This window comes from Acinetobacter lanii, from assembly GCF_011578285.1.
In the GTDB taxonomy this organism is placed as follows: domain Bacteria; phylum Pseudomonadota; class Gammaproteobacteria; order Pseudomonadales; family Moraxellaceae; genus Acinetobacter; species Acinetobacter lanii.
In genome coordinates, this window is record NZ_CP049916.1 from 1556914 (window position 1) to 1614584 (window position 57671).

The window sequence follows — 57671 nt, forward strand, 5'->3', positions numbered from 1 at the left end:
TTCACGTTGTGCTTCAACTTTGGTTTCCTGCAAATGACGCAATGCTTTGTCTTCTGAGGCAAATTGGAAACCTTCAAGAAGCAAACGTTCCATATCGCTATCTGACAATCCATAAGAAGGTTTAATATCAATTTGCGCAGAGACATTTGAAGTGGTTTCACGCGCAGACACAGAAAGCAAGCCATCCGCATCGACCTGATAAGTCACTTCAATACGTGCTTGACCGGCAGTCATTGGTGGAATACCACGAAGCACAAAACGGCCTAAGCTACGGCAATGCTCAACCAAGTCGCGTTCACCTTGCACGACATGGATCAACATCGCTGTTTGACCATCTTGATAAGTGGTGAATTCTTGACGACGTGCCACTGGAATTGCAGTATTACGTGAAATCAGACGTTCAACCAAGCCGCCCATAGTTTCAATACCCAAAGACAATGGCGTTACGTCTAAGAGCAAAGAGCCATCGGTTGAGTTGCCAATCAATTGATTGGCTGTAATCGAAGCTCCAATCGCAACGACTTCATCTGGGTTGATCGTGCACAGTGGCTCTTGATTAAACACTTCACGCACTGCCTTTTGCACGGCATAAGAACGGGTTGAACCACCGACCAAGACCACATTTTGAATATCATCGAGTTCAAGCTTAGCATCACGCATCACACGTTTACATACGCTAATGGTTTTGTCCAAAGCCACTTGAATAATCGATTCAAAACTAGGACGATCTAGTGTTAATTTTTGATCTAAAAGTTTGAGTTCAACTTGCTCAGCATCACTGAGCGCTTCTTTGGCTTGGCGTGCGGCAACAACAAAATGGGCAAATTCTGCATCATTCAGTGTTTCGATATTGAGCTGTTTCTTTGCCCATTTCACAATCAAACGATCTAAATCATCACCACCGAGTGCAGTATGTCCACCGGTTGCCAATACTTCGAATACACCTTGAGAGAAACGCAGAATTGAAACATCGAAAGTACCACCGCCCAAGTCATAGATCACATAATTGCGATCTGTGCTGAGATTGGTGTCTTGATCTAAACCATAAGCGACAGCAGCAGCAGTGGGTTCATTCAATAAACGTAATACATTTAATCCAGCCAACTGAGCAGCATCACGTGTTGCTTGGCGTTGTGCCTCGTCAAAATAAGCGGGAACAGTAATCACAGCACCATTGATTGGATTTTTTAAGCTGGCTTCAGCTCGGTCTTTTAACTGCTTTAAAATTTCAGCTGAAATTTCAACAGGTGTTTTACGACCTTGAGCGGTTTCAAATGCAGGCATTTGATTATCTTCACCCACAAGGGTGTAGGGGTGTTGGAATTTAATATCTGCTTTTGAACGACCCATAAAGCGCTTCACTGAAACAATGGTATTTTTTGGATCAGTGGTTAAAAATGGGTTAGCATCATAGCCAAAAGCAGTTGAATTATTAGAATAATGCACAACAGAAGGGAGTAACACACGACCTTTGTCATCATTTAAAACTTTCGCTTTCTGACAAAACTGTAGCAACCAGTGAGTGTGTTGTACCCAGGTCAATACCAATGGCAATGCGATGTTCATGTGGCGCACTTGATTGTCCAGGTTCCGCAATTTGCAAGAGTGCCATATGTTAAATCCCTAAAATATCAGTCAAAATTGTAAAATTAAAAATCATCATCTAAATCAAAATCTTCATCATCGAGCATACGATCTTCAGCTTTTAAAATGTCATTCATGACTTTTTGGAAGAAACGTAGTTTACGTACAGTGTCTCGTGACTCGGCCCAATCTTCATCTTGATAGTCAATTTTGAATTCGCGTACCAAGCCATCCATCCATTGTTGAACTTCAACTTTAAGTGAGTTCAAATCTTCAGGAGAAGACGCTTCATCAAGCTGCTCACGAATTTCCATTGCAGATTGTAAAAATTCAAAATCACCAATCGATTGATCGAGATGATAATCCTGTTTTTTGAGTGCCAGTAAATATCCTGCACGACTATCAACATTGGATAAAACTTTATAGGCTTGATTAATCTCACTGGATTTAATCATCGCTTGATTTTTATCTTCGGCTTTGTCTGGGTGATATTGTTGCTGCAATCTTAAAAAATTTGCTTTTAAAGTTGCTAAATCAATATCGAGTGCTACAGGGAGATCGAACAACTCAAAATGATTCATTGGGAAAAAATTCCAAGAAGATGATGTGAAAAAACGTGTAAATCATAAAATTAAAACAGTGTAGAACACTGTTTTAATTTGGAAAGATCGAGAAGGGGTTGATTATACAGTGAAAGATTCACCGCAACCACATTCGCCTTTCTTGTTTGGATTGTTAAATTCAAAGCCTTCATTGAGACCGTTTTTCACGTAGTCCATCTCCATACCTTCAAGATAAACTAAGCTTTTTGGGTCAACAAAAACTTTTACACCAAACTGCTCAAATACTTGGTCATGTACATCGACTTCATCAACGAACTCAAGTACATAAGCCAAGCCTGAACAACCCGAAGTTTTCACACCAATGCGAATACCTTCACCCTTACCGCGATTCGATAAATAATTGCTGATATGGGTTGCAGCATTTTCAGTTAAATTGATCATGAAAACTCCATTCAATCATCAAATAAAGCAAACTAATCTTAAGCTTTAGCTTTTTTGCTACGGTAATCTTCAACCGCTGCTTTGATTGCATCTTCTGCAAGTACAGAGCAGTGAACTTTAACAGGTGGAAGTGCAAGTTCGGTTGCAATATCAATGTTCTTGATCGCTTGTGCTTGATCTAAAGTTTTACCTTTTAACCATTCAGTCACAAGTGAGCTAGATGCAATTGCAGAACCACAACCATAAGTTTTGAAGCGTGCTTCTTCAATCACACCGTTGTCGTCTACTTGGATTTGAAGACGCATAACGTCGCCACATGCCGGAGCACCCACCATACCTGTACCAACATTTTCAGCATTTTTGTCTAAAACGCCTACATTACGAGGGTTTTCGTAATGGTCAATTACTTTTTCACTATAAGCCATGATGCGTCTCCAAAACTCGGGGTCAGCTAGATATCTAGATATATTGTTTAATATTGAGTCATCTCAAAGAATTTCAACGCTTTATTGGCAAAAGACTTTCAGTGAGATGCTCTCGTTCGTACGGTTTTAGTGTTCAGCCCATTCAACTTTAGACAAGTCGATGCCTTCTTTGAACATGTCCCAAAGTGGAGAAAGATCACGTAATTTCTCAACAGCAGCTTTGGTCACTTCAAGAACGTGGTCAATATCTTCTTCAGTGGTGTATTTGCCGAAGCTGAAACGAATTGAGCTATGTGCAAGTTCGTCTGATAAACCCAATGCACGAAGTACATAAGAGGGTTCAAGCGTTGCAGAAGTACATGCAGAACCAGAAGATACAGCCGCATCTTTCAATGCCATCATCAACGATTCACCTTCAACAAAGTTAAAGCTTACGTTTAAATAATTGGCAACGTTTTGTGTTGGGTGACCATTTAAGAATACTTGTTCAAGGCTTTGAACACCATTCCAAAGTTTGTCACGAAGTACACGGATACGCGCTTGTTCAGATGCAAGGTTTTTACCAGCAAGTTCAAACGCTTCACCCATACCAACGATTTGATGCGTAGCCAAAGTACCAGAGCGCATACCACGTTCATGACCGCCACCATGCATTTGCGCTTTAAGGCGAACACGTGGGCTACGGCGTACAAACAAGGCACCAATACCTTTAGGACCATAAATTTTGTGTGCAGAGAAACTCATCAAATCGACTTTCATGGTTGAAAGATCAATTTCAACTTTACCTGCAGCTTGTGCAGCATCGACATGGAAGTAAGTTTTGTTTGCGCGAGTCAATTCACCAATCGCCGCAACATCAGTCACAGTACCAATTTCATTGTTTACCATCATGAGGGAAACAAGAATGGTATCAGGACGAAGTGCAGCAGCCACCATCTCCGGAGTAATTAAACCTGTTTGTGGTTGTGGCTCTAAATAGGTAATTTCAAAGCCTTCTTCTTCTAATTCACGGCAAGTATCTAAAATTGCTTTATGCTCAATTTTACTTGTAATGATGTGTTTGCCTTTAGATGCATAGAACTGAGCAACACCTTTTAGTGCAAGGTTGTCTGATTCAGTCGCACCTGAAGTCCATACGATTTCGCGTGGATCAGCTTTAATTAAGTTCGCCACTTGTTCGCGAGCGTATTCAACTTTTTCTTCCGCTTGCCAGCCATAAGCATGTGAACGTGATGCAGCATTACCGAAGGTGCCATCAAATGTAAGGCACTCCATCATACGCTCAGCAACTTGAGGGTCGACAGGCGTCGTTGCAGCATAATCAAGATAAATTGGACGTTTCATGTCAAATACCTGTAACCGATAAAAGGGCTGAATCTAAAGGAGTTGTGGTTTGGCGAATCGACACAGTTTGTACGTTGTCGCGGGTCACCAAGTCAGCAAGTGAGATTTTAGCTAAATAATCGGCAATGTGAAGGGAGAGTTCTTGCCATAAATCGTGAGTTAGACACATTGCACCATTTTGGCAGTTGCCTTTGTGGTCACAACGTGTTGCATCAACAGTTTCGTTTACAGCTTCAATAATTTCTAACACAGTAATGTCTTCAGCACTACGCGCTAAATGGTAACCACCATTTGCACCACGCACACTTGAAACCAGACCATGGCGTTTCAATTTTGCAAATAATTGCTCAAGATAAGCTACAGATATAGTTTGTCGTGCAGCAATTTCTGCTAACGTAATCGTCTGCTCAGCGGGCTGCAAAGCTAAATCAAGTAATGCAGTCACTGCGTAGCGACCGCGAGTGGTAAGGCGCATGATTCGATACACATGTAAGACTAGATGTACGAATTTTATGAATCCTGACTAAATTAGTCAAGTTTTATTTACAATATCCTACTAAAGTAGTCGGGATTATTTGAATCAATTTTAAATCTTGTTTTTATTGGAATTAATAAAATTTCTGCGCCAAATTATACACCACTAAAGCGACAAATAATACTAAAGTAATAGCAAATGCAATATTAATACGCTTTTGGGTGCTTTGCATGCGACGAATGCGGTTTTTATACTGCTTTACTTCGACTTGCAGGGTATTAATTTTTGAGCGTTGCAAATCAATTTTTTCCAATAATGGAGCAATGCGTTTTTTAGATGCAATGGTTTGCGCATCATCATCTGAGTTGCTGAGCCATTGTTTCCAATCAGACAATAGCTTCGGTGTGCTTAGGTGTAAAGCCAAGTCACGAAACTCATCTTTAAGCGTATGGTCGCCTTCAATGCGCATTTTTTTCAAACTACGGCGATTAGCAAAAACAAAAATCTGAATGAAATCAACGAGTGTACTACTTACAGTCAAATCGACGGCTTTTTCAGGCGCTTTTAAATCAAACAAAATCCCTTTGTCCGTAAACTGAACATAGAAGTCAAAATAAGGGATATAGCTGTTCATTTTTATAGTAATTTGTTGTTCGACGAATTTCTTGGCTTGAAGGCGAACAACACGGTCATGCTTTAAAACAAACGAATAAAAAGTTTCTAATAAAACCATGGCAATGTTAAGCAACAAACGGGTATGACCTTGTTGTTGTTGCGATTCACTCATAAAAAAGTCCTATTAAAAGATATAAAATCGGTATTGCTCTATCGTCGGTGCTGAAATCCTACACCAAATTGAATTTATCTGTGCTTTGTAGAACAGTTTTTCAAAAGGTTCAAGCGCTTAATTTGATAATATTAATGTATTTTATGCATATTTAGGCGTTTGGGCCTTTAAAATATACAGGAGTCGTACGGTGAAGCAAGAGATCGATAACAATAATGAACATGGAAGCACAAAAAAAGAAAATGGATCTACTCAACTGAAATCTAAATCTCAACGTAAATCAACCTTAGATTTTCGAAAATATACTAAGCAAATTTGGTTGGCCGGTTTAGGCGCGTTTTCCCGCGCTGAAGAAGAAGGCAATAAAATGTTTGATTCTTTGGTTAAAGTCGGTGAAGAGCTTGAGTCAAGAACAGTTGAGTTGACCGACCAAACTGTGACCAAGGTCGCTGAGAAGACCAAAGAGTCAGTCACAGACACCAAAGATAAAGTTGAGAAACTACTTGATCATGGGGTCAGTACATCGTTAAATAAGATTGGCTTGGCGACAGCAAAAGATTTGCAACACTTGGAAGGGTTGATTTTAGCTCTAACCAATAAGGTGGATGCCTTGGTGGAAGAAAACAAAAAATTGAATGCACAACTCGAAAAAAAATGATTTAAATCTCTACAAAATGAAGTTTTTATCATTTTTTGCCAGTTATTTTAATCAAATGCACTCGAGTAGTCTTGCGTTTCCCCCCAAAGCATTGCTATAAAGTCGTCATGGCCTTTTTTAACTTAGCCTTGGATTTTAAACAAACGTATAAGAGGACGAAATCTTCATGAATAAATCAGAATTGATCGACGCGATTGCAGAGAAAGGGGGATTGTCTAAGACTGATGCAGGTAAAGCATTGGACGCGACTATTGCTTCAATTGGTGAAGCGTTGAAAAAAGGCGATACAGTAACTTTAGTTGGTTTTGGTACTTTCAGTGTTAAAGATCGCGCGGCACGTACTGGCCGTAATCCTAAAACAGGTGAAGAACTTCAAATTAAAGCAAGCAAAGTGCCGAGCTTCAAAGCAGGTAAAGGCTTGAAAGATTCTGTTGCTTAATAGACTCTTATCCTAAAAGACGCGCCGATCAGGCGCGTTTTTTATGAAATCATAAAATAACCTACAGATATGATTCATTCAGTTTTGAATATCAGTTAGAATCCCTCTGAAATAAAATTTTGGAATACTCATGGAAACGTTTCGTAGACTCATTCGGGGTTGGCTGGGCAAAGTCCTATTAGCATTATTCTTGTTGCCATTGGCTTTTGCAGGTATGGAAAGCTTATTTGGTGGGGGTAAAAAAGAAGGTATTGCCAAATCCGTGAATGACGTAGACATTTCTGATAAAGAATTAGAAGCGCAAACAAAAAATTATAACGATCAATATTTGCAAATGGTTCAGGGCGATGAATCGTTATTAAATCAAGACGTCATCCGTAAAGCGGCTTTAGACAGTTTAGTCGATCGTGCCTTACTGATTCAGCAAGCGCAAAAATTAGGGATTACCTTAAGTGATGCACAAATTGAGCAAATGATTGCACAGCAACCGAGCTTGCAAGTGAATGGTCAATTCGATCAAAAGTCTTATGAAAACTATTTGCGTTCTATTGGCATGACCAGTCAGGGTCTGATTAGCAATATTCGTCAAGACCATGGTTTGAAAATGCTTACCACAGCCATTACTGACAATTCTTTGGTAAGTCCTGTTGATATTCAACAAATTTCAAATTTGCAATCTGAACAACGTGATCTTTATTTATCATCAGTTAAACTAGATGATTATAAAAAATCCGTCAAAGTGAGCAACCAAGAAATTGCTGACTATTACAAAAAGCATTCGAATAAATTCAAGCAATTGGCTTCTGTGGATGTGGATTATTTGGTGGTTACACCAGCAATGGTGTCACAAGCCAACACCGCTGTAACAGATGCTGAATTACAGCAAGCTTATAATGATTTTGTCGCTGCCCAGAAGAAAAATGCGCAAACTGAAGTCAAGCATATTCTGATTACGAAAGAAAATCGTACACCCGCTGAAGCTCAAAAATTGGCAAATGATGTTTATGCCAAAATTCAGGCAGGCATGAGTTTTGCTGCCGCAGCGGCACAGTACTCTGAAGACACGGGTTCGAAAACGACGGGTGGTGTGGTTGATGGTTATCAGCCGGGTGTGTTTGGTAAATCTTTTGATGACACAGTAGCTCAAGCGAAAGGTCAAGTGTCTAAACCAGTAAAAACAGACTTTGGTTATCATATTATTTCTGCCCATGCTCAAGCGGTTAATGTGCCGAGCTTTGAAGCTGAAAAAGCACGTTTAACAGCTGAAGTAACCAAATCTAAAAATGCCAATGTCTATGCGGATGCGATTAACAGCTTAAATGAGTTGGTGGTCGGTGCTGATGCATTGGATGTGGTTTCACAAGAAGTGAAAACAGCCAAAGTATTGACTGCTAAAGCGGTGACTCTAGGCACCAATAATGCTGTTTTGGCTGATCCAGCGGTAAAAGCAAAATTGTTCAGCGAAGATGTCAAAGCAGGTGATCGTAATGCCTCAAGCAACATTCAAATGGCGAATGGTGATACCGTTTGGATTAAAGTGCGCAACTATCATGCTGCTGGTGTTCAACCTTTAAATGTCGCTACGCCTCGTGTAAAGCAAGCATTGATCAATCAAAAAGCTTTCAATGCAGCCAAAGCGCAAATTGCAACGATGTTGGCTGATTTCAAAACCATGCCTGCTCAAGCAGCTTTGGCGAAACATTCAAAATCATTTGAACATGCCGGTGTATTTACACGTTCACAAGGTTTAAAACGTGAAATTGAGCGTGCTGCATTTGCTGCGCCTACACCGAAAGCGGGCATGTGGTCGTTAACGACTGCGGCATTACCAAATGAAATGGTGATTGTAGCTGTGGCATCGGTTAAAAAACCAGATGTGGCATCGTTGTCGGCTGAACAAACGCAACAATTGCAAAACTTGTATCAAGGTTACCGTGGCACTGAGTTGTTAAAAGATTATGCTGAATATTTAAAATCTCAAGCAAAAATCAAGTAACAACAATGCTTAAAGCTGTTCTTAACAGTAAATCTAAAAAAAGCGCTTCGGCGCTTTTTTTTTAATTTCGATTTGATTTAACGTTATTCCGTTAGTTGGGTTTGTGATTGCTGACGATATAAGCTTGGGCTTAGACCGTAGTGTTTTTTAAAGACCTGACTAAAGGCGGTTTCTGAGTTGTAACCGACTTGATGAGCAATGTGTTGAATGGAAAGTTGTCCATTTCTGAGCATTTGACTGGCCAAGCGGAGTCGATGCTGCTGTAAATAAGCCAAAGGTGTTTCTCCGACTATTTCATTAAACAGTTGCGCAAACTTAGAACGCGACATAAAACAGCGTTCTGCCAAACTTTCTACTGTCCAAGCGCGTTCAGGATGACCATGAATCATATTAAATGCAGCACTCAGTTCTGGATGGGTCAGTGCAGTCAGCCAATTGTTTGGATCGTTTAAATTGGCAATATAATCACGAATACACTCAATCAGCATGATGCTGACCAAATGATCCATAATTTTATGTCGCCCGGCTTGTTTACGTTTGGTTTCTTCGGCAACGAAATACAAGCCTATACGTAACCATTCAGGTTCTTGAGCATTTAAAGCATTCTTGAGATGTAAATAAGTCGGTAAAGCATGAATAAGCGGGCTTGCCATGACGCTGTCCATCTTAGAGCGAATGGTAAAAATCAAAGAACGCTGGTGCGACTTAGCTGTTGCGTGGTCTTCTGCGTTATGGGTATTCGATTTAGATGGCGTGGTTTTATTTTGAGCTTGTCTTTGGTGTCCCAAATGAATCGCATCGTCACGTAAGCCGCTAAATAAAGGCTCAATATCCACAGCCTCGAGTAAGGTCTCTTGACTTTGACTTTTACCTACATGCGCCATTCCTGAGGGAATAATCAGCATATCGCCCGTGTTTAAATGCACGTGTTGTCTATTATCAAAGTGAATATGCAGTTCACCAAACATCACAATATGACAGATCAATGCGGATTGAGCAGGAGAACGAAAAGTCCATTCTCCTTGAGTTTGTAAATACAGATATTCTGTGTTTTTTAAATGAATATCTTCAAGAACTTGGCTCAGTGCATCCATTGATTGATTATTTTCCTATTTATAATGAACATCTTAGTGTTTTCAATGTTGATAAAAATGTGTTTTTAGGTCAAAAAACCATCTAAAAGTGACAAGGACTTTTACATTGTTATTTTGGACGCTTGCAACTGTTGTTAGACACAGAATTGCTTAAATATAGTGCTTAGAATCATAAAGTGGAAGATCAGCAAATGAATGCGCCCCTAAAATTACAAGATATGCAACAGTTGAATTCAGCAAATTCTGGATTGGCCTTGGATAAAAAACGTTATTTATGGCTCATCAGTCCATCACTGCCAGTGATTGGTCTCGGTATTTTGGCAGGCTATCATTTTGCACCAAAACCGTTTAAAAAACTTTTTGCCCTAGGTGGTCCGATTGTATTACATGTGGTTATACCTGCCATTGATACTTTAATTGGCACAGACAATAACAATCCTAATGCTGAAGATATCAAACTGCTTGAACAAGATCCTTATTATGCACGTTTGGTGAAGTCTTTTATTCCAATCCAATATGCAGCCAATATTTATGCGTGTTATCTGAGTAGCCGCAAAGACACCTCCTTGGTGGATAAAGTTACTCGGTATGTCGATGGGTGCGATCAATGGCATTGCCATCAACACCGCACATGAATTAAGTCATAAATCTGCGCGTATCGATCATATTTTATCGCATTTGGCGTTGGTGCCTTCAGGTTATAATCATTTTCGAATTGAACATCCATATGGTCATCATAAGCGTGCAGCGACCCCAGAAGATCCTGCATCTTCTAAAATGGGTGAAACCTTTTATGAGTTTTTACCACGTACCGTGATTGGTTCGTTTAAATCAGCCGTTGAAATTGAAACGCGTCGTTTACAACGTAAGGGCTTATCTTTTTGGTCGAAAGACAATGAGTTGTTGCAGGGTTGGAGCATGAGTGGCGTGTTTCATTCATCCATGTTGGCACTGTTTGGAAAAGGCGTAGTCCCTTATTTAGCCACGCAGTCAGCTTATAGCATTACCTTATTTGAAATTATTAACTATATTGAACATTATGGTTTATTGCGTCAGAAGGATGAGAAGGGTAAATACGAGCGAACCATGCCTGAACACAGTTGGAACAACAATAATATTGTAACCAATCTGTTTTTATATCAGTTGCAGCGCCATTCAGATCACCATGCTTATCCGACACGTCCATTTCAAGCGTTACGTCATTTTGATGAAGCGCCTGAATTGCCAAATGGTTATGCGAGTATGCTTTTGCCGGCATTAATTCCTGCATGGTGGTTTAAGATTATGGATCAGCGTGTATTTGATCACTATAAGGGTGATTTAACCAAAGCCAATATTTTTCCGAAACGCCGAGAGAAAATTCTTAAAAAATTTAAGCAGTGGATGGTTTAATCTTGTACCTTAAAGTTTCTTACGCCTAAGAAAGCTGTATTTTAATCTACATAAGACAAGATTCTTCTGTATATGATTAATCTAAAATCTGCGTCTAGGACAAGAGTTGATCTGGTAAATGCACTTTTTAAGTGAATATTTCTTTTCAGCTTGATTCGGCAGATTCAGATCGATTAGCCTTAATACCTTCAAAGCCGATGTGCTGATAATCTAGATTAGAATGATGTTTGATTGGGCTGAATTATTGCAACAATATGGCTATTTCACGGTCATGATAGGCGCCTTTTTTGAAGGTGAGACAGTGGTGGTGTTGGGTGCATACGCAGTCCAACAACATATTTTAAGCTATTGGCTTCTGATTTTTGCAGCAATGTTCGGTGGTTTTGTCGGAGATCAATTTTATTATTATATCGGTTCTAAATTTGGATATGGATTTATCAAGAAGCGTCCTAAGTTGGCTGAAAAATTTGACCGTGCTAGTTCCTTAATAGACCGTTACCCCATATTGATGATTTTAATCATGCGTTTTGCTTGGGGACTTAGAACCTTAATTCCAATGAGTTTTGGTGTTAAAAAATATCCATTGATTCGCTACACGCCAGTCAACCTATTAGCGAGTTTTATTTGGGCATGGCTTGTGGTGACTTTGGGGGTTCAGTTGAGTCATTGGTTTGAAAATATCTGGCAATCATTGTTGCCCCAATACCATGATCTCATCATCAGTGGCGCCGTGATCGTGTGTTTAATCGTGATTGTGGGCTTGCTACATGCCTTTTATCGTAGCAAGAAGCGACATGATCCTAGCGCTAAAAACTGATGATAGACGCTTAATCAGAACCCAAGCTCAAGAAAAATCTTGGCTTGGGTCTCCAAGTTCAAGCCAATCTAGCTTCAAGTGATTTGCTCATCCAGATTTCACAAGCATGACTGTGACCGGTATTGCCTTTTGGTGCATCAAGATGAGTAAAGCCCAACTTTTCGTACAATTTGACCGCTTGCCATAAATCTTGAGTAGTTTCTAGATAAAGGGTGTTAAAACCTTTGGATTGTGCAAATTCAAATGCATGATTTAAAATCTGTTTCGCCAATCCGAAGCCACGGATCTCTTTTAAGAAATACATTTTTTGAATTTCTAAGATACTGTTGTCACCTTGCAGTGGAGAAACACCGCCACCACCAAAGACTTGACCGTGTTGATCTTCAACCACCCAATACGCTGCATTCTCTTGATGATAGACACTATATAAGTCATCTAATATCGGATCGGCAACGGCAAATCCAGACTCAGGAGCAAGTCCAAATTCTTTTGATACTTCACGAATGATCTGAGCCAAAATGGCATTGTCTTGGATTTGTAGCTTGCGGATTGTGTACATGAAGCAGTTTTTTTGACATGAAAAGATGGAATTTTATAGCATCAAACAGCGATAAAATTCCACCTGAACTTGTATTGATTTGAATGCAACGCGTAAATTGTGCATGGCTGAACGAATTATTTCAGTTCACTCGAACTTTTGCCAAGTTCACGGCGTGCAATGATCAATTGTTGAATCTGCTGCGTACCTTCAAAGATATCAAGAATTTTAGAGTCTCTTGCCCATTTTTCTAGGAGTTCATCTTCGTTATAACCTAGGCTTGCTGCCAATTCGACACATTTCAAAGTGATTTCATTACAAATGCGTCCTGCTTTGGCTTTCGCAATAGACGCTTCACGCGAATTCGGTTTTTTATTGTCAGCCATCCAAGCGGCTTTTAAGGTCAATAAGCGCGCCGATTCCCATTCAGCTTCCATGCGATAAATCTGTGCCGCAATATTGGAGGTCTGTAAATAAGGGGTTTCGTAGCTTGGATCTAAAACATCGTTAAAAATCTGTTTAATCCGTTCTAAAGAAGCTTTGGAGCAACCTACGGCCATTGCAGCAACCAAAGGTCGGGTGTTGTCGAATGTTTCCATGACACCTGCAAAACCTTTAGCCACATCAATTTCAGCATTACCCAATAAGTTGGCAGCGGGTACACGACAGTCAATAAAGCGAATGACCGCGGTATCAGAGGCTTTAATACCGAGTTTATGTTCAAGGCGCTCGACATTCATGCCGGGTGTGCCTTTAGGAACCACAAAGGATTTGATCGCAGCACGACCTAATGATTTGTCTAAAGTTGCCCAAACCACCACAGAGTCGGCACGCTCACCTGAAGTCACAAAGATTTTTTCACCATTTAATATGTAGTGATCGCCGTCTTTGGTGGCAGTGGTGCGAATCGCTGCTGAGTCTGAGCCACATCCAGGTTCGGTAATCGCCATAGCCGCCCAAGTGCCTTTAAAGCGCTCAAGTTGTTCATCATTGGCAACTGCAGCAATGGCTGAGTTACCTAAGCCTTGGCGAGGCATAGATAACAACAGTCCGGTATCGCCGTAACACATTTCGATCACACCTAATGCGGTCGACATATTGACGCCATTTTTGTTACCGACTTCGCTATCGCCCCGTTTATTCACTGCAGCGCCCGCATTCATACCATCGCCACCTTCATTCATGCCGTCAAGTAATGAGGCAAGCATGTTCAGTTCTTTGGGGTAGCTATGCTCAGCTTTGTCATATTTTCGAGAGATGCGACGCAGCACATTTAGTGCAGTTTCGTGGGCTTGATCGACCAATAGTTTAAATTTTTTCGGGTTTTCTAAATTCATGAGATGAGATCCTGTATAAACCTAAGCTGTATGATTTGTTGTTATTGTTATGGCCTAAGCATGCAAGGCAGATTGCATAATTGCGGTAGCGCGTAAGTCTCGATACCAACGTTCAACAGGGTGTTCTTTGGTAAAGCCATGGCCACCTAAGAGTTGAACGCCATCTGTACCAATTTTCATTGATTTTTCAGCACATAAAATGCGGGCCAAATAGGCTTCACGATGAAAAGGCTTACCCGATTCAGCCAAACTTGCAGCATTTAAGACCAACATTCGCATCGCATCAATCTCAATGGCCATGTCTGCAATCATAAAAGCAACACTTTGACGATGTGAAATTGGCTCACCAAATGCGGTGCGTTCATTGGCATAGTGGATACAGTAGCTTTTTACTGCTTCAGCAGTACCTACAGCCATGGCACACCACATCAAATTGCCCAAATCTAAAAATGCGGAATAATTGAAGTCATCATCGCCTAAGCGTTCAGCAGGGGTATTGTTAAATTCAAGGCTAACCGTCTGAGTGGCTTTTAAGCCCATTGCTGGGCTATTTTTACAGCGAATACTGGCATCACGCTTCACAATAAACACGTCAGCTTTACCCTGAAACTCAGCATTGACCAAAAGTACATCTGCAGATTCACCAAGAATCACTAATGTTTTCTCACCATGAATGCTGTATTTACCTTGATTCAAACTGGCTTTGGTTTTCAGTTGATAGGGATTAAAGGCAGGTGTGGCTTCTTGAATAGCAAAGCTTGCCTGAATATCCGCATCATTGGCAAAGCCGGCAAGATATTTATTTTGTACTTGTTTAGATCCCCATTGGGTAATGGCATTAATGACGCTAAACGTTGATAACAAACCTGCAGTCAAACTGAAATCACCACGTGCAAGGTTCTCTGCTATCAGAATATTGCTGATGATATTTTTTTCACTAGCAACACCACCAAAAGCTTCAGGTAGAGCATAATAATTTAAGCCTAAATCTGAACTGTGTTTCCAAAGTGCGTCAGGAAATTGTTCATGGTGATCTGCATCGTGTGCCAAAGGATAGAGTACTTCACTTGCAAATTGCTGCATGGCATCCGCAGTCATTTGCTGTTCTTCAGACAGGTTTAAATCAAATAGAGATTTTTGCTGATTGGGGAGGCGTTGTTTTTGATTGCCTTGATTAGACTGAAAGGCCTTTTGTGTCGCACTTAAGGTTCTGAAGCCAGCTTTAGAGCCTTGATAGAGTGATTTCTCGATGATTTTTCTAAGTTTAAATTGATCCAGTAAATCGCTGCCTGCTATTTTTGTAATCAAAGCCAAGCCCAAACCCTGCGCTTTATTTGCCATATTGGTCATTATTCTGTCCTGATTTTTAGCTGTTGTATGGCATTATCCTGACATGAGTAATATTTAAATTAAATGTCGGATCTGACAATTCTATTGACCTAATTGGCGTGAATAGATAAGCGGTATTTTCGGGTTTATATTATTGAATTTAAATCAATATTATTTCTATTTATGAATTAAGAGATAAAAAAAATTGACCCAAATGACAAATTTTTACTTATCGTTTGGATCAATTTTAGAAATGAATGCGCTTGGCTATTAATTAAGCGAAAGGTTGAATCATTTTTCTGACATTGGTCTTCGCTTCAATCACCGTCATAAAGGTATAAGCCCCAATAAATTTGCGACTGATAAACATGAACTCTTTAGGCGGTACAGAGAAGTAACGTGACGCCATAGATTTAGAAGCGCGTTGCATCACACGACTATGTAATTGGCTTTTTTTCCAATCATAGCGTTGCTGTTCATCCATCACGTCATCGGGCAAGTCAGGATTATTTGCTTTGGTGCTAAAGGCTTCGGTTGCCAATAAAAATACTTTCGCCATGTCAGGTTTAATACTTAAAGGCATACCATCAAAAAATTCATAACTAGTCATGGCTTGAACCATCGCTTCGGCATCATGATGGTAACCTGCCTTTAATAGATTGCGCGCCACACTCAATAATTGTTGGTCAAATTGACGAATCGCGCCAAAATCTAACAAAATAATTTTATCAAGAATCTCTTCACCATTGCCTAAGCGAACCAAATAATTGCCAAAATTTGGGTCGGTTTGCATTTCACCCCATTCAAAGATCTCTCGTACCGCAATTTCAAGTGAAGCTTCGCCCAATTTATTACGGCGCTCTTGAGGTAAAGACAACATCACTGGACTGTTGATCGGTACGCCTCGTTCAAAGGTCATACACAACACTTGATCGGTGCAGTATTGATCAATAATTTGCGGAACAACATAACGAGGATCATCTTTGAGTCGTTCTGCAAAACGGCGAGTGGTTGCTGCTTCAATTTTGTAGTCCACTTCACGGTGCATCATCTCACGCACTTCATCAAACCACTGATCGAATTCACGCGTTTGAGGCACCATACGAGTCAATTTCAGCATGTTTTTAAATAAGCTCATGTCTGAATCAATGGCACTCGCTACACCGGGATACTGAATTTTGAGTACCAGTTCAAGACCGTCAGATTTGCGTGTAGCACGATGCACTTGTGCTAAAGACGCTGTACCCAAAGGTTCATGGTCAATAGTCAGGTCGTCTAGTTTTGAACCCAATTGACTCACCAATTGCTCTTTTATGGCAGGCCATGCAAGGGCTACGGTTTGATTGTTCAATGTGTTTAAGGCTTGAGTGATCTCTTCAGGCAAAAAATGCTCGCCGTACAATGCCATCATCTGCCCAATTTTCACAATTGAACCTTTGAGCTTACCAATCTCTGCAACCAAATATTCCGCTTGGTCTTTCATGGCTTGCTTGCGTTTCTTTTCTTTATCTTCTTCACTCGAAAAGATTGAACTCGCGCTTGAGGCTGCCCAACGTGTTCCTGCAAGTAACGAAGCTTTTGCGATAGAAAGGCGTCGATCCATAGAGGAGGTCTTTAACGCTTTAAGCTTTTCATTCTGATCTGACATGAAGATAAAATCCTGTGAGCGAATCGAGCTGATGAACTATTCTAATGAATATTACATCGTATGACCGTATTAAAATAGTTCAACTATTTGAATATCGGATGTAATTAATGTCAATGAATGTAGTTTTTAAATAGCCTAAGCAAATTTTAAATTTGATTTTACATTCGGTACGCTATTTTAAGTTCACTACGTTGCTTTAAAAGCGTTTTGTTTTGCTCGATGAACTGAGTGATCATTTCTTTAACAGAATCATGAGAAAAACCAAGTGCATAGCCTTTTACAATAATAATGCTTGGCAGGGAAAAGAAGAAATATTTGGCGTCTTCTAAGCTGGGTTGTTCAAAAATACCGTATTCAGTCAGCATTTTTGTTAGCTCGGTTTTTTCTACATTGACTTGAGAGGAGTCTGTGTCATTCCAATAGTTTTGGCGCATGGCCATTAAATTATTGTGTTTATAACTCATGACGAGGGGGCTTGATTGTGGGCTTGGGCTATATATTAGGCTTAACAGGGGATAAATCAAGCGACAATTTAAAATACAGAATTGCAAAATGAGCGCAATTCAAATTTAACCTTTATTTTTTTAAGATTTATTTTTAACAGTTAGCTGGCAAGAATTTCTTCAACCTTGAAAAAGCGTGTTCATCTAAAAACAGATACAAAAAAGCGAGGAATAAATCCTCGCTTTCTATCTATTGCTTAAGACTTAAGGTCTTAGATCGCAACGATATCAACAGCGTTAGGACCTTTAGGACCTTGAGTAACGCTGAATTCAACTTGTTGGCCTTCAGCTAAAGTTTTGAAACCTGAGCTTTTGATTTCGCTGAAATGAGCGAAAACGTCTGGACCATTTTCTTGTTGAATAAAACCAAAACCTTTAGTTTCGTTGAACCACTTAACAGTACCTTTAACAGTATTAGACATAATATAAATCCTTTGGAAATCTGGTAATCAAGGTCATAAATGACCCGGTTGTAACTTTGAAAAAATAATGAAACTTAAAATCTGAAACGAAACGTAGGATTATGAATAACACTGCGAAATAAAAGATTTAACGAAACAACACTAATTTTCTAGTTGGGTTCGATTATACATGATAAAAAAATAAAGTAGAAACATATATGACACTTATTCACTAAAAAACTGATGTATTTGTGTTAAAAGTAAGTCATATCAAGCTTTTTCATTAAAAAAATTGCAGAAAAAAATTAAAACAGCCTGTAGAAATTCAAAAAAATGCATAAAACAAGGTATTATAAGGCGCTTAAAGATACTGACCTTGGAGATACCTTAAGTGGATCAACTGACTATTAGCCCTGAACATTTGCAGGAAGCCGCTGACAATTTGAGCACAATACGTGATTTTATCCGTTTTGGTGTGTCAGCTCTACGTCAATATGATGCACACTTAGGTCAAGGTACTGAAGATTTTTTTGCTGAGAGTTCAGCATTGGTACTGCAAACACTAGCATTGGATTGGTCTGCGAACCCTGAAATTCTAGATGCAAAATTATTGCCAAGCGAAAAAGCTGAATTTATCAGTTTGCTTGAACGCCGTATTAATGAAAAAGTGCCAACCTCATATTTGTTAAATCTGGCTTATTTTTGTGAAAAACCTTATTACGTTGATGAGCGTGTACTGATTCCACGTTCTCCAATTGCAGAATTGATCAATAATCGTTTTGCACCGTATTGTTTAGATGAAAATCATCAACCTCGCGAAGCGGATAATAATTTACCGGTAAATCCAAATCCTAAAATGCCACGTCGTATTTTAGATATGTGTACCGGTTCAGGGTGTATTGCAATTGCATTGGCTTATGCATTCCCTGAAGCTGAAGTAGATGCAACCGATATTTCAAAAGAAGCACTCGAAGTTGCATCTATTAATGCTGAACACCACAACAAGCAGTTTGAAGTGGCGTTGCTTGAATCAGATTTGTTCACCAAAATTCCTGCCGAAAATCAATATGACTTGATCGTATCAAATCCTCCGTATGTTGATGCAGAAGACATGGCAGATCTTCCTGACGAATTCCGTCACGAGCCTGAGCTTGCATTGGCAGCGGGTCAAGATGGCTTAGATCTGGTACGTAAAATGTTGGCGCAAGCTGCAGATTATTTAACGGAAGACGGTTTAATTGTCATTGAAGTGGGTAATTCTGAATGGGCAATGAAACAGAACTTTAATACTGTGGATTTCCACTGGTTAACTTTCCAAAAAGGCGGTTCAGGTATTTTTGCGTTAACAGCAGCGCAATGCCGTCAGTATCGTGATTTATTTATTCAATCTGTTCAAGCATAAGGAGTCGTGAACGTGGCAGGTAATAGTATTGGACAACTCTTCCGTGTAACGACTTGTGGTGAATCTCATGGTGTTGGGCTCATGGCGATTGTCGATGGTGTGCCGCCCGGAATCGAGCTTTGTGAAGCAGATTTACAACATGATTTAGATCGTCGCAAACCGGGGACTTCTAAGTTTGCAACGCAGCGTAAAGAACCTGACCAAGTTGAGATTATTTCAGGGGTGTTTGAGGGTAAAACCACAGGCACCTCGATTGGTCTTTTGATCCGCAATACCGACCAGAAATCGAAAGATTACGGCAATATTGCGCAAACTTTCCGTCCAGGACATGCAGATTATACTTATACGCATAAGTATGGTTTCCGTGACTACCGTGGTGGTGGTCGCTCAAGCGCACGTGAAACTGCAATGCGTGTGGCAGCAGGTGCGATTGCAAAAAAATACTTGGCTGAAAAGTTTGGTATCGTGATTCGTGGTCATGTGACTCAGATTGGTATAGAAAAAGCTGAAGTTTTAGATTGGAACGAAGTTCCAAATAATCCATTCTTCTGTGGCGATATCAATGCTGTTCCACGTTTTGAAGCCCTTGTGACGTCATTGCGTGAACAAGGTACAAGTTGTGGCGCTCGACTTGAAATCATCGCTGAAAATGTCCCAGTAGGTTGGGGTGAGCCTGTATTTGATCGTTTAGATGCCGATATCGCGCATGCCATGATGTCAATCAATGCAGTAAAAGGCGTTGAAATTGGCGATGGTTTTGCGGTGGCTGAGCAATTTGGTCATGAATCACGTGATGAATTAACCACTGATGGCTTCTTAGCTAATCATGCAGGCGGTATTTTGGGTGGGATTTCATCTGGTCAAGATATTCGTGTGGCGATTGCATTGAAACCGACAGCGTCGATCACCACGCCAGGTAAAACGATTAATCTAAATCGTGAAGATACCGATGTATTGACCAAAGGTCGTCATGATCCGTGTGTGGGGGTTCGCGCAACGCCAATTGCGGAAGCCATGCTTGCGATTGTGTTGATGGATCATTTCATGCGTCATCGTGCTCAAAATGCTGATGTGGTTACGCCATTTGCACCGATCTAAGTGTTTGTAAAAGACTTTAAAAAACCAGACTTACTGTCTGGTTTTTTTTATCAAAAATATTTTATTTTAAGTTTCAGTGTTTATACTTTGGGTTGAGATGACGTATTGACTTCATAGGAATGTAAAAAGATTAAAAAAATGATGCTCTCAACATGTGTGGGGAATTTGAATGACAATAAAGTACGACCCTAAAAAATTGGGTTTTAGAAGAATAGGTTTAAAAGCATATCGTCTAAAATCACATACTTTAAAAATTTATCGTTCTTGCATGATGGCAATGCTGATCGGATGTAGCGCATTGAGCTTTGCACAAAATTTAACGCAATCTGAATATGATCAACACGTGAAACAAGCCTACCGCCAACTACAAATCTCACAACTGGATTTGAACCGAGTTTTGGATCAAAACAAACATCCTAAGTTAATCATTGAAAAATCTTGCCTTTATGTCAACCAACTAAAGCAATTGGAACAATTATCGCTAAACAATAGTGCACTTCAAAAAGCCAAAGACGAAGCACAGTTTGTTGCTGGATTAATTAAAGACTTTGATAAATCCTTTGCTGATTTGGGAACCACCTATCAAAAAAGTTGTACGTCCTTTTAATATTGAAAATGCGATGATATTCGATGTCTCTGGTCAGAATGTGTAGAAAGTTATTTTAAAAGGCACATAAGTCTCTAGTTGAATCCTAAATAAAAAAACCAGACTTAAAGTCTGGTTTTTTATGCTATTTTTCAACTTGTTATTGAGCATAACCTTTAAGGAAAGTTAAATACGCTGATGATTTTTCACCATTGGCTTTTAAAATTGGGCGTTGAATATCACCTTTGTCTGTTACCAGTTTTAAATCAATCTGCTTACCATCACGGAATGAGTTTAAGAAGCTCACCGGTACACGAATAAAGTTTGATGACGTTTTTAAGTTGGCTTGAGTCGAATATTGGGTGGCTTCAATGGTTGAGTAAGTATAAGGTTGACCATCCACTAAAAATTCGAATTGCTTAATGTCATAGGCTTCTGCATTGGTAATTTCTGCTGAAATTTTAAAACCTTCACGGGTTTCTTCTTTCCATCGCATTGAGAGTTCCGGGCAGACTTCATCTGCTGTACAGATCAATGGACCTTTGGTGACGACACGCTCAGACACTTGACCTGCACACGCTGTAAGAAACAAAACAGAAGAAATCAATACCAAATGCGTTTTCATATTTATACCTAGATGTGGAGTTTTTATTGCTATGTTGAGAATATGTTAAATTTAACGATTTAAGCAAAAAATTGAAATAACTCAAGGCATTTGTCACGTTGCAAAATTGTATCCTAAAAAAATTTAAGGCTATTTAGAACGTAAAAAAGCCCTAATACATGCTTAGAGCTTCATGGGTTTGAATAAAAACCTTATGGATTGTTACGCTGAGTATAACCGCGTTTAAAGGTTTTAAAAGCACGTGATTCTTCGCCGTCTTTTAATGCAGCGTGGCTAATTTCACCTTTATCGGTAAATAAAGTCACATCTATGGCTTTGGCGTTATAAAAAATGTTGATCAAACTTGCGGGTACTTCTATATAATTCGATGAATTAATTAACGACGAATTTAAGACTGATTTTTGACTGGTCTTGATGGTTGGCATATAGGGGTAATTTTGACCATCGACCTTTAAGACCACTTTTTGAATGTCATAGGCTTGAGGGTCGTAGAGGTCTGCACGGACTTTGTATAGATTATTATTTTGCAGTTTCCAGTCGAAAGTCAATTCAGGGCAAGGTTTACCGGCTTCGCAAATCACTTGTCCTGTGGTTTCTACACGTTGAACATTGTTGGACGGTTTAAAGTCGATGGCTGAATCATTATACGGTTTGGTACTATCAGCTTTTTTTACGGGGAATACGATACATCCTGATAGTGAAAGTGCTGTAACGAGTGAAATAAGTTGTAATTTCATTATTATTGACCAAGTTATTCATTTAGTTTTTGTTAAGATTTAATTTATCATAAACTTATAATAAATGTGAACCAGTTATCATAAAAATGTTGTTTGATTGCAATTTTGATCTAAAAGTTTTTGAAAATGAAGCAAACTTAAGTTTAATTTTATGGCTAGACTAAATTAAGATGACGGTTATGAGTTGTTTATCATGATGTATTAGATGCTTAATCATTAGGCTCTAAATGAGTTTTGTGATTTAAACTGTGCTAGATTTTTCCAAAAATGTATTGATAAATGACTTTTAAATTTGACTGCGGAATAACTATACAATTGGTTCAACTTAACGTTTGACCAGCGCTAAAAAGCTGTTATAACTAAAAATAAAGGGTAAGTAAAAAAGAGTGTCAAATGAAAACTACAGTGAAGTATGTTGTCCTAAAGAGTAAAGATTACCAACTCGGCACATCATTATTTGAGGAAGATCTCGATGTAGGAAGTTCGTACTTTGATGAAATTCCAAATGTGATCAGTTTTCAGAACCATGATTTTAAAGTGAAGTCTAAGGAACTCACCAGAAAGCAAATTTTCGATGATTTTGAAGAACATCAAACCATCTTGGTTAAAGTTATTTCGATGACTTAAAAAGCTTAAGCTAAAGTCATGCAAATAAAAGGCAGAATTGATTTCTGCCTTTTTGCAGCTGATTCAATTAAACAGCTGTTTTAACAATCAGCACAGGAATGTGACTTAAGCTCAATACTTCTTGCGCCACACTACCTAAGATAAATTTTCTAAAGCCTTTACGCCCATGCGAACCCATCACAATCAGATCGGCATGGATTTCTTCTGCAATATTTAAAATCCCGGTTGCCGGCGGCACGCTACGAATGATCAGCGTTTTAACTTCTAAACCATGGTTTTGAAAGCTTAGTTGAATATCGTTTAAACGACCTTGTGCATTTTGCTCTGCTTCTAGTACATAGTCTGTAATTGCAGGTGCAACTTTATAAAAATCAATGCTACGCAATGGATCTACTGAAAGTACCGACATGACGGTGATTTTACTGCCAAAAGCTTTTGCAAGCGCCTCTGCATGTTCGATCGCAGCATAAGAAATCGGGGAATCATCGACAGGGACGAGTATATTTTTATAAGACATGTGCTACTCCATTTTTGTTGGATGTTCTGTTTATTGTTAGCATGTGCCTGATGTTTATACAATGAGATTTCCTGCCTTTAAGCAATGGACTTGATATGTTGAGAAATGAATTGAGAAAATATTGAGTTGTGTGATTTGCAGCCATTTCTTTGGGAAGTCATTGTTGTTTTGGTAATCCTCCCATAAATAACCGAATTTAAAAGTAGAGGTTAAGCAGCCATTAGAGGAGGCTTTCCTTTGTTTGCTTGGTGTGGTCTTTCATGATTGTAATGCCATTTTCAAGATAGACATAATCTGACTGTCAGTAAGTTTCGATGTTTTCATGCAGTATCTGCTGCTTGTATCCTAAGAAAAAATTCTACTTTTAGATCCTTTAATTTTTGAGGGGATTACCATACGAGCATCATGATGTGGGCAAGTCTTTTCCCAATGTGGAAGCTGGACTTAGTGTGGATAATGGCGATTTAATTATTCCGACAACTAAAATTTACACATATAGAAAAGAATCCATCACCTTTAATGCCATTACTGAATTTTATTATCTGAGAGATGATTATAGTATTGAGCGTGCTTTAGAGCGTTAGTATTTGAGGAGTTAAATATTTAAACCAATACATTACTAATCGGTGGGTTTTTTTGCTATGAATTATTGGTTGATATTAGAAAAATTAAAGGGGACGCGTTGTTATTCACCATGTATTTCGTTATTCGCTAAGTATTTCCTTTGAAAGCGTCGATAGAGGGTGGATATCAGGCATAATGCCTTTTTTTTAAATCTAGAGCCTTTTTTTATCTTATGGTAGATATTAACCAGTTAAACAATATTTTTAATGCAACAGTCGCGAGTAATAAAAAACCTGAAAGGATTTTGATAGGTTATAAGCTTTACGCAGAGTTAATGAAGGATAGAAGATTTTTTGAAGAGGTTGTTGGATCTGCAATGAACCCTAGCAAACGGACGTACAACAATATCAAGATTAAAGTTACTCAAGATGAAAGTCAGTTAGAAGTTAAATATTCAGGATAGTATTTAAAACATGGGCTCACAGTGATGTGGGCTTTTTCAATGCATAACTAAAAGAATGATGTGAATTAGCTCAACTGACATAGTTTGATAGTAAATAGGTTGTAAGCATACAAGGTGGTACAATAGTTAACCGTCTATGCAGCTTAATCCATGTTAGAAATCTACAAATATCTTTATACAAAAATGAGTACATTCGGGTCATTACCAACATATAAAGTTTTTGCCAATAGCACCGATGCGAAAGTGAAATGGGTCTTTGCTGATAATACGTTTATTTATGGGCGCATATCCGACTGGTCCTTAAATCATTTGGGTCTTGATGCAGGGAAAGCATCGTGGTCGGAAGAGTCTAAATTGATTTTGGAAAATGAAAAAAGAAAATTAAGTTTGTATAAGTCATCGCATTTGGATTTTGAGACGGAAGCTCTTGTTTAGACAGTTTAAGAAGCTAATTAGTTTTAATAACGTTATTTAAATTCCCTTGATTCGATGGTTTTAAGCATGGAATCGACTCAATATTAAACTAAATTTTATTATAAGTTATTGATTATATTAAACTTTAGAAAATAATTCTTACAAGTTTTTCATTCGCTATTGGGCCTATTTATTGTTTACTTGGTTCAAGCAATGATGCTTATCAAGGGTATTTAAAATGAAATATATATTGAGATATTTCGCTGATGGTGATTTTAAAAAAGAGCGTGTGGATATTGAAGTGATTTCTACTGGTGGCAAGGTGGATTTCAACAAAGTTCAGAGATTCTTGCTTGCTAGTAACAAGGTTGGGGTGGCAATCATTTTGTCGCCTGGAAACCTTTAAATTCTGCTTAATTCATCAGTCTTTGGTATAAAGCCCTGCAATCTGCGGGGCTTTTTAATACCCTAAAAATCAACCCTACTTATTGGTGGTCGACATGTAAACACGTAAGCCATTTGGCAATTCCAAGCATTCTGTGTCAGTAAGATAGCGGCTTGAATTATTCGTAGTGGTTTAATGTGATAACCGCCATTTGATTTTAAAAGAAATTGATTATGTGTGATTACTCTCTTTCAAAATTTCTCCAAATAGGCGAACAGATTACGGCGCATGAAACCCCGTTAAATATGCATTATTGGCGGGGTTTTTATTTTCTATTCGAGGTAATCATGACAGATCGTGTACAAGCTAAAAAAGATTTGCAGTTTTGTTGTGATGAGCTGAGTAAATATCAAAACTTGAGTCGAACAGGCGTAAGACATAGTGAATTGGTAGCTATGGATAATGTGATGATTCGATAAGAGCTTGTGAGTCGCTGATATTATTCTTTGTGTGCTGAACTGTATGTATTTGCAGTGTTTCAGCATCTATCCCTATGTGGAGTTTACGCCATTGTCGTCGATATTCAGGCTGATGTTTCTTACGTTTCCATTCACCTAAAAACTTCAAGCTAGTAGAATCAACGATGAGCAATATATTGCGCAAGGTAGTCCATCACAACTTTTTTGATAGCTAATGGTAATATCAATATGCTTTTGTCTTCTGCATATGGTCGAATAATCTGGTGCTGTCTAATCTAATCCACAAAGTTTAATCAGACTCTGAACAAAGCCTGTAACCATACGCAAAGAAAGGCGAAAAAGAGATTTGATCATTAAACAGCATTGAATCGCTGCGTCGGAGTAGGTTTGATTTCGGCCGTGTTTACCGATGTAAAGAACATACTATTGGGTGGCTGAATCAAACCAAATTGATATGTTTCCTCGATTGATCAAGGCTTTATTGTAGGCGGGCCAATTGGTTGTACGGTATATTTTGTGTGTAGGCTTTTTCATTAGGGAATTGTATTGCTTAAAAAGCTTTCAATGGTAGGTTTGTGCAACAAAGCCGTTCATGCATCAACTATTGACCCATTGACCCATTGACCTTGTAAATTGGGTTCGACACACAGTTGATTTCGACCTTTTTCTTTGGCTTGGTAAAGCGCCGTATCCGCACGATTAATCAGTTGCTGAACTTTGGTACAGTAGGGCAAGCTTTGATAGCTTAGACCAATACTGACGCTGATATTCAATGCCGTGCCATCATCAAGTGGAATGGGTGTGGCATGAACCACATTACAAATCCGTTGGGCAATATCAACACTTTGCTTTAAGGTTAAATCTTTTAATAAAATCGCAAATTCTTCACCGCCAATGCGCCCAAACAAATCGCTGGAGCGAATTTGAGTTTGCACCTGCTTGGTAAATTCTTGCAGAACCTTGTCACCCACCGCATGCCCATAGGTGTCATTGATTTTTTTAAAATGGTCTAAATCCATGACCAAGATCGATACTGTTTTGGCTTGTGGTTTAGCATTTTCTGTACTGACCATACGCTCGCTTTCTTGATAGAAATAACGGCGATTCATTGCTGTGGTTAAACCATCATGATTGGCAAGATACAAAATTTGATGATAAAGCTTTTGGCGATTTAAACTAATAATCGATAAAGTGAGCGGGCCCAACGCCAACATAAACAAACCAATCCGAATCGATAATGCGGTAAGAATGAATGCATCAGGGGATTCAGCCAAATAATAGTTGCTAATGGTGTGGTGCATAAACATACAGACCAAGCAATTCACAACCGCAACCAAAAATAAATTGTAGGTTAATGCTGCCCAAATCAACGCCCCAATCGGGAACATGATTGCACCTGGACCGACAAAGAAATAAGTCAGTCCAAGCGATAGAATCACAAAAGCCATCGGTAAACTGTTTTGAATCGCAAAGGGTTGTTTGCGTTTATCTTCAACAAAGCTTTTAGCGGTTTTAAGCGAAGGGATTGCCAAAATAATCGGCAGGAAACACACCACATTTAAGATTTCACCCGTCCACCACATGCCAAAATCAGTCCAAAGGCGATCTAAAGACATAAAGGTATTCGGTAAATGAGGCACTGTTGATACTGCAAATGCTGCACTGGCTAAACAGCCACCCAGAGAGCTGATTACGAATAAATAAACAAAGGTTAAACCTTTATTGAACTGTTTATAATCCAGTTTAAACAGTTTGACTAAGCCTAAGCTAATCAAGGGATTGAGTAAATTGGCACAGGTCAGCGCGAGAGTGACAAAGAAGAATCCACCTGTGCTTAAATCGGCTAGCATGTAACCTAGGAAGGCACCAAGCCAGCCTCCAACATTATTCAGTTGTTTAAAGTGTAAAAATAAACCAAACAATACGGCATTTGCCGGCCAAAAAATAGAAAGGAACGCCATGGGGCGACCCAAAATTCCTGCATAGGCACACAGTGCAATCACGATCCCCACAATAAAAAAAGATTGGAGTGACTGTCGTAAATGTATCCGAGAACTTTGAATCGCTAAAGACACTATAATTTCCTATTATTTTTGATCTCATATTTAATTTTTAAAAAAGATCAATTCTTAGAATTTCTTACCATAAGCTTAGCTGTTTGTTATTTAATTTCAATAGCTTTGCTTTTTATATTTGAATCAAATGTGCTTAAAAATGTGGACTGAATAACGATTCAGCAAAAAACAACAAAATTGTTCGTATCGCGTGAATTTTTCAGGAATTTATCTGGAACTATGCTAAGTTATCTTGATGAAATTTATAAACAGTTGAAGTATGAAAAGAATTGCACTCCTGATGCCTTTTTTAGTAATTGCTCATGCTTTAGTGCATGCAGAACCAGCAGTTGTTGCAACAGCCAAATCAGCAGATTTACAACAAGACCAAAACAGTATTCGTATTTCAACCCGACCTGAAATTTTAGGCTTATGGGGAATGGAAATGCCAAATAATAAAAAATGTGTCGAATATTATAATTTCCGTGGTGGCAACCAAGTCGTTGTAAACAGTGCTAAAGAGTGGTCCACTGGACTTTTTGAATATCAACCCTCACCGGACAATACCTTATCGGTTTTGCCAACCTTGGTCATGCAAGTGAATTATGAAAATAATGAAGTGGATTGCTCGGGTCATAAAGTCGATCAAGCCGGTGAAGTGTCGCAATATTTTGTGCAATGGAAAAGTGCCAACCAAATCAATTTCTGTGCAAATGAATTGGGTAAAGATTGTTTTGCCACTTTACGCCGTGTCTTGCCTTAAATGAGTATTTAAGCTGAATAACTCGTGATTCGATTCAGTACACACTAAAAAACAGCACATAAAAAAGCCACTCGAAAGTGGCTTTTAATTTTCAATCATGGATTGCTTTTAAGCGTCTTTTTCATGACCTTGCACTTGTTTTAATAAGTGTTTCTCAAGGTAATGAATATCCATTGCTTGTTTGCAGAAGTTCTTGTCTTCCAAAATCAAATCTTTATGCAATGGAATATTGGTTTTAATGCCAGTTAAAATGATTTCATCCAAAGCTTGCTTCATACGTGCAATCGCAGTTTCACGATCATGACCAAAGGCAATGAGTTTTGCAATCATCGAATCGTAATACGGCGGAATGCTATAACCTGAATAGATATGTGAATCTAAACGGATCCCTGCACCACCTGGCGCATAGAAGTGCTCAATTTTACCCGGAGAAGGTAGGAATGTAGACGGATCTTCAGCATTGATACGGCATTCAATCGCATGACCTTTCAGCTCAATATCTTCCTGTTGAAGATTTAAACCTAAACCAGCAGCAATACGAAGCTGTTGCTCAATAATGTCCACACCTGTCACTTGTTCCGTCACAGGATGTTCAACTTGAACGCGGGTATTCATCTCAATAAAGAAGAATTCACCGTCTTCAAACAAGAACTCAAATGTACCCGCACCACGGTATTGCATCAATTTACAGGCATTGACACACGCTTCTAAAATATGCGCTCGCGCTTCTTCAGGTAAACCTGGAGCAGGGGCTTCTTCCAAAACTTTTTGATGACGGCGTTGTAGAGAACAGTCACGGTCATATAAATGTACCGCATGACCATTCCCATCTGCCAAAACTTGCACTTCGACATGGCGTGGTTTTTGTAAGAAACGTTCCATATAGACCGTATCATCACCAAACCACATTTCTGCATCACGTTGCGCCGCTTGTACAGATTCAAGCAAGGTGTCAACACGTTCCACAATACGCATACCACGACCACCACCACCTGAAGCAGCTTTTACGATCAATGGGAAACCAATTTCTTTGGCTTCGGCGAGGGCATTGTTTGGGGTGACTGCATGTGCAGAGCCCGGAACCGTTGGAACACCAGCTTTACGCATGGCCATAATCGCAGAGACTTTATTGCCCATCAGGCGAATATGTTCTGGACGTGGACCAATAAAAATAAAACCTGAGCTTTCTACAATTTCTGCAAATTCAGCATTTTCAGACAAGAAGCCATAACCCGGGTGAATCGCATCTGCACCGGTGATTTCTGCAGCGGTGATAATCGCAGGAATATTTAAATAACTTTCGCTACTTGCACCTGGACCAATACATACGGCTTCATCACAAAAGCGTAAATGCATCAGGTCTTTATCGGCGTCAGAATAGATCCCTACAGTTTTAATACCGAGGGTTTTACATGCCCGAGTGATTCGCAATGCGATCTCACCTCGGTTTGCAATCAGAACTTTTTGCAACATATCAAGCCCCAGATATTACGCGCGGTAGCGGAATAATGGTTGACCGAATTGGATGACATCGCCGTTTTTAACTAAAATTTCTTCAACAACACCACTTTGCGTGGCTTCAATCGGGTTCATGATTTTCATCGCTTCAATGATGCCCAATGTTTCACCTGCAGAGACCGTTTGACCCACATTAACAAATGGCGCTTCGCCTGGATTTGGCGCTGAATAGAACACACCGACCATAGGTGAAGTTTCAACAGCACCACGTGCTGCAGCTTTAACTACCGGTGCTTCAGGCGCAGCAGCAGCCATTGGCACACCTGCAGCGATCACAGGATTACGGCGGGCTAAAGCAATCGATTGGTCACCTTCTTTGACTTCGATAGATTGAAGATCAGATTCAATCATCAAATCGATGAGCTTTTTGATTTTGCGAATATCCATGGATGCGTATTCCTAAGATTGAGAATGAGTGGAAGATTGAATTTTCTGTGTCGCATGACTCAGTGCAAAGGAGTAGCCTTGCGCACCCAAGCCACAGATCACACCAACCGCTTTATCGGAGAGATATGAGTGATGTCTAAATGCTTCACGCGCATGGACATTAGACAAATGAACTTCAATAAACGGAATTGCAACGCCCAATAGGGCATCACGGACAGCAACAGAGGTGTGAGTCAATGCTGCTGGATTGATAACAATAAAGTCGACGCCGTCGGTTTGCGCCTGATGAATACGATCTACGATCGCACCTTCCCAATTACTTTGGAAGGTTTGCAATTGAATGGCAGTTTCTTGAGCTTGCTGTACAAGTTGCTGATTGATGTCATCTAAGGTGAGATGCCCATACACTTCAGGTTCTCGCTTTCCTAGCAAATTTAAATTCGGTCCATGTATGACCAAGATGGTCGAACTCATGAAGACTGCTCCAATAGATAAGTTGCACGATCACTTTGCACGTTGTCTGCAAAGTTTGCCTATTATGGCATATTTTTGCACTTTAATTTTGTAAAATGTTTAAATTTGAACTAACTGTTCAGATCTAAATCGTGCTCTATTTTGAGAACTTTGCAAGGAATAGGCAATGTTAAAAGATGACATTTTTTATAATTATTTCATTTTGTGTATTTTAAACTGAATTGACCAAAAGTATTCATTTGATTTGTGTAACCGCCATGTGCGAATCATCAATCAGCAGAATTTCATTCCAACAAGTGGTATAACGGGGCGAACGATGTTGTTGCTTCATTTGCCATTGCTGGTGTAGCGAGTGATACCCGACTTGAATGCAATCTGCGCCGTAGCGATTTTTCATTTTAGACAGGGTGCGCATCAGTTGATTGCGTTGTTCAATCAGCGCTAAAGGTTGCCATAGATCATCGATATGCTGCTGCTTCGGATGTAGAGCAGAGAACATCACGCCAACTTTGACGTATTTAGTATTTTCCTTAAATAAAACATTGATTTGCTCTTGTGCTGCTTGGGTCAATATCAGCAAATCATCGGTGGCATAATCGAGTCCCAGTGCATGAGAAGCTGCCTTTTTATAAGGAGGAAAATGAATTTTTTCATATAAGGAAACGTGTACGCAGGCACAAAGTTGCTGTTGGCTGATTAAACGTCGATGTGCACGATTCAAATGAAACACCAGTGCTTGCTTGATCAGTGATACATCCGTTAGCGGGGATGCAAAACTGCGTGAAGCTAAAATGCGTTTTGCGGGTAAAGCGGGATCATCGAGACCAATACAGGATTGACCTTTTAGTTCACGAATGGTGCGAGCAATGAGGACAGAAAATTGCTTGGCAAGATGATGTTCATTGGCAAAAGTTAAGTCAAAGCAGTTGCGAATTTCATAAGCTTTCAGTTGTTTGCTGATTTGACGTCCAATTCCCCAAACTTCAGCAACATCGGTTTCCAAAAGCAACGCTTCAAAACTACAAGGGTCTAAAGCCAAAATGGAACAGACCCCCTCAAACGCATAACGCTTTTTGGCAAAATGATTGGCAAGCTTGGCTTGGGTTTTACTGTAACCAATACCAATACTACAAGGAAGTCCTAACCATTTTTGAATTTGGTCCAATAATTCTCTGCAATAGGTCTCTAAATCGAGAATAGGTTGATAAGCAGTGAGACGAATAAAGCATTCGTCAATCGAATAAGGTTCTAAATCATTCTCTTGATCAAAATGTTGCGCTAAAATTTCAAAAAAACGCCGAGACATATCGCCATATAAGGCATAGTTACTTGAAAATACTCTAACCCCAGCGGCTAATGCTTGGTGTTGCATTTCATACCACGGCACCGCCATACCAATACCCAATGCTTTGGCTTCATTGCTTCTCGAGACCACGCAACCATCATTGTTACTCAGTACAACCACAGGCTGACCAAGCAAACTCGGGTCAAATATACGTTCACAACTGACATAGCAGTTATTGATATCAATTAAGGCATAAATTTCTTCTTCAAAAACTTGCATGGTGATGACCTATTTTAATTTTTTTAAAATACAGGTCACCACACCCCAAATGATGATTTGTTCTTCACTACGTGGGTAAATATCGGGATAATCTGGGTTTTCTGCTTTGAGCCAAATTCGTTCTTGGTCTACGATTTTTTCTTTCATTAATCGTTTTACGGTAAATTCATTGTTAATCAGTGCTAGAACAATATCGCCGTGATCGGCTTCTAAGCTACGATCAATCAGGATTTGATCACCCACCTCAATTCCCGCATTTTTCATAGAAAGTGAATTGACTCGAAGTACGAAGGTCGCAACAGGGTTTTGTACCAAATATTGGTTTAAATCGATATGCTTTTCCGTGTAATCCTGAGCAGGAGAAGGAAAACCTGCAGCGACTGATTCCAAAGGATAAGGAATGCTGAGCTGAGTTTTAAAATGAATCGGTTGGAGTTCTATATGCGGAAAACGATCATCGGCAGGTTTGGGTTTTAACCATGCTTTAATTTCAATGACTTTGGATTCAGGTACACGCATCACCACAGTTTTTTCTTTAAAGGTTAATTTTCGCCCTGAATTCAAACGAGCACCGCCATGTCCAAAGGTTTTTTCGGGAAAATGATCATCATGCATAAAAGATATTAGCTCCATCTTGAATTTGTAACATTTTCAAGATAGCAAAACAGCACGATTTTAAAAAGATTCTTTCGTCGGATTGATTGTGTCGCAGAGATCAAGCGCATAAAATTAAGACTAAATTTTAAAAATGTTACGGAATCCTCTATGTTGCAAGATTTTATTGAAGAGCAAAAATTGGTATGTGAAGAATTTGATTCTGCATATATCAAAGTTAAAGAGGATGATGTGGTTGCCGTCGCTAAACATACGCTTGATCAAGAGCCGATTGTGGGTTTACGTAAGAAGCCTGATCCAGAAGATCAAATTTGTTGGTTTATTTATGGCGGAGAGTTAGGTGAGGGCGAGGATTTCTTTGAAACCATGACCGTGAAAGAACTTGAGGAAATTTTGCCTGAAGCGATTCCGTACTTATCTTTAGAAACGGGCTTTCGCTTTATGATCGATCGTGATGATTATGAAGATGTATGGAAAGCTGAACCTGAGTTATTTTAATTGAATTGTTCAATTTGAATTCATTAAAGGTGACGAGTAGATCAAGATGTCGAGAAAAATACTGTATATGAGTTTAATCAGCCTCTTGATCTATACGCAGGCTACGGCTGCAACGACCAATACTGTTCCGTATTTATCCGAACATGAATTGCACCAGAAGTTACAAGGCTATATAGACCGTGTAAATCAAACCAAAGCTGTTTTGGATGATGCTGTTATTGAGCCGTCTGTAAAGGAACAGCAACAGGCATTATGTCAGCGGATTGATGCTTATCAAAATATTGTAAAGCTGTCTAATGAGTACCCTGAGTTTGAAAGCGCAAGCGTCATGAAAATTGCGGCACTGCATTATTTAAAGCGACAAAAAGAGAGTTTTGATACTTCAGGTCTCAATCAGAAAGCTTTTTGCTTGGCTGATCATCAGTAATACTTAGCAAGACAATACAAAATGATGAAAATAATAGCTGTTGGTTAACATCTAAAATATAAGTTTTTGTTTACAGATTTTCTACAGCATTCAAATATTAAGCACTACTTCAAAATATTAAGTTTTGATAATCTAGATCACAATTAAAAATAAACAAATCATGCTGAATAAAAATGATGCAATCAAACATATTTTCGGCATTAGAACAACTTGGTTTAACAGCACAAAAACGTGCCATTCATATACAGTTTTCTAATGCTGCTTTAAATTCCCAAATTTTTTTACAACGGATTGATGTCGAACACATTTTAAATCAGGGCTTAAAAGCCGAGCTGATCTGTCTGTCTACCGATGCAACATTATCTTTAAAACAATTTATCGGTGCACAAGCTGCGATTGACCAAGTCACCGATCAAGGGACACTCTTTCGTACCACCGGTATCATCACCCAAGCGGCACAAGGGCAAAGTGATGGTTCACTGACCCTGTATAAACTCACCTTAGAAGATCCCACAGCACTGTGGCATAAGCGCCGTAACAGCCGAGTCTTCATGAATAAATCGGCTGTGGATGTGATTCAAACAATATTTTCAGAATGGCAAAGCAAAAGCCCACTTTTTGCTGCAAGCTTAAGCTTAGACATGGGCGGACTGAGTCAACAATATGATGTTCGACCGTTCATCATGCAAAGCAATGAAACGGATTATGATTTCCTCACTCGACTGATGCGTAGTGAAGGTATTAACTGGCTCATTGACGAAGCACAACTGATCGTCCCAAGTTCCTCGAGCAGTATCGAAGCACAAAAACTCCGCTTAATCGATGACAACAGTCAATACAGTGCACTCGATCGACGCAGCATCAAATACCACCGCAGCAGTGCCACAGAACAACAAGACAGCATCACCAACTTTATCGGACAACGTTCACTACAACCGACTGCAGTCCATGTACAACGTTGGCAAGCTGATAGCTTAGAACAAGATGAAGGTGCAGGCAGTGTACTCAGCAAACACCAACACTCAGACAATGTGGATAATGTCAGCCTAGGGTTAGAACAAGCATGGCACTTTAGCCCGGCTTGGATTCAAGATTTAAAAGGTGAGGATGGCGCTACCAAATCCAGCAACAGCCAACTGGAAAAATTCAATACTCAGCTTAGTCAGTTCTACGAAGGTGAGTCAAAAAAATTTAAAGCCCGATCCACGGTACGGGATACCCAAGTCGGTTACTGGTTTGAGTTTAATGATCATCCTGAGATTGACGGGCACAGCGGAGCCGATAAAGAATTTCTGATCACAGGCAAGCACTTCTATAACCAAAACAACTTACCCAAAGACCTAAATGATCAAATCCAAAAACTGCTACAACAAAGCAATTGGACAGTTAATACAACTCAAAACAATAGCGAAGAACGACAAGCCAATCATCTGATTTTGCAACGTCGAAATATTGCAACTGTGCCTGAATATAATCCACTTGAGCATCGACCAGCAGCGCATCCGCAACGTGCACGTGTGGTCGGTCCAAGTGGAGAGTCGATTTATGTCGATGAATGGGGACGCATTAAAGTCCGCTTTTTATTTACCCGCCAAGAAGACCACGGTCATGATGGCGGTGCGGGAAGCAATGAAAATGACACCGACTCTGCGTGGGTGGATGTCCTGACCCCATGGGCGGGTGATGGCTATGGCGCACGCTTCCTGCCTCGAATCGATGAAATCGTGGTCATTGATTTCTTTGATGGCAACATTGACCGTCCATTTGTGGTGGGGCGACTCCACGAAGCACAGCGCAGTCCAACGAAGTTCGACGTCAAAGGACAATTGCCTGATACCAAAAAACTCAGTGGTATTCGCTCTAAAGAAGTTGGTGGCGGTGGATTTAACCAACTGCGCTTTGATGACACCACAGGGCAAATTTCAGCACAACTGCAAAGCAGTCATGGTGCCAGCCAACTCAACCTCGGTAATTTAAGTCACCCAAAAGAATCGGATAAGAGTGAAGGACGTGGCGAAGGGTTTGAGCTCAGAACGGATCAATGGGGTGCTGTGCGTGCTGGGCAAGGTTTATTGGTGTCGACTTATAAGCAAGATCAAGCCAAAGGTGAACATCTAGATGCTGAGATTGCCAAAAAACAACTTGAAGGTAGTCAAACCAACAGTAAAGCTTTAAGTGATATTGCTAAACAACAACAAACCGATGAGATTGAGTCTGTAGAACAACTCAAAGCTTTTGCTGAACAAATTCAACAAAAAATTGCCAAATTTGAAAAAGCACTTTTATTACTTAGTTCCCCTGATGGTATTGGTTTAAGTACATCTGAAGATATTCATATATCCGCAGATGCACAAATTAATCAAATTGCGGGTGACAGTATTAATATCAGTACGCAAAAGAATTTGATTGCCCATGCGCAAAATAGGTTGAGTCTTTTTGCTGCACAAGGTGGACTCAAAGCAGTTGCTGCAAAAAATAAGGTTGAGATTCAAGCGCAGTCAGATGCATTGGATGTACTGGCGAAGATGGGCATTACCATTTCTTCGACTGATGACAAAGTGATCATTAGTAGTCCGAAAGAAGTTCAGATTACAGGTGCAAGCTCACAAATTACTTTGAATGGTTCAGGGATTTTTCCGAAAACAGGTGGAAAGTTTGAGGTTAAGGCTGGACAGCATATTTTTCAGGGTGGCAGTAAAGTTCAACCTAAAAATATTGGTTTACCATTATTAGGTGAAACTCAAAATTGGATGGAATTGAATTATCATTATGACGATTTATCACCAGTTAAAGGTGCTCCTTTTAAAGTCTTTTTTGAAGACGGAAGTTATAGGGAAGGTGTATTAGATGATAAAGGATACGCAAAATTAGAAAATGTACCTAAAGGAAAGTCTGAAATATTTTATGGTGAAGACCCTGCTGAATTTAAAAGAGATATACCTGATGACTTAGATGCTGAAACTCAAGAAGAAGATGAAAATGATGATAATCTTTGGTCACTTTTGGACGAAGAAGCATATCAAAAACTTACTAATGATTTACAGAATGGGGCGAAATAATGGGCTCAATTGCTAAGTATAAACGTTCTGTAGATTCAGTTCCGAGCGGATGGTTACAAAGCTTAAAAAAGGATACGCTGACTTTTCTTAAAGGTGACAGTACAGGTGGTTGGGCAATTCTAGCGGAGACAGTAATAGGCTGTGTTCCTGTACTAGGACAGTTGGTAGATGCAAGAGATATTATTAAAGCGATTATCATTTTATCTGCAAATCCAGCTAGCCCTGCTGGATGGTTTGATCTTATCACAGCATTAATTGGCTTAGTTCCAGGTGGTGGGGATGCTGTCAAAATGTCATTAAAAAGTGTCAAAAAAGGCGCTTTGCCAATGGATAGTATTTTAGATGGTATTCGAAAATTAGGGAAAGGTGATCCTGAGCAATTGATACGAAAGTGTCTAGATCTAAATGCATTACAAAAAAATTTGGATAAGATACTGACAAACCCTAAAGTATTAAATCAGCTAAGCCCTGAAGCTCGTAAAAATGTTGATCAGATTCGAAAAAATTTAGGTAAACAATTACAAGAGTTTAAAAAGGAGGTTGATGGATGGCTAGTCAAAAGTAGAAAAACTTCTGCAGATGCAAATAAAAATTCTAAGAACCAAACCAATAAGCCAAATTCTCCAGCAAATGGTGGACAAAAAGCAAACAATACAAATCAGGGCAAATCTAACAGTACCAATAATTCGTCAATAGGCCAAACAGCTATAACTAATTTATCTAATAAATTTAAAGGTATTCTAGGTGAGCATATGGCAGATTACTATTGCCAAGAAATTAAAGGCTGGGGAACTTCAACACATGATAAGACAGGAACGAAAAACTCTCATAAATTGAATGATAATGGGGAAATGGTAAATCTATTTTCTATTAAAAGTAGGGGGCGTGGTATAGATGGAGTTTGGAAGAAAGGTAATAGTGATGCAAAACCATATGCAATTATAGAGGCTAAATGTAGCCAAAATCCTGCTGCTTCACTTAGAGATTTATTAGGTGATGCTAATGATAAAAATGGTATTGATAAATCAATACCTCAACAACAACAAAGATCTGGCAGAACCTCTAGAAGCCGTACTAATAATAGTTCTACTAATCGTAATTTAACTTTAGGTGGCGAAAAATATAGAGATTCTAGTGGAAAAGTAGTTCAAATGAGTCATCATTGGATAACAAATCGTCTTGTTAAATCAGTAGGAATTAAGCTAGCTCCAATAATATTGAAAAAAAGAAGATATGAAAGATATGTTATTTTTTTTAGTGGATTGCAGGTAGTAGAACATGCTGTTGCATTAATTAAATTCTTATCTAAACAAACAGTAACTGATAAAGAGCATTCTATTCATAAGGCTACAAGGGTTTGGACTGATAAAGACATTAGTATCGTTGTTAATAATAAATAATTGGAAATTTATTTATGTTGAAATTTAAGTTTAATCGTAGACAACAATTTTTAGATGAAAGTTACTATCAATCTACAAGGAGTGAGCTTGTCAGCGCCATAGAAAGTTTTCTAAGTGAATCAAATGATGATGAAGATATCGAAGCAGGATGGGTAGACTCTTATTCGATAGCATCTAGATATCAATTTGATTTGTTTATTTTGGACTATACTGCTGGTAAACCGATTGAATATTTACGCTTAGAATTTGATAAAGTAATTGAATTATTCAAGGAACTCTCTATAAAACAGAGAGCCTATTATAAAAATAATAATTTTAGTGTTTTTGACATCGAAATTTTAGATGACTATTGTGTATATATATGGATTATCAGCCTTTGTTATTTATTAAAAAGAACTGATTTACTACCGTTGGTAGCTAACCTTGTTGATGGAGAGGATCAAGAAAATGGAGGAAAAGATTGGATTGTAGAGGAATTTTTGGCTTTTAATGACGATAACCGTTTTGATTGTTCAGATGTCCTTTTTTCAAATCCTTATTTTGAGTTATCAAATGCATTTGTGACCCAAGATAATAAAGTTTCATTCAAGCATTTAAACAAATTTTTAAAAAAATGGTATAAAGATTTATCTGGAGCTCCATGGCATGATACCCATAAATCAGAGGGTGGATATTATGGGTATTGGGCTTTTGAAGCAGCTTGCGCTGTTATTCTATTAGAAATAGAAAATGACAAAGAATTTCATGAATACCTCTATTATCCAAAAGACTTAATAGAGTTCTATCGTACATTTAAACCTAGTAGTGCTGAAATTGACCTCCTAACTAAATATCAAAAAGTATCAATTCAAGCAGGTAAAAAATGTCCTCAATCAGGTTATTGGTTCACTATAGCTAAGGAAAATACTCGTCAATACTTTAAACAAGGGGAAATTTTCCCTGATTTTGAAAGTGATTGGGGTGATGTGTATTGGCAGTTTGATGGCGAAGAATAATTGAAAATATGCCCTTCGGAGTAGTTTTTGGACATAAAATGGATTTAGTTAATATAAAAAGACAACAATTTCTGACACTTCCAATGTATGAAACATTAAAGGAGGAAACTCTAGACACTATTGAAACTTTTAAAGTTAATCCCACAGGTGTTGGTGACTCACTGGAAGAAAGATGGGTATATTCTTATGCTATAGTAGCAGAAAACTATTTAAATCTACTTTTATTGGAATATACAGCTGGTAATAGTTTACCTTTCATTAGAAGCCAACTTGAAATAGTTATTGACTATTATGAGCAATATGGAAATAAGTTAAGAAGTTATCATAAAAATATAAACCTACCAGTTTTTGAATTATTTACTGTTGATGGCTATTGTCCATGTATTTGGTTAATTAGTTTGTGTTATCTACTTCACCGAAAGGATTTACTACCTCGAGTTGCAGAATTAATTGACGGTGAAATGAGAGAAAATGTTGCTCAAGATTGGTTGATTGAAGAGTATTTATCTTTTTCAGATGAAAATAGATATGACTGTTCAACAGTTTTAGTTTAAAAGCCTTACTTATTATTATGTGAAGCATTTTCGAATCAAGATAATGAAATTTCTTTAGGTTTTGTTCGTAAGTTTTTAAAGAATTGGTACAAAGATTTATCAGGTGCACCTTGGCATGATACTCATAAATCTGAAGGCGGTTATTATGGATATTGGGCTTTTGAAGCAGCTTGCGCTGTTATTCTATTAGAAATAGAAAATGACAAAGAATTTCATGAATACCTCTATTATCCAAAAGACCTAATAGAGTTCTATCGTACATTTAAACCTAGTAGTGCTGAAATTGACCTCCTAACTAAATATCAAAAAGTATCAATTCAAGCAGGTAAAAAATGTCCTCAATCAGGTTATTGGTTTACCGTCGCGAAAGAAAACTCACGTCAATATTTTAAACAAGGAGATATTTTTCCTGATTTTGAAAGTGATTGGGGGGATGTGTATTGGCAGTTTGATGGTGAGTAATTAGTTTTTAAGATTAACTGCTATTTTATAGTGAATAGCAGTTAAAATAGTAAAATATGATGAGCAAGGGAATTTACTCAGCTATACCGACTGTTCAGGCAAAGAAACAAAATGGCAATATGATGAGCGTGGCAGAGTTATTTCTGTTGAAAATGCACTAAAGCAAAAAGTTGAATATTTCTATACTGAACTGACTACACAAAAACGTGAACCAATCATTAAAGGCTTATAGCTAAGTATAGAATATAAGCTACATCATCTTGAATGCAATATCCAAAGCGTCGGGAAGTGTTTTATTGCTATGGGCAACCATATGTCTGACTTTACTTTTTAGGACAGACCATGCTCTCTCAATAGGATTTAGATCAGGACTATATGCAGGTAGATAAACAATTCTTATCTGATATCGTGCTGCCAAGTCATCAATTACTCGACCTTTATGAATGGATGCATTATCTAGAATCAGCAAATAACTCTTAGTCTGATCATCCTTTTGCTTTAAATCCTGCAACAAATATTCCAACCAACAGACAAAAATATTCCGATCACACGAACCGTGAAAAACTAAAGGTTGAGTAAACTTGAATGGTGCATTTGATCTGACCGCACTGATCATACTGAGTCTCGTGCCATGCCCACCTGACTTAAATGCATGACAACGTTGACCTTTTGGAGACCAACCATATTCTGCGGTTTCATTGGTATTGATGCCTGATTCATCGATATAAAGAATGTGATCTTCACCATATTGCTGCTTCCACTGAGGCAAACACCATTCAAATACAGCACGGCTTAACTTGCAGGCTTGTTTGTAGAGAAAACTCTTTTTTTACGCGTCCAACCCATCTTATTTAGAGCTTTTAAAATGACATGATAGCCAACGCTATAACCGAATTTCTGTTCAAACAAATGAATAAGATCTTTAGCTTGGGTAAATGGCGTTGTTTTTACAAATGCTTCAAAAGCTTGCAGGTCCAGAATCTTTGAGGGACGTCCTACATTTGGAGACTTAGGTTGTTTGAGTTGACCAGTCTGCTGTTCGATCAGGATCCAATCATCGAGCGTGGTTCTGGCAATATTAAATATTTCGCACGTCTTAGATTTATGCTTTGACTCTTTATAAAACTGCATGGCTTTTTCGCGTAAATCGACAGAATATGTTTTTGGCATGGTCTTAAAGATTAAAGTTTTTTCTATTGTAGCTCATCTTAAACTTTTAGCTATACCTCTAAATGCGTTTGGTCAACTTGAAAAAATTAAACATGCTGACGGTACAGAAGAACATTTTATTCACGATGCGGAAGGACGTTTATTGGTTCATATTGATCCAAAAAAACAGCAGACCCATTATGAATATGACGATGCAGGTTTAATTCTATCACGCACCGATGCGCTCAATCATAAACTGCGTTATCAATGGGATCGACTACAGCGTTTAACCCAACTCACGAATGAAAATGGTGCAAATTATCAGTTTTTTTATGACCTTGGTGGCCGTCTAATCAAAGAGATTGATTTTGATGGCAAAGAAACAGTTTATCATTATGATGAAAGCACTGGCAGACTAGCGACGAGTATTGAAGTAGCGGCTAGTTATGGTCAAGATTTAAAAGATCGAGCTGCGCCAAAAGATCGAATTCAACAATTTATTTTTGACAGTATGGGGCGTTTAGAACAACGTACGGCTGGTTATGGGCACTATGGTTTAGAATTAGAAGAACAGCAAACAGAAGAGTTTGCTTATGACTATATGGGTAGGCTGATTCAAGCAAAAAATAAAGAATGTAATCTTCAGTGGTTTTATGATGCTGTGGGCAATGTGAGTCGTGAACATCATCATGATTTAACATTGAAAAAAACTGCGGTATGGAAACACAGTTATGATGAAATTTATGATCGCATTAAAACCATACGTCCTGATGGACAAGTACTGAATTGGTTAACCTACGGTTCAGGACATGTTCATGGTCTCGCTCTAAATGGTGAAGATTTAGTCAGTTTTGAACGAGATGATCTGCACCGTGAAATTGCTCGACATTATGCCAATGGTATCAGTCAAGAACAGCAATATGATTTAGCAGGTCGTTTAAATAGTCAAATTACACTCTCTGATCATGAAAATGGCTACCAAAAACAGACAGCAAAAAACAATGCCATTCAACAAACCCAACAATTGGTGAAACGTCTATATCATTATGATAAAACAGGTGAACTGATTGGAATCAAAGATACACGTCGTGGCAATATTTCCTATAAATATGACCCTCTAGGGCGTTTATTAGAAGCCAATAGTCAAATAGGTAAAGAGACTTTTAGTTTTGACCCTGCAAGTAACATTCTCGACCGTGATCAAGACCATCATGCTCAACATCATCTTAATAATAAACAAGATAAAAGCTATGGATATAACCGTTTAGTCAATAATGTCGTCAAAGAATATTTAGATCAGCAATACCAATATGATGCTTATGGGCAGTTGATCCGACAAAAATCAACTCAAGGTGATTTAAATCTAGAGTGGGATGTGTTTGGTCGTATGATCAAGAGTCAAAACAAAGTCTATACAGCTGAGTATCGTTATGATGCGTTGGGTAGACGAATTCAAAAAGTGAGTAAGCATCATCATACAGGTGAAGAGCAAAATACGCTTTATGGCTGGGATGGTGATACGCTGGCTTACGAATCGAGCGAACACGCTACCAAGCATTATATTTATGAAAAAGATAGTTTTGTCCCGATGCTACAATCGGTTTATCAAAGCCCGATAGAATTGCACCAAACACCTGATTGGTCAGATAAACCGTATAGTGTACATCGTGATCTATTATGGAAAACCACGAAGCAAAGCAAAGGCTTTGATAATGTATGGTTCTATCACTGTGACCACTTAGGTACGCCACAGGAAATGAGCGACCATACAGGTTTGATCATTTGGAAAGCTGAATATAAAGCGTGGGGTGAGCTTGTATCCGATAAAACATCCAAAGATAAATCTAACTTCTTTGAAAACTCAGAAATATTAACCAATAATATTCGTTTTCAAGGTCAGTATTTTGACCAAGAGACTGGTTTACATTACAACCGTTATCGTTATTACTCGCCTTATGTAGGCAGGTTTGTGAGTAAAGATCCTATTGGGTTGGATGGTGGTTTTAATATTTATAAATATGCGTCAAGTCCAATATCTTGGATTGATCCATATGGTTTGAAAAGCTTATATAGATCCATGAGTATAGAGGAATATAATTCTATAAAACGTACAGGAAAATGGACAACTAAACCAGGTGCTTTAGATGGAAAATGGTTAGCAGATTCCTATGGAACAGCAAAAATATGGGGTAATACAATGGGGCATGGAGGTTGTGAATTTATGATTGTACAAGTAAATATTCAAGATAAAATATCGGATCAATTGCATAAAGATAATATGTTGGATGGGATTGGTGCAGCTAGGTACGCTACTTTAGAGCAATTGAATAATCATTCGAAAATTACATGGGTAAAGAAAGAGAAAGCAATAGCGAGTCAATGTAAATTTAAATAAGGATAATATGCAGTGTATGATGTTGATTTAAAATGGGTTTTGCCAGACAAAGGTGGGAAGCTATTTCAACCACAGACAGGCGAGTATTTTTGTACTACAGTTTTAATTGATTTGAACAAAGGCAAATCAACATGGAGCATTAAATTAATTTTTAGTGAAGAACAACCTCTAAAAGCAAAACTACAATTTTTATTTGACACTTACCCAAAGAGTTTAATAGATGTAGGAGATACAATTAAATTATTTGAAGGCCCAAATGTAGTTGGGTATGCTTTGATAAAGAATATTGAGTAAATTAGGTAATAATTAAATTAATTATGTTGTCATCTAAGGATATTGAAAAATTTTGCTATGCATATAATATTGAATATAAGACTATGTCATTGGAAATGACTGATGAGTTTAACAGTTTTATGAGTTGTTTATGGCAAGGAACAACAGGAAAATTAAATTGGAAAGTTACAGGGACAAACTATGAAGAAATAATTTTTCCCAACGAGATTGATGATGATATAGTCAATAAGATAGTTGGTAAATTAAATTTTAAAATATTACATGAGGATCAAATATATTTATATTTTTCAGGATCAGAGGAATTAATAAAAATAAATACTAGAAGATTTTTTATTAATTTATTTAACTTTATGGATGAATTTAGTTATTTAGATTTTGTATATTTTTTTAGTTTAAGTGGTTTTCAAAAAGGTGGGAAAATAAATGCAATAGAGTTAAGAATTTTTGAATATATGTGTGGAAATATTTAATTTTTAATTGGTTTACACTAGGATATTTTGAATCTTTTTTATAACTGTATATTTATTAATTAGAAAAAGGTTCTAAGCCTTATAGAGTCTGTCTTTTTCTTCAAGTCTATGATTCTTTTTTGATTAAAAATGACTTATAAAGGAATTCTTTTGATTTGCAAATAACGAAATAGTAAAATTAAATTACAAATTCTAATTTTGCTATATTTTTAAAAAATTTAAAAAATCAAAAATAGACAAAAATTGAAAGCTATTCTGCGTAATTTACCACTTCAAAATAACTTTAAATTACCTTTAATAAAAAGATAGTTTTGTACCATTGATTCAAGCGATTTATAAAGAAAAAATTATGTTATATGACACACCAGTGTGTAAGGAAAGGTATGTCTTTAACAAAGATCCTTTGTGGAAAAAGACAATATCTACACAAGGCTTTGATGAGGTTTGCTTCTACCACTGTGACCATTTGGGTACACCACAAGAGTTGAGTAATCATACAGGTCAGATTGTATGGAAAGCACAATACAAGGCTTGGGGTGAGCTTGTATCCGATAAAACATCCAAAGATAAATCTAGTTTCTTCGAAAATTCAAAAATATTAACCAATAATATTCGTTTTCAAGGTGCATGAGCAAAGTTAGAGCGCTGCTCTAACTGAAGCGCAAGGATCAAGAGACTGGTTTACATTACAACCGTTATCGTTATTATTCGCCTTATGTAGGCAGATTTGTGAGTAAAGATCCTATTGGTTTGTTGGGAGGGAATAATGTTTATGAATATGCTCCGAATGCAATTGAATGGATTGACCCATTAGGATTAGATCGTATGCCAAGTGAGAAGCATATGCCTAAAAAGCAAGGCTATCAACGACAACATATTATTCCATATAGTCTTAAAGGGCATGAAGTTTTTGTTAAGTCTGGAATGAATATTAATGGTTCTTCAAATTTAATGTATATGCCAGTTTGTGAAGGAATTGATAAAAATCCTAATTTAGGGTTACATCGTAATTGGACGCAGGAGCATAAAATTTATAACAATATGGTAAAAGATAAACTAGATGATATTGCACTTCGATCACGTGGACAAAAATGGGATTATAGAAAATATCAAAAAGAAGTATTAGATTTACAGAAAGCGTTGAGGTTAGGCACACAGACAGGTGTTTATACTTGCGCTTTACCTTTAAATCGAAGTAAGAAAAAATAGGATCAATATGATTAAATATGATATATACCCGAAGTATGCAGATAAAGACTTTGCTTTTTTGTTTAAAGCAAAAGAGCGAATTAATGATTATTTTGTATTTGATATTAATGAAGATTTTTTAAAATACCCAATTTTAAATTTGGATTATGAGGACATATTTGAAAATGAATTAAATAATGTTCTAAATGATGATTGTTATTACAATGCAAGTGGATTAATACTTTTTTCAAAAAAAGTTGTTGATATATTAAAAAACTTAGATGGGAACATAACTTTTTATTCTTGTAAATTAAGAAATCAACCGATAGATATTTTTGCTTTATATAAAAGAAATGATGTTGAAAGTGATTATGTTATAAGAAATAGTGAAAAACCTACATCATATTATTTTAGTGAACTTTTCATCGATTTAATTGTAAAAAATAATTGGAATATCGATTATTATCAGGTGTGATTGGCTTTGTTGTAAAAATATTAGACCTCTTGCAAAAGTCAAAAAATGTGCAGCTAAAAACGGTGATTTTCAAAAACTTTTTCACATCCAAAACCCTTGAAAACAGCACTTACGCAAGAGGTCTATTTTATAACTATTTTATTTTAATGGTTTTATTGTTATTTATTCAATTGGTTTAAATAGTAAGTGCGACAGTATAAAAACCAGTCAATTTCACTTGGCTTATACCAGCCTAGTGTTTTTCTAAAGCAGCATACCATATGGACTTTAAAATTAATCCATAAATAGTTGAAATTAATATGTGTAAAATTACTGATATATATCTGATGGAGCCAGCTTAGTTAATAAAGGAAAAGCAACGTGCAAGAACTTGGGCTATTAAGGATCAAGAGGTTTCAATAAGTGGTTCTATAGAGCCAAATGCTTATAGGATTATAAATTGAGGAATATTATGAACTTTGAAGAGTTTGACCAGCTTATTGAAAGAATGTCTAGAGAGGGTGAGTATGCAAAAGTTGATATTATCTTAGATAATAAAATAAATGAAATTTTAATGTTAGATGAGGCTGAAATTTCAAAATATTTGTTTCTTTATGCCTCTTTAGCTGGTGATATGGAATCACTGGATAGATTTGATCGATTGTTCGAACAGGCTGTTGCTTTGGGTAAAGCTAATAAATCAGATCTAAAAATGTATGAAAATTTATCACCAGCTAATAGATGGTTATAATAAAAAAATTTAATTTTGATTGAAAATATTAAATGTTATGGCTGTGAGACCAGTATTTATACCAATGCAAGATGGTAAAAAGTTAGTTGAGGTTAAATATATAGATTTTGAATGGCATGCTGGACTGCACTATTCTCAGAAACAAAAATCTATTCGTTCACTACATACTGCTTTTTTAAAAGAGAGCCCTTGTGCTCAAATTTTAGAGGTTTCTAGTAAGTCGGAAAATACACTAGGCATTGATCTTAGTGCTTTTAATTTAATTTACGATTCCCAAAATAACAAAGATATAAGTGTTGAAGCCACTTTTCAATCATCTAAAGTCTTTTCCGAAGGAGGACCGTATAAGGACATATTAGAAAAAAACTCCAAAGATGCTAAAAAGGATGAGAGGCTTAGAAATTCAGGAGCATTAATTTCATTCGAATGTAATAATGTAAGCTGGGAGCTGGAGCCTAAAACTGCATTTTATGATTGGATTTATTTGAATGCTTTAGATAAAAATAGCCACCTTAAAAAACAAGTTTTAGCATATGATGCGTTTACAGATATTGAATTTAATCCTAAAAAATCTATAAATTGCCAAGCTTATTCATTAGCATTGTATGTCTCATTAGTAAAAAGGAATCTCTTTACCAAGGAAATTATTTCTGAGAAAGATAGTTTTTTATCTTTGATAGAAGGTTTTGAAATTTGAAATAATTGATTAATAATATTGAATTAAATATTGCATATACAAAAATAAAAGTTTTGTACCATTGATTCAAGCGATTTATAAAGAAAAAATTACGTTACATGGCACACCAGTGTGGAAGGAAAAGTATGTCTTCAATAAAGACCCTTTGTGGAAAAAGACAATATCTACACAAGGCTTTGATGAGGTCTGTTTCTACCACTGTGACCATTTGGGTACACCGCAAGAGTTAAGTGATCATACAGGGCAAATTGTATGGAAAGCGCAATATAAAGCTTGGGGCGAGCTTGTATCTGAGAAAACATCCAAAGATAAAACTAATTTCTTTGAAAATTCAGAGATACTCACAAACAACATTCGTTTCCAAGGTCAATACTTTGATGAAGAAACAGGGTTGCATTACAACCGCCATCGTTATTATGCTCCGAATGTTGGACGTTTCATAAGTAAAGACCCTATTGGGCTTCTAGGTGGTCATAATGTTTATGCTTACGCACCGAATCCTGTGGAGTGGGTTGATCCGAGAGGGTTAAAGGTTAAAAAGCATTGTGAATTTGATAGACAAAATAATCCATGCACTAAACAAAATCCATCTAAATATGCAAGAGGCTGGCAAGGAAAAGGTAATTATAAAGGAAAAGATTCTTATAAGAATGTAGTAGTTCAAAAGGGTACGGTTTTATATGCTTTATGGCCAAATGGTAGAGATAAAGATCCTAAAAAGAATTTTAGTAATTATTTAGTTGACTCAAAAGAGCTTAAAACTCTACAAAGAAAAGGTGGTGCACAAGTATTTAATGATGCCTTACAAATTAGACATGAAGGAAATACTGATGGTGCATACCCAATGAGAACACAAGTTATTAAATTCGTAGTAAGAAAAGATACGTGCATGGCAATAGGTCAAGCACAAAAAAATGGAAGATATGGATCTGGTGGGGGGACACAATACGTAATTGATGAGAAGGATTACGGTAACATAATTAATACAGGGCAAATTAAGGATATATAAAATGAATGAAATTACTATTGATAAAAAATTGTTAGTAAATTTGAATAACATTAACTTTGATAATGAAGATAGCTTTAAAATTTCCTTAATGAAAGTTATAAATAATGATTTTAGAAAAAGGGAATACAATGGTTATGTAACATATAGTTTTGATTGCATTTTTTGCCAAAAGAAATACATATTTAGTCAGACTTTTTTTAAAGGTAAAAAAAATGGTAAACCACTTCTGAATTGGCGAGATGGAAATTTAACAACACAAAAAATGGATATGAAAAATGATTTTTTAGAGGATGTTAATTTATTAAAAAATTCTATTGAAAATTATGGTGCTATATTTATTAAAGCAGAAAATAATTGTCGATTAATATACAAGATGAATGGACTAAGCATGACGATAGTACCAGCAATACAAGACATGTCTTTAGCTATAGAGTTGAATGTATAGTTTCTTAGTCGAAATAAAAAAATAGCTTTTTTTACGAGGGGTATGGAGCTCCAAAATCCATAGTATAACAAGCATATGCAGATAATCACCATCAGGAGTTTAAAATTTTAAAATGAGAAAAAATTAAATAAAAAGAATATTCTGTAGTAAATAAAAAGCCTACTGATAAGCTTACAAATTTGAAATGATTGAGCTTGTTAAAATGAAAAAACTAGATATTGATTTTAGAAATGGTAATGTTTGTTTTGAAGGGTCCAATATTTATTTTCAAAGTGGTATAGAAGAAAGTACTTTTTTGAATATGGGAATAGATTGAGATTTTAAAAATGTAATCTATATGGGCATTAGTAAATATTTTATTGATTTATTTTATTTTAATTTAAAATTTAGATAGTCATTTAATTTTGAAAGGCAAAAACTTTTTAGTATAACTGGTGTTATTATAGTTGGAGAAAGTGATGATGATTTTCATTTATATGACAGTAATTATAATTCAGAATAAATTTTAAAATTATTTGAAAAATTATCGTCTCACTTGGTATTACAAAAAAATATAGAAAATTTTGTTTCACTTTATTATATTTGGGGGGTATTGAAATAAGAAAAAATCCGCAAAGTGGTGATTCTAGCTTTCGTTTATTATATAAATAATTTATTTTAAGTAGTTTTAATTTTAGGGTTTTAAATAAATATCTATAATGATATTGAAAAATTACTACTAAAATTGGGTGGTTCGAGTTGTTATTAAGTTATGAATAATTTCGAATTTTTATTATACATGTGAAAAATAGATATTATAATGAAGCAGATTTAATGAAAAATTGTAATAATAAATAAATGTCAGGAGGATCGTTAAAATTCATGATCAGCATATATTTATGTAACTACTAATCGTCAAGTTGCACAATATTTTGCAACTGATTAATGGTAAAAATGGTATAGTATATGAGTTAAAAGTAGAATGTGGGCGTGCCAAGTAGAATAAATATAATAAAAAAGATTTATTAATCAATTGTAAATGGGTTACGGAAGATGAAGGGTTAATTCCAAGCTATATTCGATCAAATGAAATAGTAGGAAAGAAAAAAGTATGATTAAGGTGATATAGCTAAAAAACAAATTTAGGCTACATATTTTTAAAGGCAATATCGAGTGCACTCAAAACCGATATATTTTGCTGTGATATGATTTGTCTTACTTTATTCTTAAGTACAGACCATGCTTTTTCAATAGGATTGAAATCTAGACTATATGCAGGTAAATAAAATATTCGGGAGTGATGCTAAAAAACTAAAGCATTAATTTCTTTACCTTTGTGAATTGAAGCATTATCCAAAATGAATAAATATTTTCGAACTTGACCATGTGTTGATTCTAAACTCTCTGGTAAATATTTAACCAATGCGTAAAAACACTACGATCACACGAACCTTGGAAAACTAAAGGATCAACAAACTTAAAAGGTGTATTTGATTTTACTGCACTAATCATACTGAACCGAGTTCCGTGTCCACCTACTTTTAGAGCAGGACAACGTTGTCTTTTTGAGACCAACCATATTCAGCTGTGGTGGTCATAATGTTTATGCTTATGCCCAGAACCTAGGGGGGAGGTTAGATCCACGAGGGCTAAATAAGTTACAGGGTAAATTAAGCAGTAAAAATACGGGTGGAGATAAGAAAAAACAGCCTTGTGTAAATAGTCTAGCTGTACAAGAAGCGAGATTATATCAAACACCAAAATAAGGTGAGACATCACCATATATAAATCAAGACGCTTGGAAGGTGTTTGGATACCAAAACATACACAATTTTTTGCGTTACATAAACATGGACCTTCAGATAATCCATTGGAAAATAATACTCCAAACTTCTTTGCCAAGAAATCGCAAATGAATAAGTATCCATCTGCTGTGAGCTATAACGATGCTGTGCAAGTTGCTCATAGTGGTAACTACAAAGGTGAAAAACGACCGATGAGAACAGAAATGCATAAATTTGTATCCAAAAAAGGTTTTTGTGTTGCAAGATCTAAGGCATTAGCAAATTCACATATTTCTTCTGGTGGAGCAGAACAGTTTTATGTGAGAGATGTAGATAAAAACAAATTAAAACCAACAGGTAAATTATTTAATCTTGACTAAGGATATTGTTATGAATGTATTAAGAATTGATTATACCCTAGGTAAAGTTGAATTTAGAATCAATGATAAAAACATTGTGATTAATAATTATGGAAACGAAAATAATAATGATTTAATATCATTCGGTTTTGAAAATTTTATAGATCCTTTGGGACAGTCTTGTTATACCCTTAATTTTGATTTTCAAGGTTATATTTTTTATGCAAAATTAATTTATAAAGATGGCTTTTTGAAAATTATAAATTTTGCTATGGTAGGGAGTAATATTGGTGAATATAATGAATGGGATTATGAAGGTAATTATAAAGCTATAAAAAAAATTTTTGATCAAACATCATTTTATAGAAAGAGTGAAGATGATTATAAGTCATACACTGATTATTTTTATGATTGGGGGGCTATAGCAGCTTACTATAGTAGAATAGGTTTGGATGTTAACTTTTCAATTAGGTTTTTAGAAAATTAAAAGAGAAAATTACTAGGGGGTCGTAAAAGATAATATGTTGCAGTGAGAAAAATATTAGAAAATTTTTAAGATTTTGCTCATCATATTGCTTGAATTAACTGTAAATATGCAAATTAAGGCGATTACACAATTTAAACATTAAAGCCAAAATGTGTTTATTGAATGCTTAAAGAAAAAGCTTGTTTGACTTGGAATAAAAATCTCTATTAAGATCTATTAAATAGTGGTCATATACCGCATTGGGTGAGTTAGTATTAGTAAAGTAGGGTTTTGAGCGAGCGTAATATATCATCTGACTAATATGTTCGCAGTAGTAAAGCTAGACAAGCCAGGTAAAATTTCTTCGAAGACTTCGAGATACTCACCAATAACATTCGTTTCCAAGGTGCATGAGTAAAGTTAGAGTACTGCTCTAACTGCAGCGCAAGGATCAAGAAACAGGATTGCATTATAACCGCCATCGTTATTATGCTCCGAATATTGGTCGTTTTATTTCTAAAGACCCTATTGGGCTTCTAGGGGGGCATAATGTTTATGCTTATGCACCGAACCCAGTGGAGTGGGTTGATCCAAGAGGATTAAGTAAGACTAAAGGGAAATCTGGGAATAAAAATACTGAAAGTGCTAAGAAAAAACAGCCTTGTCCAAATCCTTGTAAAAACAGTACAGCGGCCTTGGACGCTAAGGGATATCAAACACCACTGCCTGGAAGTAAATCTCCATATACTAACCAAGATACATGGAAAAATATTTGGATAAAACCTGGAACGGAATTTTATGCATTGCATCCACACGGACGATCTCAAAATCCATTAGAAAATGCTACTCCAAATTTCTTTGTGCGTAAATCTCAAATGAATCGATATCCAAGTGCGACTGCATATAATGATGCAGTACAAGTAGCTCATAAAGGTAATTTGGCAAGTTCAGAATATGATATGCGTACTGAAATGCATAAGTTCACAGTCACTAAAGGTTTTTGTGCAGCAATTGCTGTTGCTAAAGCAAATAGCCATATATCAAGTGGTGGGGCTATACAATATTATGTTAGAGATTCTGATACTAAAAATTTGCGACAGTCTGGATCTTTAACAAAATTAAATTAAATGGTGTAATCAAATGAGTGTAAATGTAATAATTGATTTGGATTCTGGGTATATTAACATTGGAAATTTTTTACTTAAAAGTGGTTTAATAGAGAGTGAGTTTTTAAGAAATGAAAAAGGGTTGAATTCAACCCATTTTATTGATTTTCAAGGTGATTCTAGTTATAAATTTCCTTTATTCTTAGGTGAATTAAAATTTAGTACAATAGTGTCATTTAAAAAAGGTGAGATTGATGTTGTAAGTTTTCAATTGATTGATATTAATGGTGAAGTTTTCAATCCTTGGGATTTTGAGGGTAATTATAATAAGTTGTTAAGTATTTTTAATTCAGAAAATTATGTTGAAAAAAAGAAAAATGATTTTAGACATTACACGCAATTTATTTTTAGATGGGGAGAGATTGGAGTTTATTATGAGGTGAAGTCATTGGATTGTAATTTTTATATTCGTTGGAAAAGCTAACCTTAGAATAAAAATAATGAGATTTTTCTATATTATAATCTTCATTTTTCTTTTAAATTAATTAAATTACTGTTGATAAAATGCTACTAAATCTGATTAAAATTAACTTTGATAATAGAGATAGTAATTCACAATTTTTTTCAAAAATCAATGAGTCTGAGTTAAAATCAAATTATGATGATTCTAATTGGAACAAAAAATAAATGCCGATGGTATAGTTTGTTATTTTGTTGATGCTATATATGAAGACAATATTTTCAATATTATCTTTAAGATTGAAGGAGAGATATTAATGTGGTTCCGTTAATTAGACCACTCAATTCAGTTTTATAAGTGATAAATCCGCTCTAAATATTTAAATTATGCTGCCATTACTTTTAGTAAATGTTCATCATAAAATTCATCCGGTGTTGCCTTATTCAAACTTGAATGAGGACGTATCATGTTATAAAAATCCAAATATTCAGCAAGTGATTGTTTCGCTTGTTTAACCGTATCGTAAGCCTTCAAATAGACTTCCTCATGCTTCACGCTGCGCCATAAACGCTCAATCATCACATTATCCATCCATCGTCCTTTCCCATCCATACTGATACGGATATTTCGCAATTTTAACTCATTCAAAAATGCCTCGCTTGTGAATTGACTGCCTTGGTCTGTATTAAACACCTCTGGACAACCATATTTCACAATTGCTTCTTGCAACGCATCTATGCAAAAGTCTGTTTCCATACTGATCGATACTCGATGAGCCAGTACTTTACGACTATGCCAATCTATAATTGCACACAGATAGACAAAGCCTTTAGCCATAGGAATGTACGTGATATCTGTACACCAGACTTGATTAGAGTGATCGATGACCATGTTTTTCAACAGATATGGGAAAATACGGTGTGCAAGATTAGGCTTACTGGTATTGGGTTTTGGATACAAGGCATGTATTCCCATCAAGCGCATTAAACGTCGGACTTTACGCCGACCTATTTGATGTCCTTGACGCTGTAGCATATCTCGTATCATTCGACTGCCCATAAATGGGTAGTCGAGATGAATTTCATCGATTAGACGCATCCAACTCAAATCAGTTGATGAAATCTCTTTGGGCTTGTAATACAACGTACTGCGATTGATTTGAATCAATTGCGATTGTTGTCGTACCGAAAGTTGATGGGTCTTATCGATCATTTTTTGCCGCTCAGCTGCCCTATTTTTCTGAGCGCACCTTCTAAAAAATCAATTTGCAATGCCTGATGTCCTATCTTGGCATGTAGAGCTTTGAGGTCAATCTCTGGTTCTTGTTGTGCTGTTGGTCGTGAAAAAATATTGACTGATTGCTCAAGCAGTTGATTTTTCCAATCGATGATTTGGTTTTGATGTAAATCGAATTGAGTAGAAAGTTCAGCGAGTGTGTGGTCGCCTTTAATTGCTGCGAGAGCAACTTTAACTTTAAACTCTGCTGAATGATTACGACGTTTTCTTCGTGTCATGGTTGACTCCAAAAACAAGCATTTCCCATGCTTATTGGGGAGTAGATTATCACTTATAGGCGTGGTCTAAAATCCTAGAACCACATCAATATTGAATTCTATAAAATTTCAATTGTTTGATCGGAAAAACAAAGATTTTGATCCATATGATTACGAGAAAAATTTAAGATATTTATATCAAATCGTTCAAGGTACTGATTATTTGAAATTTACTTAGGGTGAATTTGGGAGAGGAAGAAGTTATGTATATATATGGCGAACTATAGTTATATATTACGAAATTAAATCTCTGAATTGTAGTTTTACAGTAAGATTTAAACAATAAAGAATTAAGCTGGTATGTAACAATAAATTTATGATGAATCTTACCTTAGATATAAACAGCGGATCTTTATTGATTAATGATACGCCTTTTGATTATCACAATGAAAAAGCGTATTTAACAAGTATTAAACAATTTGGATTTGATTTTTATCAAAAACAAATGGTTGTTAATGACTATCATAAATATGGTGGATTTGATGTCATTTTTTTCGGAAATATATTTTCTGTAGAATTTATTTATAAAGATGGTGAGTTATATTCAAACTCTTTTATTTATAATGGACTGAGTGAAAAAGCGGGTTTTGGTGCTACAGAATTTTATCAAAAAAAGGATAGATTGAAACTTAGGAAAGATTTTAAGAAAGTACTAGGGAAATCTCCTGAGAAAAAATTAAAAAACAGAGATTTATATATTTATGATTGGGGGGAAGTAAAAGTTTCATTGTCAAATCGTGATTATTATGTTTTTTTAAATTTTGATTATTATTGATTTTTTTTATTTATATAAATTTCCTTTTTTTAGAATTTTGTGGAATAAATAGAATAAGGTTGGGGATGAACTTTTTTAAGAGAATTCTAACAGCCAATCTCAATTCTTTGAAAACTCTGAAATTTTGACCAACAACATTCGTTTCCAAGGTCAATATTTTGATGAAGAAACAGGGTTACATTACAATCGCCATCGTTATTATGCTCCGAATATTGGTCGATTTATTTCTAAAGATCCCATTGGGCTTTTAGGTGGACATAACGTATATGCCTATGCACCGAATCCTGTGGAGTGGGTTGATCCACGTGGATTGAATAAGTCACAAGGTAAATCAGGTAGTAAAAATACGGGTGGAGATAAGAAAAAACAGCCATGTCCTAAGGATGTTTGTGCAGGTAGAAATCCTGCTGTATCTGGTCGATCTTGGCAAGGCCGACCAGATGATGATATGTATGTAGGCAAAGATAGTTATAAAAATGTTGTATTGAAAAAAGGCACTGTAATTTATACTTTATATCCCCACGATAATCCAAAAAAATCATTAGAAAATAGCCGAACCCCTAACTATTTTGTAGATGGAAAGCAGTTAAAGGCTTTAAAGACCCAAGGAGCAAGAGTGTACAATGATGCTTTACAGGTTGGACATACTGGTAATAGTACTAGTAAAAGGGCTAATCCAATGAGAACCCAAGTTCATAAATTTATTGTGCAGGAAGATATATGTGTAGCTGAAGGTAAAGCCTTGAATAATAAACAATTTGGAGTAGGGGGAGGGACGCAATATTACATTATGAATCAGGACCATAGTAAGTTAAAAGCAACACATTATATTTCTAAAATATAACGAGGATTAAAGTGTTAGTATTAAATTTAGATCAGACTACTGGGGTATTATATTTAGATGATGTAATTTTTAAATATAATGCTGAGGCAGATTACTTGAAGGTCAGAGATCTTTTAGTAAATAAGTTAAAAGATAAATTATTGTATATAAATGGTTTTCATAAATATGGAGCATTTGATGTTATTTTTTGTGGAAATGAATTTTCTGTTGAATTAGTTTATAAAGATGGATTTTTATTTTCAAATTCATTTATATATAATGGATTAAGCGCAAAAAAAGGATTTGGCGCAACAGAGTTAGATCAAAATGAAGATAGAAAAAAATTACGAAAAGATTTTAAAAAATATTTTAGTAAAATTCCTGATAAAAAATTAAAAAACAGAGACTTATATATTTATGACTGGGGGGAAGTAAGAGTTTCATTGTCACATCGTGATTATTATGTTTTTTTAAATTTTGATTATTATTGATTTCTTTATTTATATAAATTTTCCACTTTTTAGAATTTTGTGAAATAAATAGAATAAGGTTGGAGATGGATTTTTTTAAGAAAATTCTAATATCCAATCTCAATTCTTTGAAAACTCTGAAATTATCTCAAATAATATTCGTTTTCAAGGTCAATACTTTGATGAAGAAACGGGTTTATAGCTAAATAAAAAACATAAGCTACATCATTTTAAAGACGATATCTAAAGCTTCCTGAAAGGTTTTATTATTCTGAGCAACCATATGTCTGACTTTACTTTTTAGGACAGACCATGCTCTCTCAATAGGATTTAGATCAGGACTATATGCCGGTAGATAAACAATTCTTATCTGATATCGTGCTGCCAAATCATCAATTACTCGACCTTTATGAATGGATGCATTATCTAGAATCAGCAAATAACTCTTAGTCTGATCATCCTTTTGCTTTAAATCCTGCAACAAATATTCCAACCAACAGACAAAAATATTCCGATCACACGAACCGTGAAAAACTAAAGGTTGAGTAAACTTGAATGGTGCATTTGATCTGACCGCACTGATCATACTGAGTCTCGTGCCATGCC

Annotated in this window: 58 protein-coding genes and 10 pseudogenes (2 of these 68 only partly in view); 39 read left to right on the forward strand and 29 right to left on the reverse strand. The window is 36.8% G+C overall.

What is annotated here, in order from left to right; genetic code table 11:
• The 7 genes and pseudogenes from hscA to G8D99_RS07230 form a co-directional block, all read right to left on the reverse strand.
• A pseudogene (gene hscA, locus G8D99_RS07200) lies at positions 1–1612 on the reverse strand (Fe-S protein assembly chaperone HscA) (it extends 246 nt beyond the left edge of the window).
• A 37-nt stretch (positions 1613–1649) separates the two neighbouring features.
• The gene (hscB, locus tag G8D99_RS07205) at positions 1650–2165 is read right to left on the reverse strand and encodes a Fe-S protein assembly co-chaperone HscB (protein ID WP_166323941.1); all 516 of its coding nucleotides are present in this window, start codon (positions 2163–2165) and stop codon (positions 1650–1652) included.
• Between the two features lie 102 nt (positions 2166–2267).
• Positions 2268–2588, reverse strand: coding sequence for an iron-sulfur cluster assembly protein IscA (gene iscA / locus G8D99_RS07210; RefSeq protein ID WP_166323943.1), 321 nt, complete (start codon positions 2586–2588; stop codon positions 2268–2270).
• 38 nt (positions 2589–2626) lie between these two features.
• The gene (gene iscU, locus G8D99_RS07215; RefSeq protein ID WP_111857964.1) at positions 2627–3013 is read right to left on the reverse strand and encodes a Fe-S cluster assembly scaffold IscU; all 387 of its coding nucleotides are present in this window, start codon (positions 3011–3013) and stop codon (positions 2627–2629) included.
• 126 nt (positions 3014–3139) lie between these two features.
• Positions 3140–4357, reverse strand: a complete 1218-nt coding sequence (locus G8D99_RS07220) for an IscS subfamily cysteine desulfurase (protein WP_166323945.1) — start codon at positions 4355–4357, stop codon at positions 3140–3142.
• 1 nt (position 4358) lies between these two features.
• A complete protein-coding gene (locus G8D99_RS07225; protein WP_166323947.1) occupies positions 4359–4832 on the reverse strand; it encodes an Rrf2 family transcriptional regulator in 474 nt (157 codons plus the stop codon).
• Positions 4833–4965: 133 nt separating this feature from the next.
• Positions 4966–5619, reverse strand: a complete 654-nt coding sequence (locus G8D99_RS07230; protein ID WP_166323949.1) for a hypothetical protein — start codon at positions 5617–5619, stop codon at positions 4966–4968.
• A gap of 202 nt (positions 5620–5821) precedes the next feature.
• Here G8D99_RS07230 and G8D99_RS07235 point away from each other — a divergent pair, with 202 nt between their 5' ends.
• The 3 genes from G8D99_RS07235 (at position 5822) to G8D99_RS07245 (ending at position 8712) form a co-directional block, all read left to right on the forward strand.
• The gene (locus tag G8D99_RS07235; RefSeq protein WP_166327595.1) at positions 5822–6277 is read left to right on the forward strand and encodes a phasin family protein; all 456 of its coding nucleotides are present in this window, start codon (positions 5822–5824) and stop codon (positions 6275–6277) included.
• A 166-nt stretch (positions 6278–6443) separates the two neighbouring features.
• Positions 6444–6716, forward strand: a complete 273-nt coding sequence (locus G8D99_RS07240; protein ID WP_067659107.1) for an HU family DNA-binding protein — start codon at positions 6444–6446, stop codon at positions 6714–6716.
• A gap of 130 nt (positions 6717–6846) precedes the next feature.
• On the forward strand, positions 6847–8712 hold the full coding sequence (locus G8D99_RS07245; protein ID WP_166323951.1) for a SurA N-terminal domain-containing protein: 1866 nt from the start codon (positions 6847–6849) through the stop codon (positions 8710–8712).
• An 83-nt stretch (positions 8713–8795) separates the two neighbouring features.
• On the opposite strand, the gene G8D99_RS07250 is transcribed toward G8D99_RS07245, so the two are convergent.
• Entirely contained in the window at positions 8796–9806 is a 1011-nt protein-coding gene (locus G8D99_RS07250; protein ID WP_166323953.1) for an AraC family transcriptional regulator, read from the reverse strand.
• Positions 9807–10024: 218 nt separating this feature from the next.
• Here G8D99_RS07250 and G8D99_RS07255 point away from each other — a divergent pair.
• A pseudogene (locus tag G8D99_RS07255) lies at positions 10025–11198 on the forward strand (alkane 1-monooxygenase).
• Positions 11199–11418: 220 nt separating this feature from the next.
• Positions 11419–12015, forward strand: a complete 597-nt coding sequence (locus G8D99_RS07260) for a DedA family protein (RefSeq protein ID WP_227554370.1) — start codon at positions 11419–11421, stop codon at positions 12013–12015.
• A gap of 58 nt (positions 12016–12073) precedes the next feature.
• Here the strand turns inward: G8D99_RS07260 and G8D99_RS07265 are convergent, their stop codons facing one another.
• From G8D99_RS07265 to G8D99_RS07290, 6 genes are all read right to left on the reverse strand, one after another.
• Complete coding sequence (locus tag G8D99_RS07265) at positions 12074–12574, reverse strand: GNAT family N-acetyltransferase (RefSeq protein ID WP_166323955.1); 501 nt, start codon at positions 12572–12574, stop codon at positions 12074–12076.
• 116 nt (positions 12575–12690) lie between these two features.
• Positions 12691–13890: an acyl-CoA dehydrogenase family protein gene (locus G8D99_RS07270; RefSeq protein ID WP_166323957.1), complete on the reverse strand. Its 1200-nt coding sequence runs from the start codon at positions 13888–13890 to the stop codon at positions 12691–12693.
• Between the two features lie 54 nt (positions 13891–13944).
• Positions 13945–15231 (reverse strand): acyl-CoA dehydrogenase family protein, encoded by a 1287-nt coding sequence (locus tag G8D99_RS07275; RefSeq protein ID WP_166327599.1) that lies wholly within the window; start codon positions 15229–15231, stop codon positions 13945–13947.
• Between the two features lie 262 nt (positions 15232–15493).
• Entirely contained in the window at positions 15494–16867 is a 1374-nt protein-coding gene (locus G8D99_RS07280) for an ABC1 kinase family protein (RefSeq protein WP_166323959.1), read from the reverse strand.
• Between the two features lie 158 nt (positions 16868–17025).
• The gene (locus G8D99_RS07285; RefSeq protein ID WP_166323961.1) at positions 17026–17331 is read right to left on the reverse strand and encodes a hypothetical protein; all 306 of its coding nucleotides are present in this window, start codon (positions 17329–17331) and stop codon (positions 17026–17028) included.
• A gap of 251 nt (positions 17332–17582) precedes the next feature.
• On the reverse strand, positions 17583–17792 hold the full coding sequence (locus tag G8D99_RS07290) for a cold-shock protein (protein ID WP_067659077.1): 210 nt from the start codon (positions 17790–17792) through the stop codon (positions 17583–17585).
• Positions 17793–18162: 370 nt separating this feature from the next.
• Between G8D99_RS07290 and prmB the strand changes: the two genes are divergently transcribed.
• The 3 genes from prmB (at position 18163) to G8D99_RS15670 (ending at position 20878) form a co-directional block, all read left to right on the forward strand.
• Positions 18163–19173, forward strand: a complete 1011-nt coding sequence (gene prmB, locus G8D99_RS07295) for a 50S ribosomal protein L3 N(5)-glutamine methyltransferase (RefSeq protein WP_166323963.1) — start codon at positions 18163–18165, stop codon at positions 19171–19173.
• A 12-nt stretch (positions 19174–19185) separates the two neighbouring features.
• A complete protein-coding gene (aroC, locus tag G8D99_RS07300; RefSeq protein ID WP_166323965.1) occupies positions 19186–20271 on the forward strand; it encodes a chorismate synthase in 1086 nt (361 codons plus the stop codon).
• A gap of 169 nt (positions 20272–20440) precedes the next feature.
• Complete coding sequence (locus G8D99_RS15670) at positions 20441–20878, forward strand: hypothetical protein (protein WP_227554371.1); 438 nt, start codon at positions 20441–20443, stop codon at positions 20876–20878.
• A 139-nt stretch (positions 20879–21017) separates the two neighbouring features.
• Here G8D99_RS15670 and G8D99_RS07310 read toward each other — a convergent pair whose 3' ends face one another.
• Positions 21018–21482, reverse strand: coding sequence for a hypothetical protein (locus G8D99_RS07310; RefSeq protein ID WP_166323967.1), 465 nt, complete (start codon positions 21480–21482; stop codon positions 21018–21020).
• A gap of 191 nt (positions 21483–21673) precedes the next feature.
• Complete coding sequence (locus G8D99_RS07315; RefSeq protein WP_166323969.1) at positions 21674–22219, reverse strand: hypothetical protein; 546 nt, start codon at positions 22217–22219, stop codon at positions 21674–21676.
• A gap of 393 nt (positions 22220–22612) precedes the next feature.
• Between G8D99_RS07315 and G8D99_RS07320 the strand changes: the two genes are divergently transcribed.
• The gene (locus G8D99_RS07320; RefSeq protein WP_166323971.1) at positions 22613–22846 is read left to right on the forward strand and encodes a hypothetical protein; all 234 of its coding nucleotides are present in this window, start codon (positions 22613–22615) and stop codon (positions 22844–22846) included.
• A gap of 67 nt (positions 22847–22913) precedes the next feature.
• On the opposite strand, the gene G8D99_RS07325 is transcribed toward G8D99_RS07320, so the two are convergent.
• Positions 22914–23363 carry a universal stress protein gene (locus G8D99_RS07325; protein ID WP_166323973.1) on the reverse strand — a complete coding sequence of 150 codons (450 nt, stop codon included), beginning with the start codon at positions 23361–23363 and terminating at the stop codon, positions 22914–22916.
• A 410-nt stretch (positions 23364–23773) separates the two neighbouring features.
• Here G8D99_RS07325 and G8D99_RS07330 point away from each other — a divergent pair, with 410 nt between their 5' ends.
• The 5 genes from G8D99_RS07330 to G8D99_RS15765 all read left to right on the forward strand — a co-directional run bounded on the left by G8D99_RS07330 (position 23774) and on the right by G8D99_RS15765 (position 25668).
• Positions 23774–23947 carry a hypothetical protein gene (locus tag G8D99_RS07330; protein ID WP_166323975.1) on the forward strand — a complete coding sequence of 58 codons (174 nt, stop codon included), beginning with the start codon at positions 23774–23776 and terminating at the stop codon, positions 23945–23947.
• Between the two features lie 212 nt (positions 23948–24159).
• Complete coding sequence (locus G8D99_RS15675) at positions 24160–24390, forward strand: hypothetical protein (RefSeq protein WP_166323977.1); 231 nt, start codon at positions 24160–24162, stop codon at positions 24388–24390.
• 150 nt (positions 24391–24540) lie between these two features.
• The gene (locus tag G8D99_RS07340; RefSeq protein ID WP_166323979.1) at positions 24541–24825 is read left to right on the forward strand and encodes a hypothetical protein; all 285 of its coding nucleotides are present in this window, start codon (positions 24541–24543) and stop codon (positions 24823–24825) included.
• A 217-nt stretch (positions 24826–25042) separates the two neighbouring features.
• The gene (locus tag G8D99_RS07345; protein ID WP_166323981.1) at positions 25043–25210 is read left to right on the forward strand and encodes a hypothetical protein; all 168 of its coding nucleotides are present in this window, start codon (positions 25043–25045) and stop codon (positions 25208–25210) included.
• Between the two features lie 326 nt (positions 25211–25536).
• Positions 25537–25668, forward strand: coding sequence for a hypothetical protein (locus tag G8D99_RS15765; protein ID WP_264820975.1), 132 nt, complete (start codon positions 25537–25539; stop codon positions 25666–25668).
• On the opposite strand, the pseudogene G8D99_RS07350 reads toward G8D99_RS15765, so the two are convergent.
• Positions 25667–26202: pseudogene (locus G8D99_RS07350) on the reverse strand (IS5 family transposase); the annotation flags it as partial. The gene G8D99_RS15765 and the pseudogene G8D99_RS07350 overlap by 2 nt on opposite strands.
• Before the next feature lie 56 nt (positions 26203–26258).
• The gene (locus G8D99_RS07355) at positions 26259–27743 is read right to left on the reverse strand and encodes a GGDEF domain-containing protein (RefSeq protein ID WP_227554372.1); all 1485 of its coding nucleotides are present in this window, start codon (positions 27741–27743) and stop codon (positions 26259–26261) included.
• Positions 27744–28002: 259 nt separating this feature from the next.
• On the opposite strand from G8D99_RS07355, the gene G8D99_RS07360 reads away from it, so the two are divergent.
• Positions 28003–28485, forward strand: a complete 483-nt coding sequence (locus tag G8D99_RS07360) for a hypothetical protein (protein WP_166323983.1) — start codon at positions 28003–28005, stop codon at positions 28483–28485.
• A gap of 108 nt (positions 28486–28593) precedes the next feature.
• Here the strand turns inward: G8D99_RS07360 and accC are convergent, their stop codons facing one another.
• From accC to G8D99_RS07385, 5 genes are all read right to left on the reverse strand, one after another.
• The gene (gene accC / locus G8D99_RS07365; protein WP_166323985.1) at positions 28594–29958 is read right to left on the reverse strand and encodes an acetyl-CoA carboxylase biotin carboxylase subunit; all 1365 of its coding nucleotides are present in this window, start codon (positions 29956–29958) and stop codon (positions 28594–28596) included.
• A gap of 15 nt (positions 29959–29973) precedes the next feature.
• Positions 29974–30390 carry an acetyl-CoA carboxylase biotin carboxyl carrier protein gene (locus G8D99_RS07370; protein WP_166323987.1) on the reverse strand — a complete coding sequence of 139 codons (417 nt, stop codon included), beginning with the start codon at positions 30388–30390 and terminating at the stop codon, positions 29974–29976.
• 12 nt (positions 30391–30402) lie between these two features.
• Positions 30403–30864 (reverse strand): type II 3-dehydroquinate dehydratase, encoded by a 462-nt coding sequence (gene aroQ, locus G8D99_RS07375; protein WP_166323989.1) that lies wholly within the window; start codon positions 30862–30864, stop codon positions 30403–30405.
• A gap of 235 nt (positions 30865–31099) precedes the next feature.
• A complete protein-coding gene (locus G8D99_RS07380) occupies positions 31100–32428 on the reverse strand; it encodes a Y-family DNA polymerase (protein WP_166323991.1) in 1329 nt (442 codons plus the stop codon).
• Positions 32429–32437: 9 nt separating this feature from the next.
• On the reverse strand, positions 32438–33043 hold the full coding sequence (locus G8D99_RS07385; protein ID WP_166323993.1) for a LexA family protein: 606 nt from the start codon (positions 33041–33043) through the stop codon (positions 32438–32440).
• 150 nt (positions 33044–33193) lie between these two features.
• On the opposite strand from G8D99_RS07385, the gene G8D99_RS07390 reads away from it, so the two are divergent.
• The 8 genes and pseudogenes from G8D99_RS07390 to G8D99_RS15885 form a co-directional block, all read left to right on the forward strand.
• Positions 33194–33541, forward strand: coding sequence for an immunity protein Imm33 domain-containing protein (locus G8D99_RS07390; RefSeq protein ID WP_166323995.1), 348 nt, complete (start codon positions 33194–33196; stop codon positions 33539–33541).
• Positions 33542–33587: 46 nt separating this feature from the next.
• Entirely contained in the window at positions 33588–33968 is a 381-nt protein-coding gene (locus G8D99_RS07395; protein WP_166323997.1) for a hypothetical protein, read from the forward strand.
• A gap of 176 nt (positions 33969–34144) precedes the next feature.
• Entirely contained in the window at positions 34145–37027 is a 2883-nt protein-coding gene (locus tag G8D99_RS07400) for a type VI secretion system Vgr family protein (RefSeq protein ID WP_166327605.1), read from the forward strand.
• Positions 37027–38427, forward strand: a complete 1401-nt coding sequence (locus G8D99_RS07405) for a hypothetical protein (protein ID WP_166323999.1) — start codon at positions 37027–37029, stop codon at positions 38425–38427. The genes G8D99_RS07400 and G8D99_RS07405 overlap by 1 nt, the downstream gene beginning before the upstream one ends.
• A 14-nt stretch (positions 38428–38441) precedes the next feature.
• Positions 38442–39422, forward strand: coding sequence for a PoNe immunity protein domain-containing protein (locus tag G8D99_RS07410; protein WP_166324001.1), 981 nt, complete (start codon positions 38442–38444; stop codon positions 39420–39422).
• Between the two features lie 38 nt (positions 39423–39460).
• Positions 39461–39976 (forward strand): PoNe immunity protein domain-containing protein, encoded by a 516-nt coding sequence (locus G8D99_RS15680; RefSeq protein WP_227554373.1) that lies wholly within the window; start codon positions 39461–39463, stop codon positions 39974–39976.
• A 15-nt stretch (positions 39977–39991) separates the two neighbouring features.
• A pseudogene (locus G8D99_RS15685) lies at positions 39992–40438 on the forward strand (PoNe immunity protein domain-containing protein); the annotation flags it as partial.
• Between the two features lie 43 nt (positions 40439–40481).
• Positions 40482–40667 (forward strand): annotated as a pseudogene (locus G8D99_RS15885) (RHS repeat domain-containing protein); the annotation flags it as partial.
• Positions 40668–40688: 21 nt separating this feature from the next.
• On the opposite strand, the gene G8D99_RS07425 reads toward G8D99_RS15885, so the two are convergent.
• Together G8D99_RS07425 and G8D99_RS07430 are read right to left on the reverse strand one after the other, a co-directional pair.
• Complete coding sequence (locus G8D99_RS07425; RefSeq protein WP_166323680.1) at positions 40689–41207, reverse strand: IS630 family transposase; 519 nt, start codon at positions 41205–41207, stop codon at positions 40689–40691.
• Between the two features lie 23 nt (positions 41208–41230).
• The gene (locus G8D99_RS07430) at positions 41231–41608 is read right to left on the reverse strand and encodes an IS630 transposase-related protein (RefSeq protein WP_166323678.1); all 378 of its coding nucleotides are present in this window, start codon (positions 41606–41608) and stop codon (positions 41231–41233) included.
• A 52-nt stretch (positions 41609–41660) separates the two neighbouring features.
• Here G8D99_RS07430 and G8D99_RS07435 point away from each other — a divergent pair.
• The 9 genes and pseudogenes from G8D99_RS07435 to G8D99_RS07475 form a co-directional block, all read left to right on the forward strand.
• Positions 41661–43649 (forward strand): annotated as a pseudogene (locus G8D99_RS07435) (RHS repeat-associated core domain-containing protein); the annotation flags it as partial.
• Between the two features lie 345 nt (positions 43650–43994).
• Entirely contained in the window at positions 43995–44276 is a 282-nt protein-coding gene (locus G8D99_RS07440; protein WP_166324002.1) for a hypothetical protein, read from the forward strand.
• A gap of 95 nt (positions 44277–44371) precedes the next feature.
• Positions 44372–44746, forward strand: a complete 375-nt coding sequence (locus G8D99_RS07445; RefSeq protein WP_227554374.1) for a hypothetical protein — start codon at positions 44372–44374, stop codon at positions 44744–44746.
• A 301-nt stretch (positions 44747–45047) separates the two neighbouring features.
• Positions 45048–45955 (forward strand): annotated as a pseudogene (locus G8D99_RS15890) (RHS repeat-associated core domain-containing protein); the annotation flags it as partial.
• Between the two features lie 7 nt (positions 45956–45962).
• Entirely contained in the window at positions 45963–46409 is a 447-nt protein-coding gene (locus G8D99_RS07455; protein ID WP_166324006.1) for a hypothetical protein, read from the forward strand.
• A gap of 451 nt (positions 46410–46860) precedes the next feature.
• Positions 46861–47139 (forward strand): hypothetical protein, encoded by a 279-nt coding sequence (locus tag G8D99_RS07460; protein ID WP_166324008.1) that lies wholly within the window; start codon positions 46861–46863, stop codon positions 47137–47139.
• Positions 47140–47176: 37 nt separating this feature from the next.
• A complete protein-coding gene (locus G8D99_RS07465; protein ID WP_166324010.1) occupies positions 47177–47836 on the forward strand; it encodes a DarT1-associated NADAR antitoxin family protein in 660 nt (219 codons plus the stop codon).
• 25 nt (positions 47837–47861) lie between these two features.
• Positions 47862–48845 (forward strand): annotated as a pseudogene (locus tag G8D99_RS07470) (RHS repeat domain-containing protein); the annotation flags it as partial.
• Position 48846: 1 nt separating this feature from the next.
• The gene (locus G8D99_RS07475) at positions 48847–49290 is read left to right on the forward strand and encodes a hypothetical protein (RefSeq protein WP_166011590.1); all 444 of its coding nucleotides are present in this window, start codon (positions 48847–48849) and stop codon (positions 49288–49290) included.
• A gap of 1126 nt (positions 49291–50416) precedes the next feature.
• On the opposite strand, the gene G8D99_RS15895 is transcribed toward G8D99_RS07475, so the two are convergent.
• Positions 50417–50560, reverse strand: coding sequence for a transposase (locus tag G8D99_RS15895; protein ID WP_166011676.1), 144 nt, complete (start codon positions 50558–50560; stop codon positions 50417–50419).
• A gap of 507 nt (positions 50561–51067) precedes the next feature.
• Here G8D99_RS15895 and G8D99_RS07485 point away from each other — a divergent pair.
• From G8D99_RS07485 to G8D99_RS07500, 4 genes and pseudogenes are all read left to right on the forward strand, one after another.
• Complete coding sequence (locus G8D99_RS07485; protein ID WP_166011588.1) at positions 51068–51433, forward strand: hypothetical protein; 366 nt, start codon at positions 51068–51070, stop codon at positions 51431–51433.
• A 10-nt stretch (positions 51434–51443) separates the two neighbouring features.
• Positions 51444–51899 (forward strand): hypothetical protein, encoded by a 456-nt coding sequence (locus G8D99_RS07490; protein WP_166324012.1) that lies wholly within the window; start codon positions 51444–51446, stop codon positions 51897–51899.
• 336 nt (positions 51900–52235) lie between these two features.
• Positions 52236–52486 (forward strand): annotated as a pseudogene (locus G8D99_RS15900) (RHS repeat-associated core domain-containing protein); the annotation flags it as partial.
• A gap of 532 nt (positions 52487–53018) precedes the next feature.
• A complete protein-coding gene (locus G8D99_RS07500) occupies positions 53019–53468 on the forward strand; it encodes a hypothetical protein (protein WP_166324014.1) in 450 nt (149 codons plus the stop codon).
• Positions 53469–53828: 360 nt separating this feature from the next.
• Here the strand turns inward: G8D99_RS07500 and G8D99_RS07505 are convergent.
• Positions 53829–54958, reverse strand: a protein-coding gene (locus G8D99_RS07505) for an IS3-like element ISAcsp5 family transposase (protein WP_166322579.1) whose coding sequence is annotated in 2 segments (ribosomal slippage) — positions 53829–54706 and positions 54706–54958 — 1131 coding nt in all. Because the reading frame shifts where the segments join, the coding sequence is not laid out codon by codon here.
• Positions 54959–55313: 355 nt separating this feature from the next.
• On the opposite strand from G8D99_RS07505, the gene G8D99_RS07510 reads away from it, so the two are divergent.
• From G8D99_RS07510 to G8D99_RS07520, 3 genes and pseudogenes are all read left to right on the forward strand, one after another.
• Entirely contained in the window at positions 55314–55772 is a 459-nt protein-coding gene (locus G8D99_RS07510) for a hypothetical protein (protein WP_166324016.1), read from the forward strand.
• 91 nt (positions 55773–55863) lie between these two features.
• A pseudogene (locus G8D99_RS15690) lies at positions 55864–56616 on the forward strand (RHS repeat-associated core domain-containing protein); the annotation flags it as partial.
• Positions 56617–56627: 11 nt separating this feature from the next.
• Complete coding sequence (locus G8D99_RS07520) at positions 56628–57086, forward strand: hypothetical protein (protein ID WP_166324018.1); 459 nt, start codon at positions 56628–56630, stop codon at positions 57084–57086.
• 199 nt (positions 57087–57285) lie between these two features.
• On the opposite strand, the gene G8D99_RS07525 is transcribed toward G8D99_RS07520, so the two are convergent.
• A protein-coding gene (locus G8D99_RS07525; RefSeq protein WP_166323708.1) for an IS630 family transposase crosses the window boundary here: on the reverse strand, positions 57286–57671 show its 3' portion. 133 nt of this gene lie beyond the right edge of the window; only the last 386 of its 519 coding nucleotides appear in the window; its start codon lies beyond the right edge, outside the window; the stop codon is at positions 57286–57288.

What these genes read in the sequence shown, in the direction of transcription:
- hscB (WP_166323941.1), bottom strand. Translation starts at nt 2,165, where the DNA reads ATGAATCATTTTGAGTTGTTCGATCTCCCTGTAGCACTCGATATTGAT.
- iscA (WP_166323943.1), bottom strand. Translation starts at nt 2,588, where the DNA reads ATGATCAATTTAACTGAAAATGCTGCAACCCATATCAGCAATTATTTA.
- iscU (WP_111857964.1), bottom strand. Translation starts at nt 3,013, where the DNA reads ATGGCTTATAGTGAAAAAGTAATTGACCATTACGAAAACCCTCGTAAT.
- G8D99_RS07220 (WP_166323945.1), bottom strand. Translation starts at nt 4,357, where the DNA reads ATGAAACGTCCAATTTATCTTGATTATGCTGCAACGACGCCTGTCGAC.
- G8D99_RS07225 (WP_166323947.1), bottom strand. Translation starts at nt 4,832, where the DNA reads ATGCGCCTTACCACTCGCGGTCGCTACGCAGTGACTGCATTACTTGAT.
- G8D99_RS07230 (WP_166323949.1), bottom strand. Translation starts at nt 5,619, where the DNA reads ATGAGTGAATCGCAACAACAACAAGGTCATACCCGTTTGTTGCTTAAC.
- G8D99_RS07240 (WP_067659107.1), top strand. Translation starts at nt 6,444, where the DNA reads ATGAATAAATCAGAATTGATCGACGCGATTGCAGAGAAAGGGGGATTG.
- G8D99_RS07245 (WP_166323951.1), top strand. Translation starts at nt 6,847, where the DNA reads ATGGAAACGTTTCGTAGACTCATTCGGGGTTGGCTGGGCAAAGTCCTA.
- G8D99_RS07250 (WP_166323953.1), bottom strand. Translation starts at nt 9,806, where the DNA reads ATGGATGCACTGAGCCAAGTTCTTGAAGATATTCATTTAAAAAACACA.
- G8D99_RS07260 (WP_227554370.1), top strand. Translation starts at nt 11,419, where the DNA reads ATGATGTTTGATTGGGCTGAATTATTGCAACAATATGGCTATTTCACG.
- G8D99_RS07265 (WP_166323955.1), bottom strand. Translation starts at nt 12,574, where the DNA reads ATGTACACAATCCGCAAGCTACAAATCCAAGACAATGCCATTTTGGCT.
- G8D99_RS07270 (WP_166323957.1), bottom strand. Translation starts at nt 13,890, where the DNA reads ATGAATTTAGAAAACCCGAAAAAATTTAAACTATTGGTCGATCAAGCC.
- G8D99_RS07275 (WP_166327599.1), bottom strand. Translation starts at nt 15,231, where the DNA reads ATGGCAAATAAAGCGCAGGGTTTGGGCTTGGCTTTGATTACAAAAATA.
- G8D99_RS07280 (WP_166323959.1), bottom strand. Translation starts at nt 16,867, where the DNA reads ATGTCAGATCAGAATGAAAAGCTTAAAGCGTTAAAGACCTCCTCTATG.
- G8D99_RS07285 (WP_166323961.1), bottom strand. Translation starts at nt 17,331, where the DNA reads ATGAGTTATAAACACAATAATTTAATGGCCATGCGCCAAAACTATTGG.
- G8D99_RS07290 (WP_067659077.1), bottom strand. Translation starts at nt 17,792, where the DNA reads ATGTCTAATACTGTTAAAGGTACTGTTAAGTGGTTCAACGAAACTAAA.
- G8D99_RS15670 (WP_227554371.1), top strand. Translation starts at nt 20,441, where the DNA reads ATGACAATAAAGTACGACCCTAAAAAATTGGGTTTTAGAAGAATAGGT.
- G8D99_RS07310 (WP_166323967.1), bottom strand. Translation starts at nt 21,482, where the DNA reads ATGAAAACGCATTTGGTATTGATTTCTTCTGTTTTGTTTCTTACAGCG.
- G8D99_RS07315 (WP_166323969.1), bottom strand. Translation starts at nt 22,219, where the DNA reads ATGAAATTACAACTTATTTCACTCGTTACAGCACTTTCACTATCAGGA.
- G8D99_RS07320 (WP_166323971.1), top strand. Translation starts at nt 22,613, where the DNA reads ATGAAAACTACAGTGAAGTATGTTGTCCTAAAGAGTAAAGATTACCAA.
- G8D99_RS07325 (WP_166323973.1), bottom strand. Translation starts at nt 23,363, where the DNA reads ATGTCTTATAAAAATATACTCGTCCCTGTCGATGATTCCCCGATTTCT.
- G8D99_RS15675 (WP_166323977.1), top strand. Translation starts at nt 24,160, where the DNA reads ATGGTAGATATTAACCAGTTAAACAATATTTTTAATGCAACAGTCGCG.
- G8D99_RS07340 (WP_166323979.1), top strand. Translation starts at nt 24,541, where the DNA reads ATGTTAGAAATCTACAAATATCTTTATACAAAAATGAGTACATTCGGG.
- G8D99_RS07345 (WP_166323981.1), top strand. Translation starts at nt 25,043, where the DNA reads ATGAAATATATATTGAGATATTTCGCTGATGGTGATTTTAAAAAAGAG.
- G8D99_RS15765 (WP_264820975.1), top strand. Translation starts at nt 25,537, where the DNA reads ATGACAGATCGTGTACAAGCTAAAAAAGATTTGCAGTTTTGTTGTGAT.
- G8D99_RS07360 (WP_166323983.1), top strand. Translation starts at nt 28,003, where the DNA reads ATGAAAAGAATTGCACTCCTGATGCCTTTTTTAGTAATTGCTCATGCT.
- accC (WP_166323985.1), bottom strand. Translation starts at nt 29,958, where the DNA reads ATGTTGCAAAAAGTTCTGATTGCAAACCGAGGTGAGATCGCATTGCGA.
- G8D99_RS07370 (WP_166323987.1), bottom strand. Translation starts at nt 30,390, where the DNA reads ATGGATATTCGCAAAATCAAAAAGCTCATCGATTTGATGATTGAATCT.
- aroQ (WP_166323989.1), bottom strand. Translation starts at nt 30,864, where the DNA reads ATGAGTTCGACCATCTTGGTCATACATGGACCGAATTTAAATTTGCTA.
- G8D99_RS07380 (WP_166323991.1), bottom strand. Translation starts at nt 32,428, where the DNA reads ATGCAAGTTTTTGAAGAAGAAATTTATGCCTTAATTGATATCAATAAC.
- G8D99_RS07385 (WP_166323993.1), bottom strand. Translation starts at nt 33,043, where the DNA reads ATGCATGATGATCATTTTCCCGAAAAAACCTTTGGACATGGCGGTGCT.
- G8D99_RS07390 (WP_166323995.1), top strand. Translation starts at nt 33,194, where the DNA reads ATGTTGCAAGATTTTATTGAAGAGCAAAAATTGGTATGTGAAGAATTT.
- G8D99_RS07395 (WP_166323997.1), top strand. Translation starts at nt 33,588, where the DNA reads ATGTCGAGAAAAATACTGTATATGAGTTTAATCAGCCTCTTGATCTAT.
- G8D99_RS07400 (WP_166327605.1), top strand. Translation starts at nt 34,145, where the DNA reads ATGCAATCAAACATATTTTCGGCATTAGAACAACTTGGTTTAACAGCA.
- G8D99_RS07405 (WP_166323999.1), top strand. Translation starts at nt 37,027, where the DNA reads ATGGGCTCAATTGCTAAGTATAAACGTTCTGTAGATTCAGTTCCGAGC.
- G8D99_RS07410 (WP_166324001.1), top strand. Translation starts at nt 38,442, where the DNA reads ATGTTGAAATTTAAGTTTAATCGTAGACAACAATTTTTAGATGAAAGT.
- G8D99_RS15680 (WP_227554373.1), top strand. Translation starts at nt 39,461, where the DNA reads ATGGATTTAGTTAATATAAAAAGACAACAATTTCTGACACTTCCAATG.
- G8D99_RS07430 (WP_166323678.1), bottom strand. Translation starts at nt 41,608, where the DNA reads ATGCCAAAAACATATTCTGTCGATTTACGCGAAAAAGCCATGCAGTTT.
- G8D99_RS07445 (WP_227554374.1), top strand. Translation starts at nt 44,372, where the DNA reads ATGACTGATGAGTTTAACAGTTTTATGAGTTGTTTATGGCAAGGAACA.
- G8D99_RS07455 (WP_166324006.1), top strand. Translation starts at nt 45,963, where the DNA reads ATGATTAAATATGATATATACCCGAAGTATGCAGATAAAGACTTTGCT.
- G8D99_RS07460 (WP_166324008.1), top strand. Translation starts at nt 46,861, where the DNA reads ATGAACTTTGAAGAGTTTGACCAGCTTATTGAAAGAATGTCTAGAGAG.
- G8D99_RS07465 (WP_166324010.1), top strand. Translation starts at nt 47,177, where the DNA reads ATGGCTGTGAGACCAGTATTTATACCAATGCAAGATGGTAAAAAGTTA.
- G8D99_RS07475 (WP_166011590.1), top strand. Translation starts at nt 48,847, where the DNA reads ATGAATGAAATTACTATTGATAAAAAATTGTTAGTAAATTTGAATAAC.
- G8D99_RS07490 (WP_166324012.1), top strand. Translation starts at nt 51,444, where the DNA reads ATGAATGTATTAAGAATTGATTATACCCTAGGTAAAGTTGAATTTAGA.
- G8D99_RS07500 (WP_166324014.1), top strand. Translation starts at nt 53,019, where the DNA reads ATGAGTGTAAATGTAATAATTGATTTGGATTCTGGGTATATTAACATT.
- G8D99_RS07510 (WP_166324016.1), top strand. Translation starts at nt 55,314, where the DNA reads ATGATGAATCTTACCTTAGATATAAACAGCGGATCTTTATTGATTAAT.